Below are 48,636 nucleotides of genomic sequence, written 5' to 3'. Positions count from 1 at the left end.
CGCGTATCTGCTGGGTTGGCCTCGGCCAGCGCGCCAAGCTCGGCCTGGCATTCAACGAAATGGTGCGCAGCGGCGAGCTGTCGGCGCCGATCGTGATCGGCCGCGACCACCTGGACTCCGGCTCGGTGGCCAGCCCCAACCGTGAAACCGAATCGATGCAGGACGGTTCCGACGCCGTGTCCGACTGGCCACTGCTCAACGCCTTGCTCAACACCGCCAGCGGCGCGACCTGGGTTTCGTTGCACCACGGCGGCGGCGTCGGCATGGGCTTCTCCCAGCACTCGGGCATGGTGATTGTCTGCGACGGTACCGACGAAGCCGCCGAGCGTATCGCTCGCGTGCTGCACAACGACCCGGCGACCGGCGTGATGCGTCATGCGGATGCGGGCTACCAGATCGCCATCGACTGCGCCAAAGAGCAGGGCCTCAATCTCCCGATGATCAAATAACTAATGTGGGAGCGGGCTTGCTCGCGAATGCGGTGTATCAGTCACTGAAGTCGTTAGCTGACCCATCGCTTTCGCGAGCAAGCCCGCTCCCACATGTGATCTGCGTTTCACCCAAAAACAATCCATCAGAGGTTGAACATAAATGGCAGTAAAAGACGCTCGTGCAAGCACCACCCCGTTGATCGAAAGGCGTTCGATCGACTACATCCCGGAAGCGGAAAGACACGGCCGTCTATTGAGTCAGTTCACCCTGTGGTTGGGTGCCAACCTGCAAATCACTGCGATCGTCACCGGGGCCCTGGCCGTGGTGCTGGGCGGTGATGTGTTCTGGTCGTTGATCGGTCTGTTGATCGGTCAACTGCTGGGCGGTGGCGTCATGGCCCTGCATGCGGCGCAAGGCCCGCAACTGGGCTTGCCGCAGATGATCTCCAGCCGCGTGCAGTTCGGCGTGTATGGCGCGGTGATTCCACTGGTACTGGTGTGCCTGATGTACATCGGTTTTTCTGCCAGCGGCTCATTGCTGGCGGGGCAGGCGGTGGCGCAGTTGCTTCACGTTGAAGACTGGGTCGGCATCGTATTGTTCGCGGGGCTGATCATGGTGTTTACGATCTTCGGCTACCGGGTGATCCACGGCATCGGTCGCATCGCCAGCGTGCTGGGGGTGGTTGCCTTCGTGTACCTGTTCTACAGGCTGCTGGCCGGTAACGACATCGGTGCGTTGCTGGGCAACAAGCATTTTTCCCTCAGCAGTTTCCTGCTGGCGATTTCCCTCTCGGCGTCCTGGCAGATTGCGTTCGGCCCGTATGTAGCGGACTACTCGCGCTACTTGCCGCGCAGCACGCAGGCCTCGAAAACCTTCTGGGCCGTGGGCCTCGGTTCGGTGATCGGCGCGCAGGCTTCGATGGTGTTCGGTGTGTTTGCGGCAGCCCTGGCAGGCTCGCAATTCGCTCACCACGAAGTGTCGTTTATCGTCGGCCTGGGCGGCACCGGGATCGTCGCGGCGCTGCTGTATTTCAGCATCGCCTTCGGCAAGGTCACCGTCACCACCCTCAACGCCTACGGCAGCTTCATGTCGATCGCGACAATCATCAGTGGTTTCCGTGGCAGCCGGCATATCGGCAGTGGCACGCGGCTGTTGTACATCTTCGTGATGGTGTCGATTGCCGCCGCGCTGGCGTTGCTGGGCAAGGACTCGTTCCTCAAGGATTTCTCCGCGTTCATCCTGTTCCTGCTGGCGTTTTTCACGCCCTGGAGTGCGATCAACCTGGTGGACTTCTACTGCATCACCAAAGAGCGCTATGACATCCCGGCCCTGTCCAACCCCAACGGTCGCTACGGTCGCTGGAACCTGATGGGCATCAGCATCTACGTGTTCGGCGTGCTGATTCAGATGCCGTTCATCTCGACGCATTTCTACACCGGCCCACTGGTCGCGAGCCTGGGCGACACCGATATCTCGTGGATCATCGGGCTGGTGGTGCCGGCGGCGTTGTACTACTGGGCTGCGAAAAAATGGCACAGCCCGATTCCTGAGCGCCTCGTGCTGCCCGATGTGCAGGGCGCCGCTGCTCAACCTGCTTAACCAGAACCCGGTACGCATGACAAACAGCGAATTGAAACAGCAAAACTGGCGAAAACTTTCCTCAAGGGACATCCTGAACTCTGGCACGCATGGTGAGCGACAACGCAGCCAAGAAAATCGACGCGGCCTTGTAGGTTGAGCGTTTCCGGTTGCCGCCACAGGCAACCGGGCGCCCGGCCACAATCCACTGGATCGAGAGCACACTATGTTTCCTGAGAGTTTTACGTTTTCCATCGCCGACTGGGTCAACAGTTGGGTCGATGCGCTGGTGACCAACTACGGCGATGTGTTCCGGCACATCTCCGATACGTTGCTGTGGGCCATCGTTAACCTGGAAGGTTTGCTGCGCGCAGCGCCCTGGTGGTTGATGTTGCTGATTGTCGGCGGTATTGCCTGGCATGCCACTCGCAAGTGGTTCACCACCGTCGTGATCGTCGGCCTGCTGTTTCTGGTGGGCGCGGTCGGGCTGTGGGACAAGCTGATGCAAACCCTGGCGCTGATGATGGTGGCCACGGTGATCTCGGTGCTGATCGGCATTCCCCTGGGGATTCTGTCGGCCCGCAGCAACCGCCTGCGTTCGGTGCTGATGCCGCTGCTGGACATCATGCAGACCATGCCCAGCTTCGTGTACCTGATCCCGGTGTTGATGCTGTTCGGCCTGGGCAAGGTCCCGGCGATTTTCGCCACGGTGATCTACGCCGCACCGCCGCTGATTCGTCTCACCGACCTGGGCATTCGCCAGGTGGACGGTGAAGTCATGGAAGCGATCAACGCCTTCGGTGCCAACCGCTGGCAGCAACTGTTCGGCGTGCAACTGCCGCTGGCCCTGCCGAGCATCATGGCCGGGATCAACCAGACCACCATGATGGCCCTGTCGATGGTGGTGATCGCTTCGATGATCGGCGCCCGTGGCCTGGGTGAAGATGTACTGGTGGGCATCCAGACCCTCAACGTTGGACGCGGCCTTGAAGCCGGTCTGGCGATCGTGATTCTTGCCGTGGTCATCGACCGCATTACGCAAGCCTATGGTCGTCCACGGCATGAGGCGAGCAAATGACTACTGTCAGCAAAATTGAAGTCAAAAACGTATTCAAGATTTTCGGCAACCGCTCCAAGGATGCACTGGCGTTGATTGGCCAGGGCAAGAGCAAGGACGAGGTGCTGGCCGAGACTGGTTGCGTGGTGGGTGTGAACGACCTGTCCCTGAGCGTCGACACCGGTGAAATCTTCGTGATCATGGGGCTGTCGGGTTCCGGCAAGTCGACCCTGGTGCGTCACTTCAACCGGCTGATCGACCCTACCAGCGGTGCGATCCTGGTGGACGGTGAAGACATCCTGCAACTGGACATGGAAGCCTTGCGCCAATTCCGCCGGCACAAGATCAGCATGGTGTTCCAGAGCTTTGGCCTGCTGCCTCACAAGAGTGTGCTGGACAACGTTGCCTACGGCCTGAAAGTGCGTGGTGAAACCAGGCAAGTGTGCGCCGAGCGTGCGCTGCACTGGATCGAAACCGTGGGCCTCAAGGGCTATGAAAACAAATACCCGCATCAACTTTCCGGCGGCATGCGTCAGCGTGTAGGCCTGGCCCGGGCGCTGGCGGCCGACACTGACATCATCCTGATGGACGAGGCGTTCAGTGCGCTCGACCCGCTGATCCGTGCCGAGATGCAAGACCAGTTATTGGAGCTGCAAAAGACCCTGCACAAGACGATCGTGTTCATTACCCACGACCTCGATGAGGCGGTGCGCATCGGCAACCGCATTGCGATCCTCAAGGACGGCAAGCTGATCCAGGTCGGCACGCCCCGCGAGATTTTGCATTCACCGGCGGATGAGTACGTGAACCGGTTTGTCCAGCGGCGGGTGGCGGTGGTTTGATCCGATATTTGTGGTGGGTTGGCTGAGGCTATCGCAGGCAAGCCAGCTCCCACATTTGGAATGCGTTTCCCCTGTGGAAGCTGGCTCGCTTGCGATGAGGCCAGTGAAGCTGCACAACAATTGCGAATTTCATGAAGAGGTCAACGATGTCCCAGGCTGAAAAAATCATCATCGCCGACGCCCCGATGCGTTGGCAGGACGTGGTCGCCGTGGCTCGCCACGGTGCGATCCTCGAACTCTCGGGCCAGGCCTGGGCTCGCATCGACAATGCACAGGCCATCGTCCAGCGCATCGTCACCAGCGGCGAGCGCGCCTACGGCATCAACACCGGCCTGGGTGCCTTGTGCAACGTGTCGCTCAAGGACGAACAACTGAGCCGGCTGTCGCGCAATACCCTGCTCAGCCATGCCTGCGGCGTCGGTGCGCCACTGAGTGTGGAGCAAACCCGCGCGATCATTTGTGCGGCAATCATTAACTACAGCCACGGCAAATCCGGCTTGCATCCGCAGGTGGTGCATTCGCTGCTGGGGCTGCTCAACCATGGCATCACGCCGCAAGTGCCGTCCCAGGGGTCCGTGGGTTACCTGACCCACATGGCGCACATTGGCGTCGCCTTGCTCGGCGTCGGCGACGTCAGCTATCGGGGTCGTATCGTTCCCGCACACCAGGCGCTGGCTGAAGAAGGTTTGCAGCCGGTAGTGCTCGGTGCCAAGGACGGGCTGTGCCTGGTCAACGGCACGCCGTGCATGACCGGCCTCAGCAGCCTGGCCCTGACCGATGCGCACCGCCTGCTGCAATGGGCCGATGTGATCGGTGCCATGAGCTTCGAAGGCCAGCGCGGCCAGATCGACGCCTTCGACGAAGAAATCATCGCGCTCAAGCCGCACCCGGGCATGCAGCAAGTGGGCATCAACCTGCGCGCGTTGCTGGACGGCAGCGAAGTGATCGCCAGCAGCAAAGGCATTCGTACCCAGGACGCCCTGAGCATCCGTTCGATTCCCCAGGTGCACGGCGCGGCCCGCGACCAACTGGAACACGCCACCCGGCAGATCGAAACCGAACTCAACGGCGCCACCGATAACCCGCTGGTGCTCGGCACTCCAGACAACTACCGCGTGGTGTCCCAGGCCAATCCCCACGGGCAGTCCGTGGCCCTGGCGGCCGACATGCTGGCCATCGCCATGGCCGAAATCGGCTCCATCGCCGAGCGTCGCCTGGACCGTCTGATCAACCCGCACGTCAGTGGTTTGCCGGCGTTCCTGGTGAGCAACCCCGGGGTCAACTCCGGGATGATGATCGTGCAGTACGTCGCCGCCTCGCTGTGCGGGCAAAACCGCCAGTTGGCGCAACCGGCGGTGCTCGACAACTTCGTCACCTCGGGCCTGCAGGAAGACCACCTGAGCATGGGCACCAACGCCGCCCTGAAGCTGTATTCGGTGCTGGAAAACGTCACCCAGATCCTCGCCATCGAGTACTTGCTGGCGGCCCAGGCGTTCGAGTTCCTCCAGGACCAACGCTTCGGCGCCGGCACCGATGCCGCCTGGCGTTTGCTGCGCGAACACGTCCCGGCCTACGACCAGGACCGCTGGCTGGCGCCAGACATCGCAGCCACCGCCGCGTTGCTCAAGGACGCCGATTTACTGCAACGCACGCTACCGAATTTGCACTGACCTTTTCCCAACAATAACCAGCGTGCCAAGCCGACTGATCCTCTAAAAGAGCACAGCGGCGGATAACGGAAGCATCCGGAGCGACTGGTAGTTAACAACACTCTCAAAAGGAGCATGAATGTGACTGCGCTAAACCTGATTCCAGGCCAACTGAGCCTTGCCCAACTGCGGGCCATCTACCAGCAGCCGGTAACCCTCAGTCTGGATGACAGCGCCTCGGCCCAGATCGAAGCCAGTGTCGCCTGTGTGGAGCAGATTCTCGCCGAGAACCGCACCGCCTACGGCATCAACACCGGTTTCGGCCTGCTGGCCTCGACCCGCATTGCCAGCGAAGACCTGGAAAACCTCCAGCGTTCCCTGGTGCTGTCCCACGCCGCCGGCGTCGGTGAGCCCATCAGCGATGCGCTGGTACGGCTGGTCATGGTGCTCAAGGTCAACAGCCTGAGCCGGGGTTTTTCCGGGATTCGCCGGCAGGTCATCGACGCGCTGATCGCCCTGATCAATGCCGAGGTCTACCCGCACATTCCACTGAAAGGTTCGGTGGGCGCCTCCGGTGACTTGGCACCATTGGCCCACATGTCGCTGGTGCTGCTGGGCGAAGGCAAGGCCCGCTACAAAGGCGAATGGCTGGAAGCTACCGAAGCGCTGAAAGTTGCCGGCCTGACGCCGCTGACCCTGGCGGCCAAGGAAGGCCTGGCGCTGCTCAACGGCACCCAGGTTTCCACCGCTTATGCATTGCGTGGGCTGTTCGAGGGCGAAGATCTGTTCGCCGGTGCCCTGGCCTGTGGCGCCCTGACGGTGGAAGCCGTGCTGGGTTCGCGCTCGCCGTTCGACGCACGCATTCACGCTGCCCGGGGCCAACGCGGCCAGATCGACTCTGCGGCCGCGTATCGCGCCCTGCTGGGTGAAAGCAGCGAAGTGTCGCAATCCCACGAGAACTGCGACAAGGTCCAGGACCCGTACTCCCTGCGTTGCCAGCCACAAGTCATGGGCGCCTGCCTGACCCAGTTCCGCCAGGCGGCCGAAGTGCTGGTGGTGGAAGCCAACGCCGTGTCGGATAACCCACTGGTGTTCGCGGCTGAAGGTGACGTGATTTCCGGTGGCAACTTCCACGCCGAACCGGTGGCCATGGCGGCGGACAACATGGCGCTGGCCATCGCGGAAATCGGCTCCCTGAGCGAGCGTCGCATCTCGTTGATGATGGACAAGCACATGTCGCAACTGCCGCCATTCCTGGTGGGCAATGGCGGTGTGAACTCCGGCTTCATGATCGCCCAGGTGACGGCGGCGGCATTGGCCAGCGAGAACAAGGCACTGGCGCATCCCCATAGCGTCGACAGCCTGCCGACGTCAGCCAACCAGGAAGACCACGTGTCGATGGCCCCGGCGGCGGGCAAGCGTCTGTGGGAAATGGCCGAGAACACCCGCGGTGTGCTGGCGGTGGAATGGTTGGCGGCTTGCCAGGGCCTGGACCTGCGCAATGGTTTGAAGACTTCGCCGGCGCTGGAAAAGGCGCGTGGGATCCTGCGCAGCAAAGTCGCGTTTTATGAGAAGGACCGCTTCTTTGCGCCGGACATCAATGCCGCCAGTGAGCTGCTGGCAACGCGTTGCCTGAACGAGCTGGTGCCGGCGAAGTTGTTGCCGAGCCTCTAAGGACATCGAACCCCTCTTTGTGGCGAGGGAGCTTGCTCCCGCTGGGCTGCGTAGCGGCCCCAAAAGCTTGCCGGCGCTGCGCACCCGAGCGGGAGCAAGCTCCCTCGCCACAAAAAGCTTGTCCACACCGCTTCGAATTTTCTCAGGATAAAAATAATTAGGGACGAGAAATGCACTCGGAAAAAGGTTTAAAACGCGGGCTCTCCGCCCGACATATTCGCTTCATGGCCCTCGGTTCCGCGATCGGTACCGGGCTGTTCTACGGCTCTGCCTCCGCCATCCAGATGGCCGGCCCGGCCGTGCTCCTGGCCTACCTGATCGGTGGCGCCGCGGTGTTCATGGTCATGCGCGCCCTCGGCGAAATGGCCGTGCATAACCCGGTGTCCGGCTCCTTCGGCCAGTACGCCAGTACCTACCTGGGCCCGATGGCCGGCTTTATCCTCGGCTGGACCTACGCCTTTGAAATGATCATCGTCTGCCTCGCCGACGTCACCGCCTTCGGCATCTACATGGGCTTCTGGTTTCCCGAAGTCGCGCGCTGGGTCTGGGTGCTGGGCATCGTGTTGCTGATCGGCGGCCTGAACCTGTGCAACGTCAAAGTCTTTGGCGAAATGGAGTTCTGGCTGTCGCTGCTCAAGGTCGGTGCCATCGTCGCAATGATCCTCGGCGGCTTCGGCATCATGCTGTTCGGCATTCACTCGGCGGGCGAAGCACCCGCTACCGGCCTCAGCAACCTGTGGGCTCACGGTGGCTTCATGCCTAACGGCGTGGGTGGCTTGATCGCGTCCTTCGCGGTGGTGATGTTTGCGTTTGGCGGCATCGAAATCATCGGCATCACCGCCGGCGAAGCCAAGGACCCGCAGCGGGTGATCCCCAAGGCAATCAACGCCGTGCCGCTGCGTATCCTGCTGTTCTACGTGCTGACGTTGTTTGTGCTGATGGCGATCTACCCGTGGCCGCAGATCGGCAGCCAGGGCAGCCCGTTCGTGCAGATCTTCAGCAACCTGGGGATAGGCTCGGCGGCGACCATCCTTAACATTGTGGTGATCTCGGCTGCTGTCTCGGCCATCAACAGCGACATCTTCGGCGCCGGTCGCATGATGTATGGCCTGGCCCAGCAAGGGCAGGCGCCCAAGGGCTTTGCCCAACTGTCGAGCCAGGGCGTGCCGTGGATGACCGTAGTGGTGATGGGCGCCGCGTTGCTCGGCGGTGTGGTGCTCAATTACCTGATCCCGGAAAACGTGTTCCTGGTCATCGCCTCGATTGCGACCTTCGCCACGGTGTGGGTATGGCTGATGATCCTGGTCACCCAGGTGGCCATGCGTCGCTCGATGACCAGGGAACAGATTGCCGAGCTGAAATTCCCGGTGCCGTTCTGGCCCTACGCGCCAGCGGCCGCCATCGTGTTCATGCTGTTCATCTTCGGCGTGCTGGGTTACTTCCCGGACACCCAGGCCGCTCTTATGGTCGGCGCCGTGTGGATCGTCTTGCTGATCGTCGCCTATCTGCTGTGGGTCAAGCCCGCCGCCGGGCAAACGGCCAAGGTCCACTACGACCCGGCTTTGTCTCATCGATAACCTAATGGAGGCGTTGATGAAAACGCTTTGGCAACACTGCCACGTTGCAACCATGGCCCAGGGCAACTACTCGATCATCGAGGACGCCGCCATTGTTACCTCGGGCACGCTCATCGAGTGGATCGGCCCGCGCGCCGATCTGCCGGATGCGAACTACGCAACCACCCATGACCTGCAAGGGGCGTGGGTCACGCCCGGGCTGATCGACTGCCACACCCACACGGTGTTCGGCGGCAATCGCAGCGGCGAGTTCGAGCAGCGGCTGCAAGGCGTGAGCTACGCCGAGATCGCAGCGGCCGGTGGCGGTATTGCCAGCACCGTGCGCGCCACGCGTGCGGCGAGCGAAGATGAACTGTTTGCCAGCGGCCACAAGCGCCTGCGCAGTTTGCTGCGCGACGGTGTAACCACCGTCGAGATCAAGTCCGGCTACGGCCTGGACCTGGCCAGCGAGCGCAAGATCCTGCGGGTGATCCGTCGCCTCGGCGCCGAGTTGCCGGTCAGTGTGCGCAGCACCTGCCTGGCGGCGCATGCGTTGCCGGCGGAGTACGTGGACCGGGCCGATGCCTACATCGATCACATCTGCACCGAAATGCTCCCGGCGCTGGCAGCGGAAGGCCTGGTGGACGCGGTCGACGCCTTCTGTGAGTACCTGGCGTTCTCACCGGAGCAGGTGGAGCGCGTGTTCATCGCCGCCCGGAAACTTGGCTTGCCGGTAAAACTGCACGCCGAACAGTTGTCGTCCCTGCATGGCTCCAGCCTGGCGGCGCGTTACCAGGCGCTGTCGGCGGACCACCTGGAATTCATGACCGAGGAAGACGCCATCGCCATGGCTGCTTCCGGCACCGTCGCGGTGCTGCTGCCGGGCGCGTTCTACTTCCTGCGGGAAACCCAGTTGCCGCCGATGGATGCCCTGCGCAAGCACGGCGTGAAGATCGCGATCGCCAGCGACCTCAACCCGGGCACCTCGCCGGCGTTGTCGGTGCGCTTGATGCTGAACATGGCCTGCACCCTGTTCCGCATGACCCCGGAAGAAGCCCTGGCCGGCGCCACGCAACACGCGGCCACCGCCCTGGGCCTGGGCAACAGCCATGGCTCGCTGGAAGTGGGCAAGGTCGCGGATTTTGTCGCCTGGCAGATTGATCGTCCCGCCGACCTGGCCTACTGGCTGGGTGGCGAGCTGGATAAACGCGTCGTGCGCCACGGCGTCGAAGTCACCGTTTAAGGAGTACCGCTGTGGATAAGGTTCTGAACTTCAAACAAGGCCGTGTGCCGCTGCTGATCAGCATGCCCCATGCGGGCCTGCGCCTGACGCCGGCGGTGCAAGCCGGGCTGATTCCCGAGGCGCAAAGCCTGCCGGACACCGACTGGCACATTCCCACGCTGTATGACTTCGCCGAATCGCTGGGCGCCAGCACCCTGGCGGCGGAGTATTCGCGCTTTGTCATCGACCTGAACCGGCCTTCAGACGACAAGCCGCTGTACGTTGGCGCCACCACCGGCCTGTACCCGGCGACACTGTTTGATGGTGTGCCGCTGTTCCGCAAAGGCCTGGAACCGTCTAAGGCCGAGCGCGCCACGTACCTGGAGCAGGTGTGGACGCCGTATCACCGCACTCTGCAAAACGAACTGGCCCGGCTCAAGGCCGAGTTCGGTTATGCGCTGCTGTTTGATGCGCACTCGATCCGCTCGGTGATCCCGCACCTGTTCGAAGGCAAGCTGCCGGACTTCAACCTCGGCACCTTCAACGGCGCGGCCTGCGATCCGCAGCTGGCCAGCGAACTGGAAGCCATCTGTGCCGGCCACCCGCAGTACAGCCATGTGCTCAACGGGCGCTTCAAGGGCGGGCACATCACCCGGCACTACGGCAACCCGGCCGAGAACATCCACGCCGTGCAGCTGGAGTTGGGGCAGTGCACCTACATGGAAGAGTTTGAGCCCTTCCGTTATCGCGCCGACCTGGCCGAGCCGACGCGGGTGGTGTTGAAGGAACTGCTGGAAGGGTTCCTGGCGTGGGGCAAGCGGCATTACTCCTGAGTGGCGTCGCTGCTGAGATAGCCTTCGCGAGCAAGCCCGCTCCCACATTCGACCGTGTTTCTTCAGGAGGAACACGGTCGAATGTGGGAGCGGGCTTGCTCGCGAAGAGGCCCTCAAAGCAACACACCTCCCAAGTCGTCTGTGTGCAAATCCCTGTCGCCACAGTTCGCTTTGATCAAGGTCTCGCTGGGTAAGGTGTTGGGCACGGCGCGTCAGACGCCACTCCCACAATAAAAACTGCCGAGTGAGACCGCATCGATGAAAAGACTGTTCAACCGTTGTCTGTTGATTCTCACCGGCGCCGCACTCTTGAGCGCCAATGCGATGGCTGCCGACCCGGCCTCGTGCAAGGTCGTGCGCATGGGCGTGGTCAGCTGGACCGACGTGATCGCCACCAGCGGCATGGCCGACGTGCTGCTCAATGGCCTGGGCTATGACAGCAAGCAAACCAGCGCTGTGCAGCAAATCATCTTTGCCGGCATCCGCGACAAACGCCTGGATATATTCCTGGGCTACTGGAAACCGGCGATGGACAACAACATCGCGCCATTCCTCGCGGCCAAGCAGGTCAAGGTGTTCGACAAACCGAGCCTGTCCGACGCCCAGGCGACGCTGGCGGTGCCGCAGTACGTTGCCGACGCCGGCTTGAAAACCTTTGCCGACATTGCCCGCTTCAAGGACAAACTGGGCGGCAAGATCTATGGCATCGAGCCGGGCAGCGGTGCCAATACCGATATCCAGAAAATGATCGACAGCAATCGCTTTGGCCTCGGCGGCTTCAAGCTCGTGGCCTCCGGCGAGGCGGGCATGCTGGCGGCGGTGCAGCGGGCGGTGAATCGCAAGGAGTTCGTGGTGTTTGTCGGCTGGACCCCGCACCCGATGAACATCAACATGAAAATGGCGTACCTGACCGGCAGTGAAGATGTGTTCGGTGCCAACGAAGGCATGGCCACGGTGTCCACGGTGACGGCGCCGGATTACGCCGAACGTTGCCCCAACGTGACACGCCTGCTGGAAAACCTGACCTACACCGCGGCCCAGGAAAGCCAGTTGATGGTGCCGATCATGGACCGCAAGACGCCGCAGGATGTGGCCAGACAGTGGTTGCGCGACAATCCCGAGGACTTGCAGCGCTGGCTGGCGGGTGTAACGACCCTGGATGGAAAAGACGGCGTGGCGGCGGTGCAGGCCAGCCTCAAGCCCTGAGCAAATGAAGATCAAAATGTGGGAGCGGGCTTGCTCGCGAATGCGGTGGGTCAGCCACACAAGTATTGACTGATACACCGCATTCGCGAGCAAGCCCGCTCCCACATTGGATTCGTGGCGGCTGTTAAATCCTTATCTTCAGGACGATCCTTCGATGTCCCATTACCCGATTTCCGCGCAGATGTGCGCCTTCGTCGAAAAAACCGAATCTTTCACCAGCGACGACACATCGCTGGCCGGATTGCGCCGAGGCTACGACCGCATGTGCCAGGCGTTCACCCCGGCGCGGCCCGAAGGGTTACAGGTGTCAGACGTTTCCCTGGGTGGCGTGGGCGTACGCATTTATCAACCGGCGACGCAAACCCCTGATAGCGGCTGGCCATGCATCCTTTATATGCACGGTGGCGGCTGGGTGGTCGGCGGCCTGGATTCCCATGACTTCATGTGTGCTGAACTGGCCGACTCACTGCAAGTGCTGGTCATCGCCATCGATTACCGCCTGGCACCCGAACACCCGTTTCCGGCCGCCTTTGAGGATTGCCGTGCGGTCTGGCAGGCGATCCAGGTGGGCGAAGCGCCCCAGCCGATCAACCTTCAGCGTCTGGTGGTGGCGGGTGACAGCGCCGGTGGTAACCTGGCGGCGGCCCTGTGCCTGGGCCTGCGGGATGACCATCAGCCGCAGCCCCTGGCGCAAGTCCTGATCTACCCCGGCCTGGGCGGCCCCGCCGACCTGCCGTCCCGCCGCGATTGCGTCGACGCGCCGCTGCTCAGTACCGCCGACACCGAGTGCTACCTCGCCCTTTACCTGCGTGGGCCGGACAAGCCGTCGCCCTACGCCATGCCATTGCTGGCCGTGGATTTCAGCGGGTTGCCGCAGGCTTTGATCGCTGTCGCCCAGTTCGACCCGTTGCGGGACGACGGCTTGCTCTACGCCGAACGCCTGCAAGGCGCCGGGGTGGCGGCCACGCTGTATCCCGGCAAAGGCCTGGTTCACGGCTGCCTGCGGGCCCGGGGCCAGGTGTTGGAGGTCGACCGGCTGTACGTTTATCTGCTGGACTACCTGCGTGGTGTTCTGCTGACACAGGTCTAGGTCCACGAGGACATGCTCATTGCACAATTCGGGTTTATGATGCCAGACGGCAAAATAATAGACGTCCCCCCAGGGATGAACTCGACCCCTTACGGAGCGCGCAATGCAGACTTTGTACCCGCAGATCAAACCCTACGCCCGGCACGATCTGGCCGTCGATGAAACCCACGTCCTGTACGTCGACGAAAGCGGTTCCCCGGAAGGCTTGCCCGTTGTGTTCATCCATGGCGGCCCCGGCGCCGGGTGTGATGCCAATAGCCGCTGCTATTTCGATCCTAATCTGTACCGAATTGTTACTTTTGATCAGCGTGGCTGCGGGCGCTCCACCCCACGGGCCAGCCTGGAAAACAACACCACCTGGGACCTGGTGGCCGATCTTGAGCGGATTCGCGAACACCTGGGCATCGAAAAATGGGTGCTGTTCGGCGGTTCCTGGGGCTCGACCCTGGCCCTGGCCTACGCGCAAACCCACCCGGAGCGTGTGCACGGCCTGATCGTGCGGGGCATTTTCCTGGCCCGCCCCCAGGACATTCAGTGGTTCTACCAGGCTGGCGCCAGCCGGCTGTTCCCCGATTACTGGCAGGACTACCTGGCGCCCATCCCGGCGGAGGAGCGGCACGACCTGCTCAGCGCCTACCACAAGCGCCTGACCGGCAACGACCAGATCGCCCAGATGCACGCCGCCAAGGCCTGGTCCACGTGGGAAGGGCGCATGTTGGGCCTGTGCCCGAACCCGCAATTGATCGAGCGTTTCTCCGAACCCCAGCGCGCCCTGTCGATTGCCCGTATCGAATGCCATTACTTCACCAATAACTCGTTCCTTGAACCTGACCAGTTGATCCGCGACATGCACAAGATCGCCCACCTGCCTGGCGTAATCGTGCATGGCCGCTACGATATGATCTGCCCGCTGGACAATGCCTGGGAGCTGCATCAGGCCTGGCCCAACAGTGAGCTGCAGATCATCCGCGAGGCCGGCCATGCGGCTTCCGAACCCGGAATCACCGATGCGCTGGTGCGTGCGGCGAGTGAAATGGCACGGCGCCTGCTTGATTTGCCGCCTGAAGAAGCATGAAGGGGCTTTTGCAACGGGTGCGCGGCGCCCGGGTCGAGGTAGAAGGGCAGGTGGTCGGGGCGATAGACCAGGGTTTGCTGGTGCTGGTGGCTGTCGAGCCTTCGGATACGCAAGCCAGCGCCGACAAGCTGCTGCATAAGCTGCTTAACTATCGGGTGTTCAGCGACGACGAGGGCAAGATGAACCTGTCCTTGAAAGACATTGGCGGCGGTTTGCTGCTGGTGTCGCAGTTCACCCTGGCGGCAGACACCAAGAGTGGGCTGAGGCCGAGCTTCTCCACGGCGGCACCGCCGGCGTTGGGCGAGGCGCTTTTCGACTATCTGCTGTTACAAGCGCAACAATTGCATGGCACGGTAGCGGCAGGGCGTTTTGGCGCTGATATGCAGGTGCATTTGGTCAATGATGGGCCGGTCACCTTCCTGTTACAGACGTGAATGTACTGAAAACGACTTGTGATGCCCAAAAAACCGGGTTTTCGCTACAAATACTTCGCTGACCCTGATGCGTTGTCACGCGGGCTACTAGATAATCGCGCGCTACGGGGATCAGCGTTAATTGGTCCATTTTTGACTTAGGTAGAGACTTGTCCGATAGCCATTGGGGAATCATTTAGCCCCATGGGAGTCGGAACAATGCTCGCCAACCTGGCATATAGATAGCTGGCCGTTGGTTTTTTGATCTGTTTTCGGCGAGGGTTGCTCGTGATTGTTAGTCCCTGTAATGCACCAAAATTGTCTGCCAAACGGTTACGAAACGTACTGGTGACGGGCTCTGCCCTGTTTTGCCTGTTCGGCGCGGGTCAACTGTGGGCATTCAGTCTGGATGATGTGTCGGCCAAGGCAAAAGAGCTGGCCGGGCAGAAGTACGAAGCTCCGCGCAGCAATTTGCCGAACGAATTCCGCGAAATGAAATTCGCTGATTACCAGAAAATTCGTTTCCGCAACGAAAAAGCCGAGTGGGCCGATCAGAACACCCCGTTCAAGCTGTCCTTCTACCACCAGGGTATGCATTTCGATACACCGGTGAAAATCAACGAAGTCACCGCCGACAGCGTTCAGGAAATCAAGTACGACCCGTCCCGCTTCGATTTCGGCGACGTCAAGTTTGATCCCAAATCCACCGAACAGCTGGGTTATGCCGGTTTTCGTGTGCTGTACCCGATCAACAAGGGTGACAAGCAAGACGAAATCATGACCATGCTCGGCGCCAGCTATTTCCGCGTCGTGGGCAAGGACCAGGTCTACGGCCTGTCTGCCCGCGGCATGGCGATCGACACTGCGTTGCCGTCCGGCGAAGAATTCCCGCGTTTCACCGAGTTCTGGATCGAGCGTCCAAAACCGGGTGAGAAACAGCTGGTGATCTACGCCCTGCTGGATTCGCCGCGGGCCACCGGCGCTTATCGCCTGATCCTGCGCCCGGGTACCGACACCATCGTCGACGTCAAATCCCAGATGTACCTGCGTGACAAGGTCACCAAGCTGGGCATCGCCCCGCTGACCAGCATGTTCCTGTTCGGCGCCAACCAGCCGTCCAAGGTCCTCAACTACCGTCGCGAGCTGCACGATTCCAGCGGCCTGTCGATCCATGCCGGCAACGGCGAGTGGATCTGGCGCCCACTGAACAACCCCAAACACCTGTCGGTCAGCAACTTCACCGTGGAAAACCCGCGTGGTTTCGGCCTGCTGCAACGCGGCCGCAACTTCAGCCACTACGAAGACCTCGACGACAACTACGACAAGCGCCCAAGCGCCTGGATCGAGCCTGAAGGCGATTGGGGCAAGGGCTCCGTCGACCTGGTAGAGATTCCGACCGCCGATGAAACCAACGACAACATCGTTGCGTTCTGGAGCCCGGAAACACTGCCGGAGCCAGGCAAGCCGCTGGACGTTGCCTACCGCCTGCACTGGACATTGCAAGACGCCGAGTTCCATTCGCCAGAAAGCGCCTGGGTCAAGCAGACCCTGCGTTCCACCGGCGACGTCAAGCAATCCAACCTGATCCGTCAGCCAGACGGCAGCGTGGCTTACCTGGTGGACTTCGAGGGCCCGTCCCTGAAGAAACTGCCAGCTGACGCACCGGTTCGCAGCCAGGTCAGCGTGGGCGACAACGCCGAAATCGTTGAAAACAGCGTGCGCTACAACCCGCACACCCAAGGCTGGCGCCTGACCCTGCGCATGAAGATCAAGGACGCAGGCAAGCCGACTGAAATGCGCGCTGCTCTGGTTCAGGACATCGTGCAGCCGGAACCGGAGAAGGTTTCGACCCAAGTGTTGAAAGCCGACAAGGTCCTGGCCAAGCAGCACGAGAAAGCGGCCAAGAAAGACGCCAAGGACAAGGACGCCAAGCAGCCGGAAGCGGCTGCCCCAGCCACACCACTCCCTACCCAGGATCAGGCCAAGACAGAGCAAGTCCTGACCGAAACCTGGAGCTATCAGTTGCCTGCCGATGAGTAATTCTCAAGTCCAGCCAGAGACTCTTGCCGAGTACCTGGCGCATCTACCGATGACCGATGAGCAGCGCGCCGAACTGGCGGGCTGCGAGTCCTTCAGTGAATTGCACAAGCGCCTGTCATCGTCCACGTTCGACGCGCCTGCCGACGCTGCCCAGGCATCGGTAGGCGCCCGGCTGACCCTCAACACTGCCGAAGAGCTGCAAGACGCCGAAATGCTGGTGCTCGACGCCAGCGGCCGGGTTTGCCTCAAGGCCACGCCGCCGATCCGTCGGACCAAGGTCGTGCCTGAGCCGTGGCGCACCAATATCCTGGTGCGTGGCTGGCGCCGCCTGACCGGCCGCACGAATCCACCGGCCCCGCCGAAGGATGAGCGCGTACTGCCGGCCGCCCGCTGGCGCACCGTCGGTTCGATCCGTCGCTATATCCTGCTGGTGCTGATGCTCGGCCAGACGATCGTTGCCGGCTGGTACATGAAAGGCATCATGCCGTACCAGGGCTGGTCCTTCGTCGACTTTGACGAGATCCGCAACCAGACCCTGCTGCAAACCGCGACCCAGGTACTGCCTTACGCCCTGCAAACCAGCATCCTTGTGCTGTTCGGGATTCTGTTCTGCTGGGTCTCGGCCGGTTTCTGGACCGCGCTGATGGGCTTCCTGGAACTGCTGACCGGTCACGATAAATACCGTATCTCCGGTAAAAGTGCCGGTGACGAGCCGATTCCGAAAGACGCCCGCACCGCCCTGGTCATGCCGATCTGCAACGAAGACGTGCCCCGGGTATTTGCCGGCCTGCGCGCGACGTTCGAATCGGTGGCTGCCACCGGTGACCTGGACCGTTTCGACTTCTTCGTCCTCAGCGACAGCAACGAGGCCGACATCTGCATCGCCGAGCAGCAAGCCTGGCTCGACGTGTGCCGCGAAGCCGGTGGCTTCGGCAAGATCTTCTATCGCCGCCGTCGCCGTCGCGTCAAACGCAAGAGCGGCAACCTCGACGACTTCTGCCGTCGTTGGGGCGGTGACTACAAGTACATGGTGGTGCTCGACGCCGACAGCGTGATGAGCGGCGAATGCCTGACCAGCCTGGTGCGCCTGATGGAAGCCACGCCGGATGCCGGGATTATCCAGACCGCGCCACGTGCGTCGGGCATGGATACCCTGTATGCGCGCATGCAGCAGTTCGCCACCCGGGTGTACGGCCCGCTGTTCACCGCCGGCCTGCACTTCTGGCAGCTGGGTGAATCCCACTACTGGGGTCACAACGCGATCATCCGCATGAAGCCGTTTATCGAGCACTGCGCCCTGGCGCCGTTGCCGGGTAAAGGTGCGTTTGCCGGTGCGATTCTTTCCCACGACTTCGTTGAAGCTGCGCTGATGCGCCGTGCCGGCTGGGGCGTGTGGATTGCCTACGACTTGCCGGGCAGCTACGAAGAGCTGCCGCCGAACCTGCTGGACGAACTCAAGCGTGACCGTCGCTGGTGCCACGGCAACCTGATGAACTTCCGCCTGTTTTTGGTAAAAGGCATGCACCCGGTGCACCGTGCGGTGTTCCTCACCGGCGTGATGTCGTACCTGTCGGCGCCGTTGTGGTTCTTCTTCCTGGTGCTGTCCACGGCCTTGCTGGCGGTCAACACACTGATGGAGCCGCAGTACTTCATGGCGCCGCGCCAGTTGTATCCGTTGTGGCCACAATGGCATCCGGACAAGGCGGTGGCGCTGTTCTCCACCACCATCGTGCTGCTGTTCCTGCCTAAATTGCTGAGCATCATCCTGATCTGGGCCAAGGGCGCGAAAGAGTTCGGCGGCAAGTTCAAGGTGACCCTGTCGATGCTGCTGGAGATGCTGTTCTCCATGTTGCTGGCGCCGGTGCGGATGATTTTCCACACCCGTTTCGTACTGGCCGCGTTCCTCGGCTGGGCGGCGACCTGGAACTCGCCACAGCGTGACGACGACTCCACGCCATGGAGCGAGGCAGTCAAGCGCCACGGTCCGCAGACCCTGCTCGGCTTCTTCTGGGCGCTGCTGGTGGTGTGGTTGAACCCAAGCTTCCTGTGGTGGCTGGTGCCGATCGTCGGTTCGCTGATGCTGTCGATTCCGGTGTCGGTGATTTCCAGCCGGGTCAAACTGGGCCTCAAGTCTCGCGACGAGAGCCTGTTCCTGATCCCCGAGGAATACAATCCGCCCCAGGCGCTGTTGTCGACCGACAAGTACACCCACGAAAACCGCTGGCATGCGCTCAATGACGGTTTTGTGCGGGCGGTGGTCGATCCGCAGCAGAACGCCCTGGCGTGCGCCTTGGCAACTTCCCGTCACGGGCAGGCGGAACCGATTGAATGGCTGCGTGTTGATCGGGTTCGCCACGCGTTGAAAGTCGGCCCGGCCGGCCTCAACAACGGTGAACGCCTGGCCTTGCTCAGCGACCCGGTCGCCCTGGCACGCTTGCACGAGCAGGTCTGGAGCGAAGGCCACGCCGAGTGGCTGAGCGCCTGGCGCGAATCGGTCAAGGCCGATCCGCATGCGCCATTGCTGCCATTGAAGCCGCTGTCGTCCCAGGCTCAACCGGCCTGATTCCGACGCCCCCGAGGTGCCACCTCGGGGGCGTTTGCGATAACCGTCCTACGTTGTTTTTCCCTTCTGCTGCATCGCGCTAACTCCTTGTTATTTCGAAACAAAAGACCCTTCTCCGAGGCATATTGCCGTGCCTGCGAGTGGGTTAGCATCGCCCCCCAAATCTGACTCGAAGCCTGCGGCTTACGCGAACTTGCGCGTGGCCGGGTGTGGGAGTGTTTAATGGAACAGGGGCTTTTTTCATGATCAAAAGGTATTTGTCGATGCTGCTGCTCGGCATCGTCACATTTTCCCACGGTTACCTGGCGCATGCCGGAGCCATAGATGAGGCCGTTCGGCGGGGTGTGTTGAAAGTCGGCACCAATCCGGCCTACGTGCCCTTTGAGATGACCGACAAGAAAGGCCGGATCGTCGGGTTTGAAATTGACCTGCTTCGGGAGATGAGCAAGGCGCTGGGGGTCAAGCTGGAGCTGGTTTCGGTACCGTATATCGACCTGATTCCCGGCCTGCTGGCCAGCCGGTTCGACCTGATCGGCAGCGGCATGACTGTCACGCAGGAGCGCAACCTGACCCTCAATTTCAGCGACTCGTTCATCATCGTCGGCCAGACCGTGCTGCTGAACCCTCGGTTGGCCGACAAGGTCCAGAGCATCGAGGACTTGAACGAGGCCGGTTACCGGATCGTGGCCGCCGAAGGCACCACAGGCGAGGCGGCGGCGAAAAGGTTTCTCGGCACTGCACGGCTGCGCAGTTTTCCAACACCTGAAGAAGGCGTGCGCCAGGTGGTGGAGGGCAAGGCCGATGCGTTTATCCATGATGCGCCGTATAACCTGATCGCCATTACCAAGCCCCAGAACAATGCGCTGTTGGCGCTGGAGCAACCCTTCACCTACGAGCCCCTGGCGTTCGGCTTGAAAAAGGGCGATTACGACAGCCTCAACTGGATCAATCATTTCCTCAACCAGGTGGCCCAGGACGGCACCTACGATCGGCTGCATGACAAGTGGTTCAAGGACTCGGGCTGGATGGCGGAAGTGGGCTGGTAGTCATAACTGCTTACACATCAAGCAATTGGCTGGGCCGTGGGTCGAGGTGTCTAGCCATGCCTTTCTCTGCACGGTTGTGGGGCTTTTCTGTCATACCTTGGCAACAAATCCCGGCGAAACCTTTGTACCCGGCGGTGAGTGAGTTAGGATCGCACCCCGAAATGGTGCAGCCCTTTTGCGCGCCGACCTCACAAGAAAATGAGTTCAGGGGACTTGATGATGAAAAAGTATCTTTCGATGCTGCTGCTGGGTGTCACCGCACTGGTGGCGGTCAACGCGGCACATGCCGGCGCCATCGATGATGCGGTCAAGCGCGGTACGCTGAAAGTCGGCATGGACCCGACCTACATGCCGTTCCAGATGACCAACAAACGCGGTGAAATCATCGGCTTTGAAGTCGACATCCTCAAGGCCATGGCCAAGTCGATGGGCGTGAAGTTCGAGCCGATTTCCACCGGTTACGACGGCATCATCCCGGCCCTGTTGACCGACAAGTTCGACATGATCGGCAGCGGCATGACCCTGACTCAGGAACGCAACCTGCGCCTGAACTTCAGCGAACCGTTCATCGTGGTCGGCCAGACCCTGCTGATCCGCAAGGAGCTGGAGGGCACCATCAAGTCCTACAAAGACCTGAATGACGAGAAATACCGCCTGACCTCCAAGCTCGGCACCACCGGCGAAATGGTGGCCAAGAAGCTGATCTCCAAAGCCAAGTACCACGGCTATGACAACGAGCAGGAAGCTGTTCTGGACGTGGTCAACGGCAAGGCTGACGCCTTCGTCTATGACGCCCCGTACAACGTGGTGGCGGTGAACAAGGTCGGCGCCGGCAAACTGGTGTTCCTTGATCAGCCGTTCACCTTTGAACCCCTGGCGTTCGGCCTGAAGAAGGGCGACTACGACAGCATCAACTTCATCAACAACTTCCTGCACCAGATCCGCAACGACGGCACCTACGATCGCATCCATGACAAGTGGTTCAAGAGCTCTGAGTGGCTCAAGGACATGGAATAAGGTTGGCTTAATACCGAGTTGATCGTTCCCACGCTCCGCGTGGGAATGCAGCCCGTGACGCTCTGCGTCACAAAGCGGACGCTGAGCGTCCAGTGAGGCATTCCCACGCAGAGCGTGGGAACGATCTCGACATATCCCGGAACCCGTAATGAAACAGAAAAAAGCCCAATGGCCCTGGCACCTGCTGACGGTGCTGGTGCTGGTCGGCCTGGCCGGCGCGTTGTATTACGCCACCTCGCTGATGTCCTACGAATGGCGCTGGAACCGCGTGCCGCAGTACTTCGTCTACCAGGCCGAAGAATCCCAGCGTGCGTCGGACATTTCCACCGTCAGCGAGTTGGTACGCAAGGGCGATGTGGCTGACGTCACCCTGCGTAATGACGAGGGCAACGAACAGCACCTGACCGTGGCCGAGAACAGTCTGCAAGTGGCCAAGGGCGATGACGTGGCCGAGGGCGATGTGGTCGGCGTCACCCGGCATTGGGCTGCGGGCCCTCTGCTGTGGGGCTTGTGGACTACGTTGTGGCTATCGGTGGTGTCCGGGGTGCTGGGACTGTTGATCGGCCTGGCGACCGGATTGTGTCGCCTGTCGAACAATCCGACTTTACGCGATCTGTCGACGATCTACGTCGAACTGGTGCGCGGTACGCCACTATTGGTGCAGATCTTCATTTTCTATTTCTTTATCGGCACGGTGCTCAACCTGTCCCGGGAATTCGCCGGGATCGCCGCGCTTTCGCTGTTTACCGGTGCCTATGTGGCGGAAATCATCCGCGCCGGCGTGCAGTCGATTGCCCGTGGGCAGAATGAGGCGGCACGTTCCCTGGGGCTCAGTGCTGGCCAGTCGATGCGCCACGTGGTGTTGCCGCAAGCCTTCAAGCGCGTGCTGCCGCCCCTGGCCGGGCAATTTATCAGCCTGGTCAAGGACACATCCCTGGTGTCGGTGATCGCGATTACCGAGCTGCTCAAAAGCGGCCGCGAGGTCATCACCACCTCGTTCTCGCCGTTCGAAATCCTGTTCTGCGTCGCAGGCCTGTACCTGCTGATCAACCTGCCGCTGTCGAAAATCGCCAGCCGGCTTGAGCGGAGGCTCGCGCAAAGTGATTGAAGTCCGCGATCTGGTAAAAGTCTTCGACACCCGTGGCCACGTCGTGCGCGCGGTGGATAACGTGACCACGCAGGTGGCCAGGGGTGAAGTGCTGGTGGTGATCGGCCCGTCCGGTTCCGGCAAGTCGACGTTCCTGCGCTGCCTTAACGGCCTGGAGGAATTCGATTCCGGCTCGGTAAGCATCGACGGCCTGCAACTGGCAGACCCGAAAACCGACGTGAACGCCTACCGCCGTGAAGTCGGCATGGTGTTCCAGCACTTCAACCTGTTCCCCCACATGACCGTGCTGGAAAACCTCTGCCTGGCGCAAAAAGTCGTGCGCAAGCGCGGCAAGAAAGAGCGCGAGGCCAAGGCCCTGGCGCTCCTGGAGAAAGTCGGCATTGCCCAGAAAGCCCACGAGTTTCCGTCGCGGCTTTCTGGTGGCCAGCAGCAGCGCGTCGCGATTGCCCGTGCGCTGGCGATGGAGCCCAAGGTGATGCTGTTTGACGAGCCCACCTCGGCCCTGGACCCGGAAATGGTCGGCGAAGTGCTGGACGTGATGAAGACCCTGGCCCTGGAAGGCATGACCATGGTCTGCGTCACCCATGAAATGGGCTTTGCCCGGGAAGTGGCTGATCGCGTGCTGTTCTTCGATCACGGCAAACTGTTGGAGGACGCCGCCCCGGCGCAATTCTTCGATGCGCCGAAGGACCCTCGCGCCCAAGCCTTCCTGCGCCAGGTTCTATAAATGCGTTGAGAATCCTTCTTGTGGCGAGGGAGCTTGCTCCCGCCGGGCTGCGTAGCGGCTCCCAAAAAAGATAGGAGCGCTGCGCACTCCAGCGGGAGCAAGCTCCCTCGCCACAGGATAGCGTTGGTCGTGGGTTTTTTCAGACCTTGAACTTGCCCACCCACACCTGCAAATCCGCCCCCAGGCGCGCCAGTTCGACACTGGCCGCCGCAGTGTCCTGACTTGCGGCCCAGGTCTGTTCCGACACATCCTTGACCTTCAACACGCTGCGATTGATCTCCTCGGCGACTGCGGTTTGTTCCTCGGCGGCAGCGGCAATCTGCGGGTTCATCTCCTGAATCACTGACACGGTACGGGTGATACCCGCCAGTGCGTCTCCTGCGCGACGGGTCAGTTGCACGCTGTTGTCGGTGAGGCTGCGACTGTTGTCCATGATGTCGGCCACCTGCTGCGTGCCCCGGTGCAGGCCGCTGATCAACTCCTCGATTTCCTCGGCCGACTGCTGGGTGCGTTGTGCCAGGCTGCGCACTTCATCGGCGACCACGGCAAACCCCCTGCCGGCTTCGCCTGCGCGGGCCGCCTCGATCGCGGCGTTGAGGGCCAGCAAGTTGGTCTGTTCCGATACCGACTTGATCACCTCCAGCACGCTGCCGATCTTCCGGCTTTCCTGTTGCAGGCCTTGCATGGCCTGGCTTGAACGAGCCATCTCCTGAGCCAGGTGCTCGATGTGGGTAATGGCCTCAGCCACCACCTGATCGCCCTGGCCCGCCTGCCGGTCGGCCTCGGCAGCAGCCAGCGACGCTTGCTCGGCATGGCGCGCAACTTCTTGGGAGGTGGCGAGCATCTCGTTCATGGCGGTGGCCACCTGTTCGGTTTCCTGCTTCTGGCCGTCGACCCCGTCGCGGGTTTGCTCGGTGACCGCCGAGAGTTGCTCGGCGGCGCTGGCGATCTGCTGGGCGCTGTCGCCGATGCCGCTGATCAAGCCCCGCAGGTTGAGGGTCATTTGCCCGATGCTGCGCTGCAACTGCCCCAGTTCATCCTGGCGCGAGGCCTGGATGTCGTGGCTCAGGTCACCTTCGGCAATCCGGTTGGCCACGGACAGGGCCTGGCGCAGCGGCGCGACGATCTGGCCGGCGATCAACCAGGCGGCCACGACGCCGAGCAACAGCGCCGCTGCAGTAACGTTGAGCAGCAGGGTGCGGGCGAGGCTGGCTTCGTTGTCACGCTTGGCGGTCTGGTCCTGGCTCAGCAGGTCGCTTTCCGTGAGCAATTGATCCAGCCACTGTTCAAGCTGGTTCTGGGTGGTTTCGGCGCTGAGTTGGGCGTCCTTGAGGCGTGTCAGGTGAGTCCGAAAATCGAGCAGGACTTTTTTCAGGGCGCTGGCGTCAACCGGCAGCGCGCCTACCGCCGCCTGGGCGCCATCCAGGGCCAGTAGCGCATCACCCACGCCCTTGGCATAGGCGTCCAATGACGCAGCGGCCCAGGCGGGGCTCTGGGCGCGGTCTTCGGCTTGTTCCAGGGCCTGGCGCAATTGTTCCACGGCATCGAGAGCCTTTTCATCGTCTTGATTGGGCAGGTTGCTCGACAGTTCAGAGAGGCTGTCACTGCTCTGGACTGAGCTGCGCTTGAGCTGTTCACGGGCGTTTTCACGTTGCTTGATCAGCCCCTCCAGGCCGCTTAAGGCGGTCTTGAAGCTGGTGACGAAGCGTCGGCTTTCCTGCAGCTGTTGTTGGTTGACCGGGTCGGTAAATCGCGGGGAAAGATCCACCAGGAACTGGTCGATCTTGTCCATGTGCAGCTCTATTTTGGACAGGCTGGCCGGGTCGTTAAGGGTGCGATAGACGATGCGATCAGCGCGCAACTCTTCGCCGACGACTGCCAATTGCGAGAGCAGCGTGAGTTTTTGGGAGCGCTCGAGGGATGCGCTCAAGGCTTGCCAGCCGGTAGAGGCGATGATCAGGCTGAGGCTGAGCACCAGGCCAAAGCCCAGGGCAAGTTTGAGGCTGATGCTGATGTTTCCGAGCAGGCGGGTCAGTGGACGAAACATGGTGAACCTCCAACGAATCAAAAGGAGCGTCTCAAGCGTCCGGCCAACAATGGTCAGGGGAGTTGAAACGCTACTTTTATTCGGCGCCAGGTGTGTGATCCACGACCTGAAAAACGCGTAGGAAATTTCACATATTGTCGGAGCGGCGGCCCTGATGGCCGCCGCAAGCGGGTCAGACCTTGAAGCGACCTACCAGGCTTTGCAGGTAAACCCCCAGGCGCGCCAGCTCGGCACTGGAAGCCGCAGTTTCTTCGCTGGCCGCCGAGGTTTGTTCGGAAACGTCCCGCACGTTGAGCACGCTGCGGTTGATCTCTTCGGCCACGGCGCTTTGCTGCTCGGCGGCGGTGGCGATCTGCTGGTTCATCGCCTGGATCGCCGAGACGGTACGGGTGATGTTCTCCAGGGCGTTGCCGGCCCGACGGGTCAGCTCGACGCTGCTGTCGGTCAGGCCGCGACTGTTGTCCATGATGGTCGCCACCTGCTGGGTGCCGCTTTGCAGGCCGACGATCAACTCTTCGATTTCCTCGGTGGACTTCTGCGTCCGCTGGGCCAGGCTGCGCACTTCATCGGCAACCACCGCAAAACCGCGTCCGGCCTCACCGGCGCGCGCCGCTTCAATCGCTGCGTTAAGGGCCAGCAGGTTGGTTTGCTGGGCCACCGACTTGATGACGTCCAGCACACTGCCGATCTTGTCGCTCTCACGCTTGAGATGGCCCATGGCTTCGGTGGAGTTGCCCACCTCGCTGGCCAGGCGCTCGATCTGGGCGATGGCCTCGCCGACCACCTTGTCGCCTTCACGGGCCTGTTGGTCGGCGGCTACGGCGGCTTCCGAGGCTTCTTCAGCGTTACGGGCGACTTCCTGCACGGTAGCGGCCATTTCGTTCATGGCGGTGGCCACCTGGTCGGTCTCGACCTTCTGGCTGTTGACCCCGGCGCTGGTCTGCTCGGTAACGGCCGATAGCTGCTCGGCGGCACTGGCGATCTGGGTGACGCCGTCGCTGATACCGCCAATCAGCTCCCGCAGGCCCACGGTCATGCTTTGCATCGACCGTTGCAGCTGCCCCAGTTCATCCTGGCGCAGGGAGATCAGGTTGTGGCTCAGGTCGCCGGACGCCACGCGCTCGGCGACTTTGAGGGTCTGGTTCAGTGGAATCACGATCTGCCGGGTAATGGCCCAGGCGGCGAGTACACCAAACGCCAGCGCGAGGGCGGTGGCCAGTAACAGCAGGTTCTTGGCGTGGGCGGCATCGGTATCACGCACCACGGTTTGCGAAGTGGTGAGTTTGTTACTGCGGTCGAGCAGGATATCGCCCTGCTCGCCCATGATTTTCATCGCGGCGGCACTGGCCACCTGAGAGTCGCGGTACTGGCTCACGGCGGCGCGGTAGGCCTGCAGCGAGACGCTCGCCTCTTGCAGGTTGGCCCGGTATTGCTCGGGCAACTGGTCGTTGAGGTCGGTGATTTTCTTCAGGGCGTTGTCGATGGCATCCAGCGCCGGTTGTTCGGCCTCGACCTTGCCACTGTAGGTGTAGCCGCGCACCTGGAAGCGCGCTTGCTGGATCAGTTTGCTCAGGTCGACCACGCTGTTGAACAGGGTGACGCTGTCGCCTTGCAGCAGGGATTTTTCCACTTCGTTGATTTTTGCGACGGCGTTGTCGGCGGTATCGCCCAGTTTGCTGCGGGCGCCTTCACGCTTGAGGCCGGCCTGCACCATGGCGCCGAAGGCTTTTTTGTATTGGCCCAAGGCATCCTGTTGCTGCTCTACCACGAGCTTGTCGTCGGGTTGCTCGATCAGGTCTGCGGCGGTTTTCAGGCCACTGTCCAGCTGGGTGATCAGGTCGTTGACCGCGCTGGTGCCTTGTTCGCCACGGCGCATTTCGAAGTCCAGTCGCGCCAGGCGCAGGTCCTTGGTCAGCCCGTTGAGGCTGGAGATGTAGCCCAGCTTGTCGCCACGGCTGATCACGCCGCTGAGGCCGGTCCAGCCGGTGAAGGTGATCAATAGGGTCAGGACCAATACCAGGCCGAAGCCTATGCTCAGCTTGCGGTTGACGCTGACATTCCCCAGTTTCTCGGCTAACCAACGATACATGCTGCGAACTCCCCTGGAACAAGGCTTGGACTTATTCAGAGCGTATCGGCAGATTCGGATGTTTCTGTAGGAGCGAGCTTGCTCGCGAAGGTCGTCAACGATAACGCGGGCATTCTGAGTGAGCGCGGTGTCCTTGAGTTTTTCGCGAGCAAGCTCGCTCCTACAGGAGAGGGCGGTGTTAGAAAAGGCGGGCGAGCAGCGCGGTGACGGCGGTTTCGACTCTCAGGATGCGCGCGCCGAGTTGCACCGGCTGCAATCCGGCCTTGGCCAGCAGGTCCACCTCGTAGGGAATCCAGCCGCCTTCCGGCCCGATGGCCAGGGTGACCGGCTCATCCAGCCCGCGAGGGCAGGGCGGATAGTCGCCGGGGTGACCAATCAGGCCGAGGGTGCCTTGCGCCATGGCGGGCAGGCGGTCTTCGACGAATGGCTTGAAGCGCTTTTCGATCACGATCTCGGGCAGCACCGTGTCCCGGGCCTGTTCCAGGCCGAGGATCAATTGCTCGCGAATCGCTTCCGGCTCCAGGAACGGCGTCTGCCAGAAGCTCTTTTCCACGCGATAGCTGTTCACCAGCACCACCCGCGGCACGCCCATGGACGCCACGGTTTGCAGCACCCGGCGCAGCATTTTCGGACGGGGCAGGGCCAGCAGCAGGGTCAGGGGCAGTTTGGCCGGTGGCGGCTGGTCGAAGGTCACTTCCAGTTCGGCTTCCCGGGCTTCCAGGCGCAGCAACTGCGCGTTGCCCATCAACCCGCCAATCCGTCCGACCCGCAGGCTGTCGCCTACGGCGGCACGGTGGACTTCCTGCATATGCACCAGGCGCCGATCACGCAGCACCACCCGGTCGGCCGCGATAAAGTCGGCCTCCTCAAGCAGCAGCAGGTTCACGGCTGGGTCGCTGGCGGCTGGTCGTCGTCGGCGGGTTGGTCATCCGGGTGATCGCCACGCTTGCTCACCAGGCTGCCGAACAGGATGCCAATCTCGAACAGCATCCACATGGGTACGGCCAGCAGGGTCTGCGAGAAGATGTCCGGCGGGGTCAGGATCATGCCGACCACGAAGCAGCCGATGATCACGTACGGGCGGATTTTCTTCAGGTATTTGACGTCGACCACGCCGATCCACACCAGCAGCACCACGGCCACCGGGATTTCGAAGGCCACGCCGAAGGCGAAGAACAGCGTCATCACGAAGTCGAGGTAGCTGGTGATGTCGGTCATCATTTCCACACCGGCCGGGGTGGCGGCGGCGAAGAACTTGAAGATCAGCGGGAACACCAGGAAGTAGGCAAAAGCCATCCCGGTATAGAACAGCAGGATGCTCGACACCAGCAGCGGCACGGCGATGCGTTTTTCATGCTTGTACAGGCCCGGCGCGATAAAGCCCCAGATCTGATGCAGGATCACCGGGATCGCCAGGAACAGCGAAACCATCATCGTCAGCTTCAACGGCGTGAGGAACGGCGATGACACGTCGGTGGCGATCATCGTCGCGCCGGCCGGCAGGTAATTGCGCAGCGGCGTGGAGACGAAGGTGTAGATCTGCTGGGTGAAGGCAAACAGCCCGGCAAAGATGATGAAGATCGCCGCGACACAGCGCAGCAGGCGGGTGCGCAACTCGGTGAGGTGCGAGACCAGTGGCATGTGCTGGTCGGTTTCCGGTTTATCAGCGCTCATGGGGCTCGCGGCGGCAATGTAGGGTCGTGGGGCGCGGGCGACACGGCAGGTGTCGGCGCGGGTTCGGTCGGGGTCACGGGCGCAGTGGGCGCAGGCTCGACGGCGTGCACGGGTTCAGCGACCGGTGCAGGCGCGGGTGCGGCGGGCGGAGCAATCGAATGCTCGGCCACAGGCTCGACCGGCTTGGGCGTTTCCTGCACCGGCGAGAGAATCTTCCGTGCCTCCTGCTCCAACGACAGAATGTGTTCGTTGTGCAGTTGCCGGCGAATCTCGTCGGCGCCGATTTCCCGTTCAACTTCCTGTTTGATGGCGTTGAAACTGCGTTTCAGGCGCCCGATCCACAGGCCGGCCGTGCGCGCGGCACCGGGCAGGCGTTCCGGCCCCAGTACCAGCAGGGCCACGAGGCCGACGAGCAGCAGTTCAGAGAAGCTGATACCAAACATTATTCAGTACTCACGAGTCTTTTTGGTTCTGCTCTTTGACGTGCTCGGCCTGCACGTCGAAGGTGCGACGTTCAGTGATCGGCTGAGTGGCCTGCGGGTGTACAGGCTGCGCCGGTGGCACCGGATTGACGGCCGGGTCGGCAGGCTTTTCGTCGTCGTTCATGGCCTTGCGAAAGCCCTTGATCGATTCACCGACGTCGGTGCCGAGGTTTTTCAGTTTCTTGGTGCCGAACACCAGCACAACGACCACAAGAATGACGATCCAGTGTTTCCAGTCAAAAATGCCCATGCTGCAATTCCTCTGTAAAAGTTGGTCAGACGGACGGGCGCGAGGCCTTTTCGGCATGCCCGGACAAGCCGAAGCGACGGTCCAGTTCATCAAGCACTGCCTGTGGATGCTGCCCCAGTTGGGCGAGCATGACCAGACTGTGGAACCACAAGTCGGCAGTTTCGTAGATCACGTCGCTGCAGTCGCCGCTGATTTGCGCGTCCTTGGCCGCAATAATCGTCTCGACGGATTCTTCGCCGAGTTTTTCCAGGATCTTGTTCAGACCCTTGTGGTACAGGCTGGCGACGTAGGAGCTGTCGGCGTCCGCGCCTTTGCGGTCTTCCAGCACCTGGGCCACACGGTTGAGGGTATCGCTCATGTTCAGTGTCCTGCCGAATAGATAGCGTGCGGGTCTTTGAGCACGGGCTCGACGGTCTTCCACTTGCCGTTCTGGAACACGCGGTAGAAGCAGCTGTGACGGCCGGTGTGACAGGCGATATCGCCGATCTGCTCGACCTTGAGGATCACCACATCGGCATCGCAGTCGATGCGCATCTCATGCAGGGTTTGCACGTGCCCGGACTCTTCGCCCTTGCGCCACAGTTTGCCACGGGAACGTGACCAGTAGATGGCGCGGTTCTCGGCGGCGGTCAGGCTCAGGGCCTCGCGGTTCATCCAGGCCATCATCAGCACGCGCCCGGTCTTGTAGTCCTGGGCAATGGCCGGCACCAGGCCGTCACTGTCCCACTTGATCTCGTCCAGCCAGTCTTTCATTTTCGGCTCCGGCAATTTGCGACAGTGTATAACCGGATTGGCTATCGACGCACGATCAGATACACGCCCACCGCGACCATGATGCCGGCCGGCCAGTGGCCCAGTTCATTCAACGGCCCGCCGGCGGCCAGTATCGTACCGCCCACCAGGTGCGCGGCGCCCAGCAGGCGCAGGAACCAGTCGTCCTTGCGCTTGTGCCACGGCGGTGCCGGGTCCTTGGCGTGGGGCTGGGACATGCGCTCCAGCAGGTCACGGGTCATGTTAGCCAGGTGCGGCAGTTGCTCGACCTGGCTTTGCAGGTTGCCCAGCAGGGTTTTCGGGCTGATACGGTCCCGCATCCAGCGCTCGAGGAACGGCTGGGCGGTGTTCCACAGGTCGAGGTCCGGGTACAGCTGGCGGCCCAGGCCTTCGATGTTCAGCAGGGTCTTTTGCAACAGTACCAACTGCGGCTGCACTTCCATATTGAAGCGCCGCGCCGTCTGGAACAGACGCATCAGCACCTGACCGAAGGAAATATCCTTTAACGGTTTTTCAAAGATCGGCTCGCACACAGTGCGGATCGCCGCTTCGAATTCGTTGAGCTTGGTTTCGGCCGGCACCCAGCCCGAATCGATGTGCAACTGCGCCACGCGGCGGTAGTCACGCTTGAAGAAAGCGAACAGGTTGCGCGCCAGGTAATCCTGGTCTTCCGGGGTCAGGCTGCCGACGATGCCGCAGTCGATCGCAATGTACTGCGGGCTCCACGGGTTCACGGTGCTGACGAAAATGTTGCCGGGGTGCATGTCGGCGTGGAAGAAGCTGTCGCGGAACACCTGGGTGAAGAAAATCTCCACGCCGCGCTCGGCAAGCATCTTCATGTCGGTGCGCTGGTCGGCCAGGGTCGCCAGGTCGGTGACCTGCACGCCGTAGATGCGCTCCATCACCAGCACTTTCGGGCGGCACCAGTCCCAATAGACTTGCGGCACGTACAGCAGCTGCGAGCCTTCGAAGTTGCGCTTGAGCTGGCTGGCGTTGGCCGCTTCGCGCAGCAGGTCGAGTTCGTCGTAGATGGTTTTTTCGTAGTCCAGCACCACGTCTACCGGGTGCAGCAGGCGTGCATCGGCAGAAAAGCGCTCGGCGGCGCGGGCAAGGATGAACAGCCACGCCAGGTCCTGGCCGATGATCGGCTTGAGGCCCGGGCGGATCACCTTCACCACCACTTCTTCGCCGCTTTTCAGTTGCGCGGCATGCACCTGGGCCACCGAGGCCGAGGCCAGCGGCGCGATGTCGAAGCGGCTGAAGACTTCGCTGATCTTCTTGCCCAGCTGTTCTTCAATCAACGTGACTGCCAGTTGCGAGTCGAACGGCGGCACGCGGTCCTGCAACAGCATCAGTTCGTCGGCGATGTCTTCGGGCAACAGGTCGCGGCGGGTGGAGAGGATCTGCCCGAACTTGATGAAGATCGGCCCCAGGTCCTGCAACGCCAGGCGCAGGCGCGCGCCACGGCTCAGCTCGAGGGTCTTGCGCGGGAACCAGCGCCACGGCAGCACATAGCGCACCGCCAGCAGAAACCACGGCAGCGGCAGGGCGAACAGCAGGTCATCGAGGCGGTAGCGGATTACGACGCGCTGGATACGAAACAAACGGCGGACGGCGAGCAGCTTCATGCGTTATCGCTTGAATCAAGGGAGCGGCTCAGGCGCTCGAAGCGCGCCTCAAGTCGTTCCAGGTCGAGTTTGGCCTGGTCGAGTTCGCGAAAGCGCGCTTCCGCTTCCCGTTGTCCGACCAGGGTGCGCGATTCTTCGCTCAGGTATTCGGCGAGGTTCTGGTTCAGGCTGGCGAAACCCTGCTGGTACCAGCGCGTACGGCTGCGCAGATGACCGCTGATCAGTTGGGTGGCCACCGGGCCGAGCCAACGTGACAGCTCGTATTCCCAGTCCAGTTCCAGGTCTTGCAGCACGGCGGCCAGGTCCATCAGCACCGCGCTGTCGCCTTCAAGTTCCACGTCCGGGCCGTGGAGGATCGCCGTCTTGTTTCGGCTCAGGGCCAGGCGCAGCAGGCTTGAGCCGGAAGCACGCAGGGTGCAGTCGGCGTCGGCGGCCCAGTGGGACGCAAGCAACAGGCCTTCATCGCTGGGCAGGATAAACAGCTGCAAGGCGGGGCTGGTGCAGTCGACGGCGATGATCCTGCCGTTCAGGTGCGCCAGCCGTGCCAGGGCGGTGCTGTCCAGGCGCAGTACACGGTTGAGGCCGTGTTCGACGCTGGCGAGAAGGCCTGCGAACAGCATCAGGGCTTGATGCCGCGGTGCAGGGCGACGATGCCCGAGGTCATGTTGTGGTAGGTCACGCGGTCGAAACCGGCCTCTACCATCATCGACTTCAGGGTTTCCTGGTTCGGGTGCATGCGGATCGATTCGGCCAGGTAGCGGTAGCTTTCGGCGTCATTGGTGATCAGCTTGCCCATCAACGGCATGAAGGCGAACGAGTAGGTGTCGTAGACCTTGGACATCAGTGCGTTGGTCGGCTTGGAGAACTCCAGCACCAGCAGGCGACCGCCGGGCTTGAGTACGCGCAGCATCGAGCGCAGTGCGTCTTCCTTGTGGGTCACGTTACGCAGGCCGAAGGCGATGGTCACGCAGTCGAAGTGGTTGTCCGGGAACGGCAGCTTTTCAGCGTCGGCCTGGACGAACTCGATATTGCCCGCCACACCTTTGTCCAGCAGGCGATCACGACCGACCTTGAGCATCGAGCCGTTGATGTCGGCCAGTACCACCTGCCCGGTGGGGCCCACCAGCTTGGAGAACTTGGCGGCCAGGTCGCCCGTGCCGCCTGCGATATCCAGCACACGGTTGCCGGTGCGTACACCCGACAACTCAATGGTGAAGCGCTTCCACAGACGGTGCATGCCGCCGGAGAGCACGTCGTTCATCAAGTCGTACTTGGCGGCTACCGAGTGGAACACCTCGGCGACTTTTTCCGCTTTCTGGCTTTCCGGGACGTTCTTGAAGCCGAAGTGAGTGGTGGGTTCGGCATCGCTGCCTTTGCGCTGATCAGTCATATCGCTGTCACCAAAAGAGAATGGGGGCATTCTAATCCCCAAGGCATGCTTTGTCTTGGCAAGGCTGAAGGTAAGATAGGTGGTCACCGAGACCTTTTGCCGCATGGCGGGTCGACAAGTCTCTATAACGAGGAGTCATTCAAATGGCCCGTATACAGGTTGAACGTGCCCACACACTGGGCAAAGACGCTGCCCGAGAAAAAGCCGACAAGTTGGCGAGCAAACTCAAGGAGCAATATGGCCTGGAGTCTTCGTGGGCCGGCGACACACTGAACCTCAAACGTTCGGGCGTTAAAGGCACCGTGAAAGTGGCGGAAGATTCCCTGCGGATTGAAGTCGAGCTGGGTCTGTTGATGTCGGCCATGAGTGGCACCATCAAGTCCGAAATCGAGAAGGCGCTGGATAAAGCCCTGGCCTGATTTGCGACCTTCTTAGGGTGCCGATTCTAATTTTTCTGCCTACTTTGTGCCCAAGCCCCCAACTTCTGTGGGCAGTTCCTCCCCCCTTTATGCGTGAGGTGCACCATGGCCAAAGTTATTTTGAAGAAAAAAATTGCTACCGGAACTAACGCCCTGACTGACGTTAAATCCTATGCCCGCAAGATCTGGCTGGCCGGTTTGGGGGCTTACGCCAAGGTCGGAAGCGAGGGCGCCGAGTACTTCAAAGAGCTGGTTAAGACTGGTCAACATGTTGAAAGTAAAGGCAAAAAAGTTGTGATTGAACAACTTGATGCAGCCAACAGTCAGATTGATCAAGTCAAGAGCGAAGTCTTCGGCGTCAAAGGTCGAGTCGAAGTGCAACTGGATAAAGTTGAAAGCGCTTTTGATAGTCGTGTTGGAAGTGCCTTGAATCGGATCGGCATTCCGTCTAAACATGACGTGGAGACACTCTCTGCTAAGCTCGATGAGCTGACGGCATTGCTCGAACGTGTCGCGCGTAAACACTAAGGAGACAACGGGATGGCTGGTAAAAAGACTACTGATAAAGAAGGCAGCTCGTGGATCGGGGAAGTTGAAAAATACTCCCGCAAGATCTGGCTGGCCGGTTTAGGCGTGTACTCGAAGGTGAGCAGTGACGGCGGTAAATACTTCGAGACTTTGGTTAAAGACGGCGAGAAGGCCGAGAAGTTGACCAAGAGCACAGTGGGTAAACAAGTCGATGCGGCAAAGGCTTCCGCCGGTTCTGCCAAATCACGTATCAGCGACAAGTGGGGCGAACTGGAAGGGGCTTTTGACAAGCGCCTGAACAGTGCCATTTCGCGACTGGGCGTACCTAGCCGTACTGAAGTGAAAGCGCTGCACAGCAAGGTCGATACCTTGACCAGGCAAATCGAAAAACTCACCGGCCTCAAAGCTGCGCCAGTTGCGGCTAAAACTGCAGCGGCTAAACCGGCTGCCAAGCCTGCGGCGAAAACTGCAGCGGCCAAGCCTGCTGCTAAAACCGCCGCTAAACCGCTGGTCAAGGCCGCCGCCAAACCGGCAGCCAAGCCAGCCGCCAAGGCGCCGGCCAAAGCTGCTGCAAAACCGGCTGCCAAGCCTGCGGCGAAAACCGCAGCGGCTAAACCGGCCGCCAAACCTGCCGCTAAACCAGTGGCCGCTAAAGCAGCTGCAAAACCTGCGGCGAAACCTGCAGCCAAGCCGGCAGCAAAAGCAGCAGCCAAGCCAGCGGCGAAAACCGCTGCCGCCAAACCTGCTGCTGCCAAGCCAGCCGCTGCGAAACCTGCAGCCAAGCCGGTTGCTGCCAAACCCGCCGCCAAGCCTGCGGCTGCCAAACCTGCAGCGGCCAAGCCAGCTGCAAAACCGGCTGCGGCGAAGAAGCCGGCCGTAGCCAAAAAGCCAGCAGCGCCGAAGCCAGCGGTAGCGGCCAAGCCTGCAACTGCAGCGCCGGCGACCAACTCGGTCACGCCACCGACGCCTGCTGCTACCCCGACTGCAACGCCGGCAAGCCCGACGCCTACCAGTCAGTCCTGATTTTTACGGGACACATAAAAACGCCCGGCCTGCGAAGGTCGGGCGTTTTTTATGGAATCTACAGAACAACACAAATCCAATGTGGGAGCGGGCTTGCTCGCGAAAGCGGTGGATCAGTCACACATGTATTGACTGACACTCCGCTTTCGCGAGCAAGCCCGCTCCCACATTTTAGTCCGCGTCGTCCAGGTAGCGCAGCGCCAACCTCTCTGTCGCCAGCCTCGCCGGCATCAGCAGATGCGGGGCCACCAGCATCATGATCTGGTACACCACCACCCGCACCTCACCTTCTCGGTCGAGAATCCGCTGGTAGTCCAGGGAAAACAGCAAGGTCATGGTGATCTGTTCCACCAACTGCCCCAGCGCCTGGGTTTCACTGACCAGTTGCCCATCCGTCTTGAGGCGGGCCAGCAACGAGGCCAGCGTGCGCTTGAGCGCCGTCAGCAGGTTGCGGATGCCCTTGGCCAGTTTCGGCAAGCGGCCCGCCAGGTTCGACAGGTCCTGGAACAGAAACCGATAGTGCGCCATGCGCTCCACGATCAGGTGCAGGAACAGCCAGTAATCCTCGGCCGCCAGTTGTGCGTCTTCCGGCGGATCGAGCAACGGCGCCAATTCGTTTTGAAAGCGCTCGAACAGCCCGAGCACCAACGGTTCCTTGCCATGGAAGTGGTAATAGAGATTGCCGGGGCTGATCCCCATTTCATTGGCCACCTCCATGGTCGACACGTTCGGCTCGCCCTTGTGGTTGAACAACTGCAAGGCACATTCAAGGATACGGTCGCGGGTCTTCATCCAGTCTTCTTAAAGTTGTCGTGGGGCTCAGCGGACTCGCACATAGGTGCCCGGCGCCGCTTCCATCGGTGGGTAATTCTGGTTGCCCAGGGCGGTCAGTGTTTCGCGCTGTACACCGGAGCGCTGCTGGATCCACGCCAGCCAGTTGGGCCACCAGCTGCCCTCGACATGATTGGCGTCGTAGTACCAGGCGCGCGGGTCGCTGCTCAGCTTGAGGTTCTCGACGTAGTTGGCCTTGGGGTTGCCCGGCGGGTTGAGGATGCTCTGGACATGCCCGCTGTTGGACAGAATGAAGCGCTTGTCGCCGCCCAGCAGCTGGGTGGAGCGGTACACCGCGTCCCACGGCGTGATGTGGTCGTTGATGCCGCCCACGCTGAAGCTGTCCACCGTCACCTTCTGCAAGTCGACAGGCGTGCCGCACACCTCCAGGCCGCCGGGGTGGCTCAGCGGGTTGTGCTTGAAGAAGTCCAGCAAGTCGCCATGCAGCGCGGCGGGCAGGCGGGTGTTGTCGTTGTTCCAGTACAGGATGTCGAAGGCCGGCGGTTCCTTGCCCAGCAGGTAGTTGTTGATCCAGTAGTTCCAGATCAGGTCGTTGGGACGCATCCAGGCGAATACCTTGGCCATGTCACGACCGTCGAGTACGCCTTGTTGGTAGGAGCGGCGCTTGGCGGCTTCCAGCGTCTGTTCGTCGGCGAACAGGGTGGCGGGGCTGTCGATCTGGCTGTCCAGCAGGCTCACCAGGTAGCTGGCGCTGGAGATGCGGCGCAGCTGGCGCTTGGCCTGCAGATGGCCTTGCAGCGCGGCGATGGTCAGGCCACCGGCGCAGGCGCCCATCAGGTTGACCTCGCGGGCGCCGGTGATTGCGCGGGTTACGTTCAGCGCTTCTTCCAAAGCCGCGACGTAGGTGGACAAGCCCCATTCGCGGTGGCGTACATCCGGGTTGCGCCAGCTGACCATAAACACTTGCAGGCCATTTTTCAGGGCGAACTGGACGAAGCTGTTGTTCGGGCTCAGGTCGAAAATGTAGTACTTGTTGATTTGCGGCGGCACCACCAGCAGCGGCTTGGCGTACTGTTTTTCGCTCATGGGCTTGTACTGGATCAGCTCCAGCAGTTCATTGCGAAACACCACCGAACCGGGTGTGGTGGCCACCGTCTTGCCGACTTCAAAGGCCTGCTTGGTGACCTGGCGCGGCAAGCCGTTGTTGTGCAGCAGGTCGTCGAACAGGTTGCTGACGCCACGCACCACGCTGTTGCCGCCGGAGTTGAGCAGCTCCTTGATCGCCAGCGGGTTGAGCAGGGTGTTGGATGGCGACACCGCATCGTTGAGCAGGGCAAAGGCAAAGTGCGCCCGCGCCCGGTCGTCGGCGCTGAGGTTGCTGTCGTCGATCCAGTGGCGGGTCTGTTTTTGCCAGCTCAGATAGGCTTGCAGGCTGCGCCGATAAAACGGGTTGAGCTGCCAGGTCGGGTCGGCGAAGCGGCTGTCCTTCGGGTTCGGCTCGTGCACCGTTTCCCCGAGCAGCACGCGGCCCAATTGCCCGCCCAACTTCAGGGCGTGGCGGGCGGTGTGCACGGGGTTGCGCAAGCCGTGTGCGGCGACGCTGCGCAGGGTCGAGAGCAAGTCCCGGCCGCGCAGGCCGGTGATCGCACTTTCAATATTGATGAACGCGGCGGGTGTGGGCACCGGGTTCGATACGGGTCTTTCTCGCATGCGCCAACACTCCTTCGTCAAGCCATCAACAAGCACGCCAATTCAGAACCATAGTCGGTTCTGGCCAAGTTGCGCGGCGCGGTCGTCCTGACCGCCCTCGTCTAAAGTGCGGGTTGCGGGTGAATCACCGCCCTCAGGCGTTCCTCCTGGAGAAACTTCATGATGATCGGCGCCACGGCCTCGGCCCGGGTAATCAGGAACAGATGGCCGTCGTCGATGATGTGCAGTTGGGCGTTGGGAATGCGCCAGGCCAGCATGCGCATGTTGATCAGCGGGATCAGTGGGTCGTCGTCGCCGGCCAGCACCAGGGTCGGCTGCTTGATCTTGTGCAGCCAGTGGATGCTGGTCCAGCCAAGCCCGGCGAACAGTTGCCAGTAGTAACCCAGCTTGCCCGCCGAACGCACTTTGCTCGCGTGTTCGGCGGCCAGTTTCGAATCCCGACGGAAGGAGCCGCCGTAGATCATCGGTGCAATCCGCACCACGTGGGACGGTTGGATATAACGCCGGGGGCTGGCCATCAGCCACAAGACTTTCGGCTTGCCCGGCACCATAAAGGCGCCGGCGGCGGTGGCGGCCAGAATCAGCTTCTTGCAGCGTTCCGGATAGTCATAGGCGAACTGCTGCGCCAGCGCGCCGCCCCAGGAAACGCCCACCGCGTTGACCTGGCCATAGTCCAGGTAATCGAGCATGCGCGCGGTGAGTTTGGCCAGGCCGGGAAAGCGATAAGGCCGGCTGGGGGTCGACGAGCCGCCGACGCCTGGCACATCAAAGGCAATCACTTCCAGGTCCGGGTCCAGGGCCTGGACGAACGGAAACACCAGCTCAAGGTTGGCGCCGATGCCGTTGAAAATCAGCAGCGGCGTCAAGTGAGGCTTGCCCGGGCGTACCGCCGTGCGGATGGCTTGGCCATCCAGGTCGATGGTACGGAAGATGAACGGTTGCGGCATGGGCTTACCCTGCAAAGTGGCGCTATTTCCCTGCGGGAACACGGTCAATGTGGGAGCTGGCTTGCCTGCGATGCAGACGCTACGGTGTATCAGGCACACCGAGTTGATGCCATCGCAGGCAAGCCAGCTCCCACATTTGATCCCATTCCCGCCTACCTTTCGTGAACGTATGTGCCCGGCGCCGCTTCCGCCGCTGCATAAGTCTTGTTGCCCAGGTTCGCAGGCGCCTTCTTCAACTTGCCCGACCGCTCCGCCTGCCACGCCTGCCAATGCAACCACCACGAATCGGTGTGCTTGGTGGCGTTCTCCTGCCAGTCCAGGGCCTTGCCCGGCATCGTATCGCTGGTCTGGTAACGCGATTTTGGATTGCCCGGCGGGTTCAGAATGCTCTGGATATGCCCGCTGCTGGACAGCACAAACTCCACCTTGCCGCCAAACAGCTGCGCCGACTTGTAGCAGGACTGCCACGGTGTGATGTGGTCGTTGGTGCCGGCCAAAGAATAAATATCGGCAGTGACCTGCTTCAGGTCGATCGGCGTGCCGCACACTTCCAGGGCATTGGCCCGCACCAAGGGATTGTTCTTGAACAGTTCGATCAGGTCGCCATGGAACGCGGCCGGCAAGCGGGTGGTGTCGTTGTTCCAGAACAGGATGTCGAACACCGGTGGCTCGTTGCCCAGCAGGTAGTTGTTGACCCAGTAGTTCCAGATCAGGTCATTGGGGCGCATCCAGGCAAACACCTTGGCCATGTCGCGGCCTTCCAGCACACCGGCCTGGTAGGAATGGCGCTTGGCCGCTTCCAGGGTCTGTTCGTCGACGAACAACGCCACCTGGGTGTCCAGGGTGGTGTCCAGCACGCTCACCAGCAGGGTCAGGGCGTTGACCTTCTTCTCGCCCAGCGCCGCGTAGTGGCCCAGCAGGGCGGTGCAGGTGATGCCGCCGGAGCAGGCGCCGAGCATGTTGATGTCTTTGCTGCCGGTGATCGCGCTCACCACATCGACCGCTTCTTTCAGCGCCTCGATGTAGGTCGACAGGCCCCACTCGCGCTGGGCCTTGGTCGGGTTGCGCCAACTGACGATAAACGTCTGCTGGTTATTGCGCAGGCAGAAGCGCGCCAGGCTCTTGTCCGGGCTCAGGTCGAATACATAGAACTTGTTGATCTGCGGCGGCACTACCAGCAGCGGACGTTCGTGCACCTGCTCGGTGATCGGCCGGTACTGGATCAGCTCCAGCACATCGTTGCGAAACACTACGGCGCCTTCGGTGGTGCCCAGGCTCTTGCCCACTTCAAAGGCGCCCATGTTGACCTGGCTCGGCATGCCGCCGTTGTGCACCATGTCCTTGGCCAGGTGGGACAGGCCATCCAGCAGGCTCTTGCCGCCGGTTTCAAAGAAGCGTTTGACCGCCGCCGGGTTGGCCGCGCTGTTGGTGGGCGCCATGGCCTCGGTCATCAGGTTGATGACGAAGTGGCCGCGGCTGATGTCGTGTTCCGACAGGTTGCTGTCACCGATCCAGTCGTGCAGCTCCTTGCGCCACGCCAGGTAGGTTTGCAGGTAACGTTTGTAGAGCGGGTTCTGGGTCCACGCCGGGTCGTTGAAACGACGGTCGTCGGCCTCGGGTGTCAGCTGTGATTTGCCGAACACCACGTTCTTCAATTCGACGCCGAAATGGGCGACGTGCTTGACGCTGTGCAACGGTTGTTTGATGGCCTGGGTCAGCACCATCCGAGCGGATGCCAGTAAATCCTTTTTCCGTAACGCGATGATCGGGTTCAGCCCCAGGGTGTTTTCCGAGGCCTGGCGTTTCAAGTCATCGTTGTTCTTGTTACTCATCTACGACGCTCCATTGTCCGACAGACGAGTACCGGGTACCGCTGTGTACCACTACTTGCCACACAGCACAGCCTGGTACTACTGCTCGGGTGACCGTTAATACCGCATCGTCAAATGCAGGGAACTTGCCAGTTCCATTGGTTACCCGAGTTTAATTTTTTTCGCAAGCGGGCCAATCGTTGGCCACGACAGAGGGGCATTCAAGCAGATGGAATTAGAAAATGCCCACTAATGAGCAAGAGGCCTGGGCTAGAGCATCAGCCGCACGACCGACTGGCTCGGGTCGCGGGTTTTTCCGGCGGCTTTCAGCTCGGCAAGATAGTCAGCCCACAGCGCGTCCTGACGCACGGCAAGTTGATAGAGGTAGTCCCAGGTGAACAATCCGCTGTCATGGCCATCGTCGAAGGTCAATTTCAGTGCGTATTGGCCGGCGGGTTCGATCTTGGTCAAGCCGACATTGAGCTTGCCGAATTGCAGGATCGGTTTGCCGTGGCCCTGGACCTCGGCGGAGGGGGAGTGCACGCGAAGGAATTCGGCGGGCAGTTGATACACCTCGTCGGGACCGTAGGTGAGGCCCAGGGTCCTGGAGGCTTTGTGCAGGTTGATGGCGGTAGGCAGTTTGGTCATTTGGGGAACCGCTCAGAGATGATCCTGAAGGAACCGGCTTTAAACTGTGGGAGCGGGCTTGCTCGCGAATGCGGTGGGTCAGTTCATGCAATTGTGACTGACCCACCGCATTCGCGAGCAAGCCCGCTCCCACATTAAAGCAGAGCGGTTCCTGCGTGAGGCTTACAGGATATAACGAGACAGATCTTCGTTCTGCGCCAATTCGCCCAGGTGGCTGTTGACGTAGTCGGCGTCGATCTTTATTGCCACGCCATTCTGCGCGCCCGCCATGTCGCCGGCACTGAAGGACACTTCCTCCAGCAGGCGCTCAAGCAGGGTGTGCAAGCGACGGGCACCGATGTTCTCGGTCTTCTCGTTGACCTGCCAGGCAATCTCCGCCAGACGCTTGATACCGTCCGGCAGGAACTCAATCCCCAGGCCTTCGGTTTTCAGCAGCTCGCGGTATTGCTCGGTCAGCGACGCATGCGGCTCGCTGAGGATGCGTTCGAAATCGCCCGGCGTCAGCGCTTTCAGTTCAACGCGAATCGGCAGGCGGCCTTGCAGCTCCGGCACCAGGTCGCTTGGCTTGCTCAGGTGGAAGGCACCGGACGCGATAAACAGGATGTGGTCGGTCTTGACCATGCCCAGCTTGGTGTTGACGGTGCAACCTTCGATCAGCGGAAGCAGGTCGCGCTGCACGCCTTCGCGGGACACGTCGACGCCGCCGGAATTGCCGCGCTTGGCCACCTTGTCGATCTCGTCGATGAACACGATGCCGTGCTGCTCGACCGCTTCCAGGGCCTTGGCCTTGAGTTCTTCCTCATTGACCAGGCGCCCGGCTTCTTCGTCGCGCACCAGTTTCAGCGCTTCCTTCACCTTGAGCTTGCGGCTTTTCTTCTTGCCTTTGCCCATGTTGGCGAACAGGTTCTGCAACTGGCTGGTCATTTCTTCCATGCCAGGCGGTGCGGAGATGTCGACGCCGGACACTTCGGCGACTTCGATCTCGATTTCCTTGTCGTCCAGCTGACCTTCACGCAGGCGCTTGCGGAACAGCTGGCGGGTATTGGAATCCGAGCTTGGCGCGGCGTCTTCGTTGAAGCCCATGCGTGCCGGTGGCAGCAAGGCGTCGAGGATGCGTTCTTCAGCGGCGTCTTCGGCGCGATGGCTGACCTTGGTCATTTCCTGTTCGCGCAGCAGCTTCAGGGCAGCGTCGGCCAGGTCACGAATGATCGACTCGACGTCACGGCCCACATAGCCCACTTCGGTGAACTTGGTGGCTTCGACCTTGATGAACGGCGCATTGGCCAGCTTGGCCAGGCGCCGGGCGATCTCGGTTTTACCGACACCGGTCGGGCCGATCATCAGGATGTTCTTGGGGGTTACTTCAACGCGCAATTCTTCGGGCAGTTGCATCCGGCGCCAGCGGTTACGCAGGGCGATGGCAACGGCGCGCTTGGCATCGTCCTGGCCGATGATATGGCGATTGAGTTCATGGACGATTTCGCGGGGAGTCATGGACATAGTAATTGGCGGTCCTCAAGCGGGAATAAGCCTGCGGCTTATTCGGCGAGGTCCTGCTCCTCAATGGTCAGGTTGTGGTTGGTGAAGACACAGATGTCGCCAGCGATACCCAGGGCAGTCTCGACGATTTCCCGGGCCGACAGGTCGGTTTTCTTCAACAGGGCGCTGGCCGCCGCTTGTGCGTAGCCGCCGCCGGAGCCCATGGCGATCAGGCCTTCTTCGGGTTCAACCACGTCGCCGTTGCCGGTGATGATCAGGGAGGCGTCTTTGTTGGCGACGGCCAGCATGGCTTCCAGGCGGCTGAGGGAGCGGTCGGTGCGCCATTCTTTGGCGAGCTCGACGGCGGCACGGACCAGATGGCCCTGGTGCTTCTCAAGTTGGCCTTCAAAGCGCTCGAACAGGGTAAAGGCGTCAGCGGTGGCGCCGGCAAAACCGGCGAGGACCTGGCCGTGGTACAGGCGACGGACTTTTTTCGCGTTGCCTTTCATCACGGTATTGCCAAGTGAAACCTGGCCGTCGCCGCCCATGACGACTTTGCCGTGGCGGCGAACTGAAACGATGGTGGTCAAGGGGAGAGTCTCCACGCTGCGGGGCGAAAATGCCCTGATGGAACTCATATGGGGGTGGCGGGGGGGATTTCAACTGTAGGACGGGAGGGCGGACGAGTGGTGTTTATGTGTCGGACTCGGTCCTGAGGCCGATGAAAATCAAATGTGGGAGCGGGCTTGCTCGCGAAAGCGGTGTGTCAGTCACCTAAAATATTGACTGATCTACCGCATTCGCGAGCAAGCCCGCTCCCACATTAACCCGATGCTGTTTCCGGAATCAGCGGCTCTGGCGTTGTTGTAACAACAGGTTGCTAAACCCGGCGCCGGCCAGTTGCTTCTGCGCCACGGTCAGCTGTTCACGGTTGCTGAACGGCCCTACCAGCACGCGATACCAGGTCGCATCCTTAACCGTCCCGGACTCCACCGTCACCGCCTGCCCCAGTAAAATAATCTGCGCGCGCACACGGTCCGCATCCGCCTGTTTCGGGAACGAGCCCGCCTGCAGGAAGAACTTGGTCACGGGCGCGGCCTTGGTGGTGGCGACCGGCGGCGGTGGCGGCGGGGTAATCCCGGCCAGCGCAGCCTGGGCCCGGGCCGTGTCGATCTTCGCTGCTTCCGCCGGGGTAACCGGCGTAGTCGGCACCGGCTGCGGCGTCGGCAGGGTTTTCTCCGGCACGGCGTCCGGCGGCACGATCACTTCCGATTCCGGCAGCAGCGTGTAGAAGTCGTACTTCGGCTTCACTGGCGCAGTCGGGCTAGGCGGTGTCTTGTTCGCCTCGGCCATTTTCGTGGCCTTCTGCTGTTCTTGCTTGACCCGTTTGACGTCATCGCCCTTGCCCGGGTCGAGCTTCATCAGGAACACCACAAACGCGCCGACCGTCAGGCCGATGGCCATCCACAACCAGCCCGGAATAGGCTTCTTCGCCGGTGCCTGGTAGCGGCTGGCGCCGCGCTTGGGTGCAGGTTTTTTCTTGGCAGCCAACTTACATACGCTCCAGAGTTTCCAGGCCCAACAATTCCAGGCCTTGCTTGAGGGTCCGTCCTGCCAGTGCGGCGAGGCGCAGGCGGCTCTGCTTTTGGGCTTCGTCGTCTGCGGTCAGGATCGGGCAGTTCTCGTAGAAGCTGGAGAACAAACCGGCGACTTCGTACAAATAGGTGCAGAGGATGTGCGGTGTGCCTTTTTCGCCGACGCTGTTCAGCACTTCGCCGAATTGCGCCAGTTTGGCGGCCAGTTCCTGCTCGTGTGGCGCCTCAAGGTTGATCTGGCCTTCGACTTCGCTGAAGTCCTTGCCCAGCTTGCGGAACACACCGGCCACCCGTGTGTAGGCATACAGCAGGTACGGCGCGGTGTTGCCTTCGAAGTTGAGCATCAATTCGAAGTTGAAGCTGTAGTCGCTGGTGCGGTGCTTGGACAGGTCGGCGTATTTCACCGCGCCAATCCCCACGACGCGGGCGATGTTGCGCAGGTCGGCTTCGGCCAACTCCGGGTTCTTTTCCTTCACCAGGTTGTAGGCGCGGTCCTGGGCTTCGTTCAGCAGGTCGATCAGCTTCACGGTGCCGCCGTCACGGGTCTTGAACGGGCGGCCATCGGCGCCGTTCATGGTGCCGAAGCCCATGTGTTCCATCTGCATCGGGTGGGTCACGAAACCGGCGCGGCGCGCCACTTCGAACACTTGCTGGAAGTGCAGGGCCTGGCGCTGGTCAACGAAATACAGGGCACGGTCGGCTTTCAGCACGCCGCTGCGGTAGCGCACGGCGGCGAGGTCGGTGGTGGCGTAGAGGTAGCCGCCATCGGCCTTGACGATGATCACCGGCAGCGGGTCGCCGTCGGCGGTCTTGAATTCTTCGAGGAACACGCACTGCGCGCCGTTGCTTTCAACCAGCAGGCCCTTGGCCTTGAGGTCGTTGACCACGTTGATCAGGTCGTCGTTGTAGGCGCTTTCGCCCATCACGTCGGCCATGGTCAATTTGACGTTGAGCAGCTCGTAGATTTCCTGGCAGTGGGACAGCGAGATCTCGCGGAAGCGGCCCCACAGTTCCAGGCATTCGGCATCGCCGGCTTGCAGCTTGACCACCAGGCCACGGGCGCGGTCGGCGAATTCTTCGGATTCGTCGAAACGCTTCTTGGCGGCGCGGTAGAAGTTCTCCAGGTCCGACAGCTCGTTGCTGGTGATCGGGTTTTCCTGCAGATAGGCCATCAACATGCCGAACTGGGTACCCCAGTCGCCCACGTGGTTCTGGCGGATCACGTCATCGCCGAGGAACTCCAGGACCCGCGCCACGCCGTCACCGATGATGGTGGAGCGCAGGTGGCCCACGTGCATTTCCTTGGCCAGGTTCGGTGCCGACAGGTCGATGGCCACGCGCTGTGCCGGGCCGGCCTTGCGCACGCCGATTTTCGCGTCGGCCAGGGCCGCGTCCAGGCGCGAAGCCAGGGCCTGGGTGTTCTGGAAGAAGTTGATGAAGCCTGGGCCGGCGATTTCAGCCTTGGTCACCTGCGGGTCGGCCGGCAGCGCGGCGATGATTTTTTCCGCCAGGTCGCGCGGCTTCAGGCCGGCCGGCTTGGCCAGCATCATCGCGATGTTGCTGGCGAAATCACCGTGGGTCTTGTCGCGGGTATTTTCCACCTGGATCGCCGGCGTCAGGCCTTCAGGCAACACACCTTCGTTGACGAGTTGGGTGAGGGCTTGTTGGATCAGCTGGCGAATGGTGTCTTTCATGGTGTTCTCTTTCGACCGCAAGCGGTGGCGCGCGATGCGCAGGTGGAAAAACTGGGCATTATCCGTGGCGAGGGCGGGCTTGCCAACCTTCGCGGGACCTTGACGGACGATTAACCTGTGGCGAGGGAGCTTGCTCTGGCGAGGGAGCTTGCTCCCGCTGGAGTGCGTAGCGCTCCCGGCTTTTTTGGGGCTGCTACGCAGCCCAGCGGGAGCAAGCTCCCTCGCCACAGGGGGTTAGTACAAATCTACCGGGTCTACGTCCAACGACCATCTCACTTGTCGCCCGCTGGGCATTTGCTCCAGCGCAAGTAACCAGCTGCTTAATAAACGATGCAGCGGCGCGCGGGCACTGGCTTGCAAGAGTAGCTGGGCGCGGTAACGCCCGGCGCGGCGTTCCATCGGTGCTGGCACCGGGCCCAATAGCTCGATGCCGGTCAGACCCAGTTCCCCCAGCAAACGTTCAGCCTCGCTGCACGCTTCATCCAGGAAACCTTCGGCCTGCCCCGGCTTGTGCGCTTCGGCCCGCAGCAGCGCCAGATGCGCAAACGGCGGCAAGCCGGCCGAGCGGCGTTCGCTCAAGGCCTGTTCGGCGAAGGCAAAGTAGCCTTGTTCTGTCAGTTGAATCAGCAGCGGGTGGTCGGCCAGGTGCGTCTGGATGATCACCTTGCCCGGCTCTTCGGCCCGCCCGGCCCGGCCTGCGACCTGCACGATCAACTGCGCCATGCGCTCGCTGGCGCGAAAATCCCCGGAGAACAGCCCGCCGTCGGCATCCAGGATCGACACCAGGGTCACCCGTGGGAAGTGATGCCCTTTGGCAAGCATCTGCGTGCCCACCAGAATGCACGGCTGGCCCTTCTGGATCGTGGCGAACAACTGATTCATCGCGTCCTTGCGCGAGGTGCTGTCGCGGTCGACCCGCAGCACCGGGTAATCCGGGAACAGGATGCCCAGTCGTTCTTCGGCGCGCTCGGTGCCCGCACCCACCGGTCGCAAGTCGACTTTGCCGCACTGCGGGCAGTGCCGCGGCACCCGTTCCACATGGCCGCAGTGATGGCAGCGCAACTCGCCGGAGCGCTGGTGCACGGTCATTCGCGCATCGCAGCGATTGCACTCGGACATCCAGCCGCAGTCGTGGCACAGCAGCGTCGGCGCAAAACCCCGGCGGTTGAGGAACACCAGCACTTGCTGGCCCGCCGCGAGGGTTTGCCCGATGGCTTGCTGCATCGGCCCGGAAATGCCGCTGTCCAGCGGGCGACTTTTTACATCCAGGCGCAGGAAGCGGGGCTGCTTGGCACCGCCGGCACGTTCATTGAGACGCAGCAGGCCGTAGCGCCCGGTGTAGGCGTTGTGCAGGCTTTCCAGGGAAGGCGTGGCCGAGCCCATCACAATCGGGATGTTTTCCTGGCGGGCACGCACCAGCGCCAGGTCGCGGGCGTGGTAGCGCAGGCCTTCCTGCTGTTTATAGGAGCCGTCGTGTTCTTCGTCGATGATGATCAGCCCGGGATTTTTCATCGGGGTGAACAGCGCCGAACGGGTGCCGATAATAATGTCGGCCTCGCCGTCCCGGGCGGCGAGCCAGGATTCCAGGCGCTCGCGGTCGTTGACCGCCGAGTGCACCAGGGCGATGCGCGCGTTGAAACGCTGCTCGAAACGCGCCAGGGTTTGCGGGCCGAGGTTGATCTCGGGGATCAGCACCAGTGCCTGTTTGCCGGCTTCGAGGGTTTCGCGGATCAGTTGCAAATAGACTTCGGTCTTGCCGCTGCCGGTGACGCCCGCCAGCAGGAACGCGTGGAAACTGTCGAAACCGGCGCGAATCGCTTCATAGGCGGCGCGTTGTTCGGGGTTGAGCGGCAGTTCCGGCTGGGCCAGCCAGTGTTCGTGGCGCTCGCCGGGGGCGTGCTTGCGGATTTCCACTTGCACCAGGCCTTTGGCGAGTAGCAAATCCAGGCTGTCCTTGCTCAGCATCAACTTGCTTAACAGCTGATGGGCGACGCCGTGGGGATGCTGGGCCAGGGTTGCCAGGGCTTCACGCTGGCGCGGGGCGCGGGCGATGCGCGGGTCGTCCATGCGCGCCCCCGGGACCATCGACCAGAAACGCTCCTGACGCGCCTCGGCCAGTTCGCCCTGGCGCAACAGCACCGGCAGCGCCCAGCTCAAGGTGTCGCCGAGGCTGTGCTGGTAATACTGCGAGGTCCACAGGCACAGCTTGAACAGCGCAGGCGGCAGCGGCGGCGTGCTGTCGAGGATGGCCACGGCGGGCTTGAGCTTCTCGGCGGGCACTTCGCTGTGATCGGCGACTTCCACCAGGATGCCGATCATCTCCCGCCGGCCAAACGGTACCCGTACGCGCATGCCGGGCTGCAACTGCGACCGCAATACGCCAGCAGGAGCCCGATAATCGAACAGGCGGCGCAGGGGCGAGGGCAGGGCGAGGCGCAAAATGGCGTCGGGCACGCGGGGGTTCTCATATGACGGGCGGCGAAGAAGGGCGGGAGCCTAGCAGACCAGCGGTGGATGTGGGAGCCGGGCTT

At 61.7% G+C, this 48,636-nt stretch carries 41 protein-coding genes and 4 pseudogenes; 23 read left to right on the top strand and 22 right to left on the bottom strand.

Translation table 11 applies throughout. The annotated features are described in order from the left end of the window. The 20 genes and pseudogenes from HX801_RS19425 to HX801_RS19330 all read left to right on the top strand — a co-directional run. Nucleotides 1-449, top strand: a pseudogene (locus HX801_RS19425) (urocanate hydratase); the annotation flags it as partial. 142 nt (nt 450-591) lie between these two features. Next, nucleotides 592-2,031, top strand: coding sequence for a cytosine permease (locus HX801_RS19420; RefSeq protein WP_087692903.1), 1,440 nt, complete (start codon nt 592-594; stop codon nt 2,029-2,031). After that, a pseudogene (locus HX801_RS19415) lies at nt 2,018-2,165 on the top strand (histidine ABC transporter substrate-binding protein); the annotation flags it as partial. The gene HX801_RS19420 and the pseudogene HX801_RS19415, both read left to right, overlap by 14 nt. A 71-nt stretch (nt 2,166-2,236) precedes the next feature. After that, entirely contained in the window at nt 2,237-3,088 is an 852-nt protein-coding gene (locus tag HX801_RS19410; protein WP_003209260.1) for a proline/glycine betaine ABC transporter permease, read from the top strand. After that, nucleotides 3,085-3,909 carry a glycine betaine/L-proline ABC transporter ATP-binding protein gene (locus tag HX801_RS19405; RefSeq protein WP_003209262.1) on the top strand — a complete coding sequence of 275 codons (825 nt, stop codon included), beginning with the start codon at nt 3,085-3,087 and terminating at the stop codon, nt 3,907-3,909. The genes HX801_RS19410 and HX801_RS19405 overlap by 4 nt, the downstream gene beginning before the upstream one ends. Nucleotides 3,910-4,055: 146 nt before the next feature. Next, nucleotides 4,056-5,579 carry a histidine ammonia-lyase gene (hutH, locus tag HX801_RS19400; protein WP_177022533.1) on the top strand — a complete coding sequence of 508 codons (1,524 nt, stop codon included), beginning with the start codon at nt 4,056-4,058 and terminating at the stop codon, nt 5,577-5,579. A 114-nt stretch (nt 5,580-5,693) separates the two neighbouring features. Beyond that, nucleotides 5,694-7,232, top strand: a complete 1,539-nt coding sequence (gene hutH, locus HX801_RS19395) for a histidine ammonia-lyase (RefSeq protein ID WP_085984627.1) — start codon at nt 5,694-5,696, stop codon at nt 7,230-7,232. A gap of 170 nt (nt 7,233-7,402) precedes the next feature. After that, nucleotides 7,403-8,809 carry an amino acid permease gene (locus HX801_RS19390; protein ID WP_008430271.1) on the top strand — a complete coding sequence of 469 codons (1,407 nt, stop codon included), beginning with the start codon at nt 7,403-7,405 and terminating at the stop codon, nt 8,807-8,809. A gap of 16 nt (nt 8,810-8,825) precedes the next feature. Continuing rightward, the gene (gene hutI / locus HX801_RS19385) at nt 8,826-10,031 is read left to right on the top strand and encodes an imidazolonepropionase (RefSeq protein WP_177022532.1); all 1,206 of its coding nucleotides are present in this window, start codon (nt 8,826-8,828) and stop codon (nt 10,029-10,031) included. Nucleotides 10,032-10,042: 11 nt separating this feature from the next. Continuing rightward, entirely contained in the window at nt 10,043-10,843 is an 801-nt protein-coding gene (gene hutG / locus HX801_RS19380; RefSeq protein ID WP_177022531.1) for an N-formylglutamate deformylase, read from the top strand. Between the two features lie 258 nt (nt 10,844-11,101). Continuing rightward, nucleotides 11,102-12,049 carry a choline ABC transporter substrate-binding protein gene (locus tag HX801_RS19375; protein WP_008439284.1) on the top strand — a complete coding sequence of 316 codons (948 nt, stop codon included), beginning with the start codon at nt 11,102-11,104 and terminating at the stop codon, nt 12,047-12,049. Between the two features lie 154 nt (nt 12,050-12,203). Beyond that, the gene (locus HX801_RS19370; protein ID WP_177022530.1) at nt 12,204-13,139 is read left to right on the top strand and encodes an alpha/beta hydrolase; all 936 of its coding nucleotides are present in this window, start codon (nt 12,204-12,206) and stop codon (nt 13,137-13,139) included. A gap of 103 nt (nt 13,140-13,242) precedes the next feature. Then, on the top strand, nt 13,243-14,214 hold the full coding sequence (gene pip, locus HX801_RS19365) for a prolyl aminopeptidase (protein WP_008439282.1): 972 nt from the start codon (nt 13,243-13,245) through the stop codon (nt 14,212-14,214). Continuing rightward, nucleotides 14,211-14,648, top strand: a complete 438-nt coding sequence (gene dtd / locus HX801_RS19360; protein WP_087692908.1) for a D-aminoacyl-tRNA deacylase — start codon at nt 14,211-14,213, stop codon at nt 14,646-14,648. The genes pip and dtd overlap by 4 nt, the downstream gene beginning before the upstream one ends. A gap of 267 nt (nt 14,649-14,915) precedes the next feature. Next, the gene (locus HX801_RS19355) at nt 14,916-16,667 is read left to right on the top strand and encodes a glucan biosynthesis protein G (RefSeq protein ID WP_008439280.1); all 1,752 of its coding nucleotides are present in this window, start codon (nt 14,916-14,918) and stop codon (nt 16,665-16,667) included. Next, nucleotides 16,660-19,235 (top strand): annotated as a pseudogene (gene mdoH, locus HX801_RS19350) (glucans biosynthesis glucosyltransferase MdoH); the annotation flags it as partial. The gene HX801_RS19355 and the pseudogene mdoH, both read left to right, overlap by 8 nt. Nucleotides 19,236-19,472: 237 nt before the next feature. Next, entirely contained in the window at nt 19,473-20,276 is an 804-nt protein-coding gene (locus HX801_RS19345; RefSeq protein ID WP_177022529.1) for a transporter substrate-binding domain-containing protein, read from the top strand. Nucleotides 20,277-20,495: 219 nt separating this feature from the next. Beyond that, the gene (locus HX801_RS19340) at nt 20,496-21,293 is read left to right on the top strand and encodes a transporter substrate-binding domain-containing protein (protein ID WP_003209284.1); all 798 of its coding nucleotides are present in this window, start codon (nt 20,496-20,498) and stop codon (nt 21,291-21,293) included. Between the two features lie 148 nt (nt 21,294-21,441). After that, nucleotides 21,442-22,401, top strand: a complete 960-nt coding sequence (locus HX801_RS19335; RefSeq protein ID WP_003209286.1) for an amino acid ABC transporter permease — start codon at nt 21,442-21,444, stop codon at nt 22,399-22,401. After that, nucleotides 22,394-23,128: an amino acid ABC transporter ATP-binding protein gene (locus HX801_RS19330; RefSeq protein ID WP_087692909.1), complete on the top strand. Its 735-nt coding sequence runs from the start codon at nt 22,394-22,396 to the stop codon at nt 23,126-23,128. The genes HX801_RS19335 and HX801_RS19330 overlap by 8 nt, the downstream gene beginning before the upstream one ends. A 139-nt stretch (nt 23,129-23,267) precedes the next feature. Here the strand turns inward: HX801_RS19330 and HX801_RS19325 are convergent, their stop codons facing one another. From HX801_RS19325 to ubiE, 12 genes and pseudogenes are all read right to left on the bottom strand, one after another. Next, a complete protein-coding gene (locus tag HX801_RS19325) occupies nt 23,268-25,175 on the bottom strand; it encodes a methyl-accepting chemotaxis protein (protein WP_177022528.1) in 1,908 nt (635 codons plus the stop codon). A 172-nt stretch (nt 25,176-25,347) separates the two neighbouring features. After that, complete coding sequence (locus HX801_RS32305; RefSeq protein ID WP_371132926.1) at nt 25,348-26,061, bottom strand: methyl-accepting chemotaxis protein; 714 nt, start codon at nt 26,059-26,061, stop codon at nt 25,348-25,350. 144 nt (nt 26,062-26,205) lie between these two features. Next, nucleotides 26,206-27,264, bottom strand: a pseudogene (locus HX801_RS32300) (methyl-accepting chemotaxis protein); the annotation flags it as partial. Nucleotides 27,265-27,442: 178 nt separating this feature from the next. Next, nucleotides 27,443-28,150 carry a 16S rRNA (uracil(1498)-N(3))-methyltransferase gene (locus tag HX801_RS19315; RefSeq protein ID WP_003209293.1) on the bottom strand — a complete coding sequence of 236 codons (708 nt, stop codon included), beginning with the start codon at nt 28,148-28,150 and terminating at the stop codon, nt 27,443-27,445. Continuing rightward, nucleotides 28,147-28,938 carry a twin-arginine translocase subunit TatC gene (gene tatC, locus HX801_RS19310; RefSeq protein ID WP_003209295.1) on the bottom strand — a complete coding sequence of 264 codons (792 nt, stop codon included), beginning with the start codon at nt 28,936-28,938 and terminating at the stop codon, nt 28,147-28,149. Before tatC ends, HX801_RS19315 begins: the two co-directional genes overlap by 4 nt. Further along, nucleotides 28,935-29,381, bottom strand: coding sequence for a Sec-independent protein translocase protein TatB (gene tatB / locus HX801_RS19305; protein ID WP_003209296.1), 447 nt, complete (start codon nt 29,379-29,381; stop codon nt 28,935-28,937). The genes tatC and tatB overlap by 4 nt, the downstream gene beginning before the upstream one ends. A gap of 10 nt (nt 29,382-29,391) precedes the next feature. Continuing rightward, nucleotides 29,392-29,670: a twin-arginine translocase TatA/TatE family subunit gene (locus tag HX801_RS19300; protein WP_003209298.1), complete on the bottom strand. Its 279-nt coding sequence runs from the start codon at nt 29,668-29,670 to the stop codon at nt 29,392-29,394. 25 nt (nt 29,671-29,695) lie between these two features. Beyond that, nucleotides 29,696-30,028 carry a phosphoribosyl-ATP diphosphatase gene (locus HX801_RS19295; protein WP_008439273.1) on the bottom strand — a complete coding sequence of 111 codons (333 nt, stop codon included), beginning with the start codon at nt 30,026-30,028 and terminating at the stop codon, nt 29,696-29,698. A gap of 2 nt (nt 30,029-30,030) precedes the next feature. Next, entirely contained in the window at nt 30,031-30,423 is a 393-nt protein-coding gene (gene hisI, locus HX801_RS19290) for a phosphoribosyl-AMP cyclohydrolase (RefSeq protein WP_177022526.1), read from the bottom strand. Between the two features lie 41 nt (nt 30,424-30,464). After that, nucleotides 30,465-32,069 (bottom strand): ubiquinone biosynthesis regulatory protein kinase UbiB, encoded by a 1,605-nt coding sequence (ubiB, locus tag HX801_RS19285; protein ID WP_003209302.1) that lies wholly within the window; start codon nt 32,067-32,069, stop codon nt 30,465-30,467. Beyond that, the gene (locus tag HX801_RS19280) at nt 32,066-32,689 is read right to left on the bottom strand and encodes an SCP2 domain-containing protein (protein ID WP_177022525.1); all 624 of its coding nucleotides are present in this window, start codon (nt 32,687-32,689) and stop codon (nt 32,066-32,068) included. Before HX801_RS19280 ends, ubiB begins: the two co-directional genes overlap by 4 nt. Continuing rightward, a complete protein-coding gene (gene ubiE / locus HX801_RS19275) occupies nt 32,689-33,459 on the bottom strand; it encodes a bifunctional demethylmenaquinone methyltransferase/2-methoxy-6-polyprenyl-1,4-benzoquinol methylase UbiE (protein ID WP_003209306.1) in 771 nt (256 codons plus the stop codon). The genes HX801_RS19280 and ubiE overlap by 1 nt, the downstream gene beginning before the upstream one ends. Before the next feature lie 143 nt (nt 33,460-33,602). Between ubiE and HX801_RS19270 the strand changes: the two genes are divergently transcribed. From HX801_RS19270 to HX801_RS19260, 3 genes are all read left to right on the top strand, one after another. Then, entirely contained in the window at nt 33,603-33,878 is a 276-nt protein-coding gene (locus HX801_RS19270) for a polyhydroxyalkanoic acid system family protein (RefSeq protein ID WP_008439272.1), read from the top strand. Nucleotides 33,879-33,983: 105 nt separating this feature from the next. Continuing rightward, on the top strand, nt 33,984-34,406 hold the full coding sequence (locus tag HX801_RS19265; protein WP_087692913.1) for a phasin family protein: 423 nt from the start codon (nt 33,984-33,986) through the stop codon (nt 34,404-34,406). Nucleotides 34,407-34,418: 12 nt separating this feature from the next. After that, on the top strand, nt 34,419-35,429 hold the full coding sequence (locus HX801_RS19260; RefSeq protein ID WP_102367937.1) for a phasin family protein: 1,011 nt from the start codon (nt 34,419-34,421) through the stop codon (nt 35,427-35,429). A gap of 171 nt (nt 35,430-35,600) precedes the next feature. Here HX801_RS19260 and HX801_RS19255 read toward each other — a convergent pair whose 3' ends face one another. The 10 genes from HX801_RS19255 to HX801_RS19210 form a co-directional block, all read right to left on the bottom strand. Continuing rightward, nucleotides 35,601-36,221 carry a TetR/AcrR family transcriptional regulator gene (locus HX801_RS19255; RefSeq protein ID WP_003209312.1) on the bottom strand — a complete coding sequence of 207 codons (621 nt, stop codon included), beginning with the start codon at nt 36,219-36,221 and terminating at the stop codon, nt 35,601-35,603. A gap of 27 nt (nt 36,222-36,248) precedes the next feature. Beyond that, nucleotides 36,249-37,931, bottom strand: coding sequence for a class II poly(R)-hydroxyalkanoic acid synthase (gene phaC, locus HX801_RS19250; RefSeq protein ID WP_003209314.1), 1,683 nt, complete (start codon nt 37,929-37,931; stop codon nt 36,249-36,251). 101 nt (nt 37,932-38,032) lie between these two features. Next, complete coding sequence (gene phaZ / locus HX801_RS19245) at nt 38,033-38,878, bottom strand: poly(3-hydroxyalkanoate) depolymerase (protein ID WP_003209316.1); 846 nt, start codon at nt 38,876-38,878, stop codon at nt 38,033-38,035. A 152-nt stretch (nt 38,879-39,030) separates the two neighbouring features. Beyond that, nucleotides 39,031-40,710 carry a class II poly(R)-hydroxyalkanoic acid synthase gene (gene phaC / locus HX801_RS19240; protein ID WP_003209318.1) on the bottom strand — a complete coding sequence of 560 codons (1,680 nt, stop codon included), beginning with the start codon at nt 40,708-40,710 and terminating at the stop codon, nt 39,031-39,033. Between the two features lie 249 nt (nt 40,711-40,959). Next, on the bottom strand, nt 40,960-41,337 hold the full coding sequence (locus HX801_RS19235) for a gamma-butyrobetaine hydroxylase-like domain-containing protein (protein ID WP_003209319.1): 378 nt from the start codon (nt 41,335-41,337) through the stop codon (nt 40,960-40,962). 162 nt (nt 41,338-41,499) lie between these two features. Continuing rightward, entirely contained in the window at nt 41,500-42,837 is a 1,338-nt protein-coding gene (hslU, locus tag HX801_RS19230; RefSeq protein ID WP_003209321.1) for an ATP-dependent protease ATPase subunit HslU, read from the bottom strand. Between the two features lie 38 nt (nt 42,838-42,875). Then, entirely contained in the window at nt 42,876-43,406 is a 531-nt protein-coding gene (gene hslV, locus HX801_RS19225) for an ATP-dependent protease subunit HslV (RefSeq protein ID WP_003209323.1), read from the bottom strand. 256 nt (nt 43,407-43,662) lie between these two features. Then, entirely contained in the window at nt 43,663-44,367 is a 705-nt protein-coding gene (locus tag HX801_RS19220) for an SPOR domain-containing protein (RefSeq protein WP_003209324.1), read from the bottom strand. A 1-nt stretch (nt 44,368) separates the two neighbouring features. Further along, nucleotides 44,369-46,105 carry an arginine--tRNA ligase gene (argS, locus tag HX801_RS19215; RefSeq protein ID WP_003209327.1) on the bottom strand — a complete coding sequence of 579 codons (1,737 nt, stop codon included), beginning with the start codon at nt 46,103-46,105 and terminating at the stop codon, nt 44,369-44,371. Between the two features lie 234 nt (nt 46,106-46,339). After that, nucleotides 46,340-48,559, bottom strand: coding sequence for a primosomal protein N' (locus HX801_RS19210; RefSeq protein WP_177022524.1), 2,220 nt, complete (start codon nt 48,557-48,559; stop codon nt 46,340-46,342). Nucleotides 48,560-48,636 lie beyond the last annotated feature (77 nt).

It is taken from the genome of Pseudomonas sp. G1002 (assembly GCF_013385455.1).
GTDB lineage: Bacteria > Pseudomonadota > Gammaproteobacteria > Pseudomonadales > Pseudomonadaceae > Aquipseudomonas.
This window is presented reverse-complemented; position numbering and strand designations above follow the sequence as displayed.

Coding starts and splice junctions, on each gene's coding strand:
- HX801_RS19390 (WP_008430271.1), top strand. CDS start 7,403: ATGCACTCGGAAAAAGGTTTAAAACGCGGGCTCTCCGCCCGACATATT.
- HX801_RS19280 (WP_177022525.1), bottom strand. CDS start 32,689: ATGCTGTTCGCAGGCCTTCTCGCCAGCGTCGAACACGGCCTCAACCGT.
- HX801_RS19420 (WP_087692903.1), top strand. CDS start 592: ATGGCAGTAAAAGACGCTCGTGCAAGCACCACCCCGTTGATCGAAAGG.
- HX801_RS19345 (WP_177022529.1), top strand. CDS start 19,473: ATGATCAAAAGGTATTTGTCGATGCTGCTGCTCGGCATCGTCACATTT.
- phaC (WP_003209314.1), bottom strand. CDS start 37,931: ATGCGAGAAAGACCCGTATCGAACCCGGTGCCCACACCCGCCGCGTTC.
- HX801_RS19260 (WP_102367937.1), top strand. CDS start 34,419: ATGGCTGGTAAAAAGACTACTGATAAAGAAGGCAGCTCGTGGATCGGG.
- HX801_RS19370 (WP_177022530.1), top strand. CDS start 12,204: ATGTCCCATTACCCGATTTCCGCGCAGATGTGCGCCTTCGTCGAAAAA.
- HX801_RS19265 (WP_087692913.1), top strand. CDS start 33,984: ATGGCCAAAGTTATTTTGAAGAAAAAAATTGCTACCGGAACTAACGCC.
- ubiB (WP_003209302.1), bottom strand. CDS start 32,069: ATGAAGCTGCTCGCCGTCCGCCGTTTGTTTCGTATCCAGCGCGTCGTA.
- tatB (WP_003209296.1), bottom strand. CDS start 29,381: ATGTTTGGTATCAGCTTCTCTGAACTGCTGCTCGTCGGCCTCGTGGCC.
- hisI (WP_177022526.1), bottom strand. CDS start 30,423: ATGAAAGACTGGCTGGACGAGATCAAGTGGGACAGTGACGGCCTGGTG.
- HX801_RS19405 (WP_003209262.1), top strand. CDS start 3,085: ATGACTACTGTCAGCAAAATTGAAGTCAAAAACGTATTCAAGATTTTC.
- phaZ (WP_003209316.1), bottom strand. CDS start 38,878: ATGCCGCAACCGTTCATCTTCCGTACCATCGACCTGGATGGCCAAGCC.
- HX801_RS19255 (WP_003209312.1), bottom strand. CDS start 36,221: ATGAAGACCCGCGACCGTATCCTTGAATGTGCCTTGCAGTTGTTCAAC.
- HX801_RS32305 (WP_371132926.1), bottom strand. CDS start 26,061: ATGAACGAAATGGCCGCTACCGTGCAGGAAGTCGCCCGTAACGCTGAA.
- HX801_RS19295 (WP_008439273.1), bottom strand. CDS start 30,028: ATGAGCGATACCCTCAACCGTGTGGCCCAGGTGCTGGAAGACCGCAAA.
- phaC (WP_003209318.1), bottom strand. CDS start 40,710: ATGAGTAACAAGAACAACGATGACTTGAAACGCCAGGCCTCGGAAAAC.
- argS (WP_003209327.1), bottom strand. CDS start 46,105: ATGAAAGACACCATTCGCCAGCTGATCCAACAAGCCCTCACCCAACTC.
- HX801_RS19325 (WP_177022528.1), bottom strand. CDS start 25,175: ATGTTTCGTCCACTGACCCGCCTGCTCGGAAACATCAGCATCAGCCTC.
- hslU (WP_003209321.1), bottom strand. CDS start 42,837: ATGTCCATGACTCCCCGCGAAATCGTCCATGAACTCAATCGCCATATC.
- HX801_RS19270 (WP_008439272.1), top strand. CDS start 33,603: ATGGCCCGTATACAGGTTGAACGTGCCCACACACTGGGCAAAGACGCT.
- HX801_RS19410 (WP_003209260.1), top strand. CDS start 2,237: ATGTTTCCTGAGAGTTTTACGTTTTCCATCGCCGACTGGGTCAACAGT.
- HX801_RS19335 (WP_003209286.1), top strand. CDS start 21,442: ATGAAACAGAAAAAAGCCCAATGGCCCTGGCACCTGCTGACGGTGCTG.
- tatC (WP_003209295.1), bottom strand. CDS start 28,938: ATGAGCGCTGATAAACCGGAAACCGACCAGCACATGCCACTGGTCTCG.
- pip (WP_008439282.1), top strand. CDS start 13,243: ATGCAGACTTTGTACCCGCAGATCAAACCCTACGCCCGGCACGATCTG.
- HX801_RS19375 (WP_008439284.1), top strand. CDS start 11,102: ATGAAAAGACTGTTCAACCGTTGTCTGTTGATTCTCACCGGCGCCGCA.
- dtd (WP_087692908.1), top strand. CDS start 14,211: ATGAAGGGGCTTTTGCAACGGGTGCGCGGCGCCCGGGTCGAGGTAGAA.
- HX801_RS19340 (WP_003209284.1), top strand. CDS start 20,496: ATGAAAAAGTATCTTTCGATGCTGCTGCTGGGTGTCACCGCACTGGTG.
- HX801_RS19235 (WP_003209319.1), bottom strand. CDS start 41,337: ATGACCAAACTGCCTACCGCCATCAACCTGCACAAAGCCTCCAGGACC.
- ubiE (WP_003209306.1), bottom strand. CDS start 33,459: ATGACTGATCAGCGCAAAGGCAGCGATGCCGAACCCACCACTCACTTC.
- hutH (WP_177022533.1), top strand. CDS start 4,056: ATGTCCCAGGCTGAAAAAATCATCATCGCCGACGCCCCGATGCGTTGG.
- hutH (WP_085984627.1), top strand. CDS start 5,694: ATGAATGTGACTGCGCTAAACCTGATTCCAGGCCAACTGAGCCTTGCC.
- hutI (WP_177022532.1), top strand. CDS start 8,826: ATGAAAACGCTTTGGCAACACTGCCACGTTGCAACCATGGCCCAGGGC.
- HX801_RS19300 (WP_003209298.1), bottom strand. CDS start 29,670: ATGGGCATTTTTGACTGGAAACACTGGATCGTCATTCTTGTGGTCGTT.